Source organism: Micrococcus luteus, assembly GCF_022664405.1.
Taxonomy (GTDB): Bacteria; Actinomycetota; Actinomycetes; order Actinomycetales; family Micrococcaceae; genus Micrococcus; species Micrococcus luteus.
In genome coordinates, this window is record NZ_JAKRLB010000001.1 from 110950 (window position 1) to 168620 (window position 57671).

General features: G+C 72.8%; 52 protein-coding genes and 3 tRNA genes (2 of these 55 only partly in view). 25 read left to right on the top strand and 30 right to left on the bottom strand.

Annotated features, from left to right (window positions below):
• The 7 genes from MF605_RS00565 to MF605_RS00595 all read right to left on the bottom strand — a co-directional run.
• Window positions 1-345, bottom strand: partial view of an MFS transporter gene (locus MF605_RS00565; RefSeq protein WP_242821213.1) — the start only. 375 nt of this gene lie to the left of the window's left edge; 345 of the gene's 720 nt are visible here — the first part of the coding sequence; its start codon is at window positions 343-345; its stop codon lies beyond the left edge, outside the window.
• 88 nt (window positions 346-433) lie between these two features.
• Complete coding sequence (locus MF605_RS00570; RefSeq protein ID WP_228070596.1) at window positions 434-604, bottom strand: hypothetical protein; 171 nt, start codon at window positions 602-604, stop codon at window positions 434-436.
• Between the two features lie 146 nt (window positions 605-750).
• Window positions 751-1215 carry a 50S ribosomal protein L9 gene (gene rplI, locus MF605_RS00575; protein ID WP_134416167.1) on the bottom strand — a complete coding sequence of 155 codons (465 nt, stop codon included), beginning with the start codon at window positions 1213-1215 and terminating at the stop codon, window positions 751-753.
• 28 nt (window positions 1216-1243) lie between these two features.
• The gene (rpsR, locus tag MF605_RS00580; protein WP_002857788.1) at window positions 1244-1483 is read right to left on the bottom strand and encodes a 30S ribosomal protein S18; all 240 of its coding nucleotides are present in this window, start codon (window positions 1481-1483) and stop codon (window positions 1244-1246) included.
• A 230-nt stretch (window positions 1484-1713) separates the two neighbouring features.
• Complete coding sequence (locus tag MF605_RS00585; protein ID WP_002857789.1) at window positions 1714-2313, bottom strand: single-stranded DNA-binding protein; 600 nt, start codon at window positions 2311-2313, stop codon at window positions 1714-1716.
• Between the two features lie 132 nt (window positions 2314-2445).
• Window positions 2446-2751, bottom strand: a complete 306-nt coding sequence (gene rpsF / locus MF605_RS00590) for a 30S ribosomal protein S6 (protein WP_002857790.1) — start codon at window positions 2749-2751, stop codon at window positions 2446-2448.
• Between the two features lie 314 nt (window positions 2752-3065).
• On the bottom strand, window positions 3066-4553 hold the full coding sequence (locus tag MF605_RS00595; protein WP_134416165.1) for a M18 family aminopeptidase: 1488 nt from the start codon (window positions 4551-4553) through the stop codon (window positions 3066-3068).
• A gap of 106 nt (window positions 4554-4659) precedes the next feature.
• On the opposite strand from MF605_RS00595, the gene MF605_RS00600 reads away from it, so the two are divergent.
• Window positions 4660-4992, top strand: a complete 333-nt coding sequence (locus MF605_RS00600; protein ID WP_220478892.1) for a hypothetical protein — start codon at window positions 4660-4662, stop codon at window positions 4990-4992.
• On the opposite strand, the gene MF605_RS00605 is transcribed toward MF605_RS00600, so the two are convergent.
• Window positions 4983-6506, bottom strand: a complete 1524-nt coding sequence (locus MF605_RS00605; RefSeq protein ID WP_134416163.1) for a glycosyltransferase family 87 protein — start codon at window positions 6504-6506, stop codon at window positions 4983-4985. The two genes, MF605_RS00600 and MF605_RS00605, sit on opposite strands and share 10 nt — an antisense overlap.
• A gap of 169 nt (window positions 6507-6675) precedes the next feature.
• On the opposite strand from MF605_RS00605, the gene MF605_RS00610 reads away from it, so the two are divergent.
• On the top strand, window positions 6676-7761 hold the full coding sequence (locus MF605_RS00610; RefSeq protein WP_134416161.1) for an inositol-3-phosphate synthase: 1086 nt from the start codon (window positions 6676-6678) through the stop codon (window positions 7759-7761).
• Window positions 7762-7868: 107 nt separating this feature from the next.
• On the opposite strand, the gene MF605_RS00615 is transcribed toward MF605_RS00610, so the two are convergent.
• The 3 genes from MF605_RS00615 to MF605_RS00625 form a co-directional block, all read right to left on the bottom strand.
• On the bottom strand, window positions 7869-10034 hold the full coding sequence (locus MF605_RS00615; protein WP_242821214.1) for an acyltransferase family protein: 2166 nt from the start codon (window positions 10032-10034) through the stop codon (window positions 7869-7871).
• Between the two features lie 144 nt (window positions 10035-10178).
• Window positions 10179-10478: a DUF7218 family protein gene (locus MF605_RS00620; protein ID WP_134416157.1), complete on the bottom strand. Its 300-nt coding sequence runs from the start codon at window positions 10476-10478 to the stop codon at window positions 10179-10181.
• Window positions 10479-10530: 52 nt separating this feature from the next.
• Complete coding sequence (locus MF605_RS00625) at window positions 10531-11982, bottom strand: CCA tRNA nucleotidyltransferase (RefSeq protein ID WP_134416155.1); 1452 nt, start codon at window positions 11980-11982, stop codon at window positions 10531-10533.
• A gap of 65 nt (window positions 11983-12047) precedes the next feature.
• On the opposite strand from MF605_RS00625, the gene MF605_RS00630 reads away from it, so the two are divergent.
• From MF605_RS00630 to trxA, 5 genes are all read left to right on the top strand, one after another.
• Window positions 12048-12659, top strand: coding sequence for an NUDIX hydrolase (locus MF605_RS00630; RefSeq protein WP_061867467.1), 612 nt, complete (start codon window positions 12048-12050; stop codon window positions 12657-12659).
• 46 nt (window positions 12660-12705) lie between these two features.
• On the top strand, window positions 12706-14550 hold the full coding sequence (murJ, locus tag MF605_RS00635) for a murein biosynthesis integral membrane protein MurJ (RefSeq protein ID WP_129043351.1): 1845 nt from the start codon (window positions 12706-12708) through the stop codon (window positions 14548-14550).
• A 65-nt stretch (window positions 14551-14615) separates the two neighbouring features.
• On the top strand, window positions 14616-16940 hold the full coding sequence (locus MF605_RS00640) for a hypothetical protein (protein WP_242821215.1): 2325 nt from the start codon (window positions 14616-14618) through the stop codon (window positions 16938-16940).
• 148 nt (window positions 16941-17088) lie between these two features.
• Complete coding sequence (trxB, locus tag MF605_RS00645; protein ID WP_078025342.1) at window positions 17089-18090, top strand: thioredoxin-disulfide reductase; 1002 nt, start codon at window positions 17089-17091, stop codon at window positions 18088-18090.
• 31 nt (window positions 18091-18121) lie between these two features.
• On the top strand, window positions 18122-18511 hold the full coding sequence (trxA, locus tag MF605_RS00650; protein ID WP_323662986.1) for a thioredoxin: 390 nt from the start codon (window positions 18122-18124) through the stop codon (window positions 18509-18511).
• A 116-nt stretch (window positions 18512-18627) separates the two neighbouring features.
• Here the strand turns inward: trxA and MF605_RS00655 are convergent, their stop codons facing one another.
• The 8 genes from MF605_RS00655 to rpmH form a co-directional block, all read right to left on the bottom strand.
• On the bottom strand, window positions 18628-20001 hold the full coding sequence (locus MF605_RS00655) for a ParB/RepB/Spo0J family partition protein (protein WP_078025341.1): 1374 nt from the start codon (window positions 19999-20001) through the stop codon (window positions 18628-18630).
• A gap of 2517 nt (window positions 20002-22518) precedes the next feature.
• A complete protein-coding gene (locus tag MF605_RS00660) occupies window positions 22519-23466 on the bottom strand; it encodes a ParA family protein (protein WP_100057059.1) in 948 nt (315 codons plus the stop codon).
• Window positions 23467-23540: 74 nt separating this feature from the next.
• A complete protein-coding gene (gene rsmG / locus MF605_RS00665; RefSeq protein ID WP_134416153.1) occupies window positions 23541-24266 on the bottom strand; it encodes a 16S rRNA (guanine(527)-N(7))-methyltransferase RsmG in 726 nt (241 codons plus the stop codon).
• Window positions 24259-24843: a Jag family protein gene (locus MF605_RS00670; RefSeq protein ID WP_036314423.1), complete on the bottom strand. Its 585-nt coding sequence runs from the start codon at window positions 24841-24843 to the stop codon at window positions 24259-24261. The genes rsmG and MF605_RS00670 overlap by 8 nt, the downstream gene beginning before the upstream one ends.
• 2 nt (window positions 24844-24845) lie before the next feature.
• A complete protein-coding gene (gene yidC / locus MF605_RS00675; RefSeq protein WP_010079777.1) occupies window positions 24846-25844 on the bottom strand; it encodes a membrane protein insertase YidC in 999 nt (332 codons plus the stop codon).
• Window positions 25845-25849: 5 nt separating this feature from the next.
• The gene (gene yidD / locus MF605_RS00680; protein ID WP_002856440.1) at window positions 25850-26218 is read right to left on the bottom strand and encodes a membrane protein insertion efficiency factor YidD; all 369 of its coding nucleotides are present in this window, start codon (window positions 26216-26218) and stop codon (window positions 25850-25852) included.
• Window positions 26219-26617 (bottom strand): ribonuclease P protein component, encoded by a 399-nt coding sequence (gene rnpA / locus MF605_RS00685; protein WP_002856442.1) that lies wholly within the window; start codon window positions 26615-26617, stop codon window positions 26219-26221. It abuts the gene before it with no gap.
• 28 nt (window positions 26618-26645) lie between these two features.
• Window positions 26646-26783 (bottom strand): 50S ribosomal protein L34, encoded by a 138-nt coding sequence (rpmH, locus tag MF605_RS00690; protein WP_002856443.1) that lies wholly within the window; start codon window positions 26781-26783, stop codon window positions 26646-26648.
• Between the two features lie 342 nt (window positions 26784-27125).
• Here rpmH and dnaA point away from each other — a divergent pair, with 342 nt between their 5' ends.
• The 12 genes from dnaA (at window position 27126) to MF605_RS00750 (ending at window position 39942) form a co-directional block, all read left to right on the top strand.
• Window positions 27126-28673 (top strand): chromosomal replication initiator protein DnaA, encoded by a 1548-nt coding sequence (gene dnaA, locus MF605_RS00695; protein ID WP_044659943.1) that lies wholly within the window; start codon window positions 27126-27128, stop codon window positions 28671-28673.
• A gap of 748 nt (window positions 28674-29421) precedes the next feature.
• Window positions 29422-30537: a DNA polymerase III subunit beta gene (gene dnaN / locus MF605_RS00700; protein WP_002856446.1), complete on the top strand. Its 1116-nt coding sequence runs from the start codon at window positions 29422-29424 to the stop codon at window positions 30535-30537.
• A 21-nt stretch (window positions 30538-30558) separates the two neighbouring features.
• Entirely contained in the window at window positions 30559-31773 is a 1215-nt protein-coding gene (gene recF / locus MF605_RS00705) for a DNA replication/repair protein RecF (RefSeq protein WP_122054792.1), read from the top strand.
• Window positions 31766-32329, top strand: a complete 564-nt coding sequence (locus tag MF605_RS00710) for a DciA family protein (protein ID WP_044659941.1) — start codon at window positions 31766-31768, stop codon at window positions 32327-32329. The genes recF and MF605_RS00710 overlap by 8 nt, the downstream gene beginning before the upstream one ends.
• Window positions 32330-32699: 370 nt before the next feature.
• On the top strand, window positions 32700-34859 hold the full coding sequence (gyrB, locus tag MF605_RS00715) for a DNA topoisomerase (ATP-hydrolyzing) subunit B (RefSeq protein ID WP_166795245.1): 2160 nt from the start codon (window positions 32700-32702) through the stop codon (window positions 34857-34859).
• 66 nt (window positions 34860-34925) lie between these two features.
• Window positions 34926-37622 carry a DNA gyrase subunit A gene (gene gyrA, locus MF605_RS00720; RefSeq protein ID WP_134416149.1) on the top strand — a complete coding sequence of 899 codons (2697 nt, stop codon included), beginning with the start codon at window positions 34926-34928 and terminating at the stop codon, window positions 37620-37622.
• Window positions 37619-38119, top strand: a complete 501-nt coding sequence (locus MF605_RS00725) for a DUF3566 domain-containing protein (protein WP_049145010.1) — start codon at window positions 37619-37621, stop codon at window positions 38117-38119. The genes gyrA and MF605_RS00725 overlap by 4 nt, the downstream gene beginning before the upstream one ends.
• A 100-nt stretch (window positions 38120-38219) precedes the next feature.
• A tRNA-Ile gene (locus tag MF605_RS00730) sits at window positions 38220-38293 on the top strand.
• Window positions 38294-38351: 58 nt separating this feature from the next.
• Window positions 38352-38513, top strand: a complete 162-nt coding sequence (locus MF605_RS00735; protein ID WP_166795244.1) for a hypothetical protein — start codon at window positions 38352-38354, stop codon at window positions 38511-38513.
• A gap of 11 nt (window positions 38514-38524) precedes the next feature.
• Window positions 38525-38597, top strand: a tRNA-Ala gene (locus MF605_RS00740).
• A gap of 252 nt (window positions 38598-38849) precedes the next feature.
• Window positions 38850-39638 carry a queuosine precursor transporter gene (locus MF605_RS00745; protein WP_078025332.1) on the top strand — a complete coding sequence of 263 codons (789 nt, stop codon included), beginning with the start codon at window positions 38850-38852 and terminating at the stop codon, window positions 39636-39638.
• Between the two features lie 76 nt (window positions 39639-39714).
• Window positions 39715-39942, top strand: coding sequence for an amphi-Trp domain-containing protein (locus MF605_RS00750; protein ID WP_020624434.1), 228 nt, complete (start codon window positions 39715-39717; stop codon window positions 39940-39942).
• Between the two features lie 36 nt (window positions 39943-39978).
• Here MF605_RS00750 and MF605_RS00755 read toward each other — a convergent pair whose 3' ends face one another.
• Window positions 39979-40626: an MBL fold metallo-hydrolase gene (locus MF605_RS00755; protein WP_049145002.1), complete on the bottom strand. Its 648-nt coding sequence runs from the start codon at window positions 40624-40626 to the stop codon at window positions 39979-39981.
• A 216-nt stretch (window positions 40627-40842) separates the two neighbouring features.
• Entirely contained in the window at window positions 40843-42078 is a 1236-nt protein-coding gene (locus tag MF605_RS00760; RefSeq protein WP_134416147.1) for a hypothetical protein, read from the bottom strand.
• A gap of 185 nt (window positions 42079-42263) precedes the next feature.
• On the opposite strand from MF605_RS00760, the gene MF605_RS00765 reads away from it, so the two are divergent.
• Both MF605_RS00765 and MF605_RS00770 read left to right on the top strand, forming a co-directional pair.
• On the top strand, window positions 42264-42794 hold the full coding sequence (locus MF605_RS00765) for a peptidylprolyl isomerase (protein WP_010079725.1): 531 nt from the start codon (window positions 42264-42266) through the stop codon (window positions 42792-42794).
• Between the two features lie 11 nt (window positions 42795-42805).
• Complete coding sequence (locus MF605_RS00770; RefSeq protein WP_242821216.1) at window positions 42806-43750, top strand: rhomboid family intramembrane serine protease; 945 nt, start codon at window positions 42806-42808, stop codon at window positions 43748-43750.
• A 167-nt stretch (window positions 43751-43917) separates the two neighbouring features.
• Here the strand turns inward: MF605_RS00770 and MF605_RS00775 are convergent, their stop codons facing one another.
• A complete protein-coding gene (locus tag MF605_RS00775; protein WP_078025330.1) occupies window positions 43918-44223 on the bottom strand; it encodes a cell division protein CrgA in 306 nt (101 codons plus the stop codon).
• 158 nt (window positions 44224-44381) lie between these two features.
• Between MF605_RS00775 and MF605_RS00780 the strand changes: the two genes are divergently transcribed.
• The gene (locus MF605_RS00780; protein ID WP_078025329.1) at window positions 44382-45035 is read left to right on the top strand and encodes an anthranilate synthase component II; all 654 of its coding nucleotides are present in this window, start codon (window positions 44382-44384) and stop codon (window positions 45033-45035) included.
• A gap of 45 nt (window positions 45036-45080) precedes the next feature.
• Here the strand turns inward: MF605_RS00780 and MF605_RS00785 are convergent, their stop codons facing one another.
• Genes MF605_RS00785 through MF605_RS00815 form a run of 7 tightly spaced genes read right to left on the bottom strand, consistent with a single transcriptional unit; the run spans window position 45081 to window position 55554 of the window.
• Window positions 45081-47396, bottom strand: coding sequence for a protein kinase domain-containing protein (locus tag MF605_RS00785; protein WP_078025328.1), 2316 nt, complete (start codon window positions 47394-47396; stop codon window positions 45081-45083).
• 32 nt (window positions 47397-47428) lie between these two features.
• Complete coding sequence (locus MF605_RS00790; protein ID WP_134416145.1) at window positions 47429-49483, bottom strand: protein kinase domain-containing protein; 2055 nt, start codon at window positions 49481-49483, stop codon at window positions 47429-47431.
• Complete coding sequence (locus MF605_RS00795; RefSeq protein ID WP_098093927.1) at window positions 49480-50925, bottom strand: peptidoglycan D,D-transpeptidase FtsI family protein; 1446 nt, start codon at window positions 50923-50925, stop codon at window positions 49480-49482. Before MF605_RS00795 ends, MF605_RS00790 begins: the two co-directional genes overlap by 4 nt.
• On the bottom strand, window positions 50922-52346 hold the full coding sequence (locus MF605_RS00800) for an FtsW/RodA/SpoVE family cell cycle protein (RefSeq protein WP_036314455.1): 1425 nt from the start codon (window positions 52344-52346) through the stop codon (window positions 50922-50924). The genes MF605_RS00795 and MF605_RS00800 overlap by 4 nt, the downstream gene beginning before the upstream one ends.
• Window positions 52343-54058: a PP2C family protein-serine/threonine phosphatase gene (locus MF605_RS00805; protein ID WP_134416143.1), complete on the bottom strand. Its 1716-nt coding sequence runs from the start codon at window positions 54056-54058 to the stop codon at window positions 52343-52345. Before MF605_RS00805 ends, MF605_RS00800 begins: the two co-directional genes overlap by 4 nt.
• Window positions 54059-54061: 3 nt before the next feature.
• Window positions 54062-54622, bottom strand: coding sequence for an FHA domain-containing protein FhaB/FipA (locus MF605_RS00810; protein WP_010079714.1), 561 nt, complete (start codon window positions 54620-54622; stop codon window positions 54062-54064).
• The gene (locus tag MF605_RS00815) at window positions 54619-55554 is read right to left on the bottom strand and encodes an FHA domain-containing protein (protein ID WP_134416141.1); all 936 of its coding nucleotides are present in this window, start codon (window positions 55552-55554) and stop codon (window positions 54619-54621) included. The genes MF605_RS00810 and MF605_RS00815 overlap by 4 nt, the downstream gene beginning before the upstream one ends.
• A gap of 250 nt (window positions 55555-55804) precedes the next feature.
• Here MF605_RS00815 and MF605_RS00820 point away from each other — a divergent pair.
• Window positions 55805-55888, top strand: a tRNA-Leu gene (locus tag MF605_RS00820).
• A gap of 172 nt (window positions 55889-56060) precedes the next feature.
• Here MF605_RS00820 and MF605_RS00825 read toward each other — a convergent pair.
• Complete coding sequence (locus MF605_RS00825) at window positions 56061-56411, bottom strand: universal stress protein (RefSeq protein ID WP_098093919.1); 351 nt, start codon at window positions 56409-56411, stop codon at window positions 56061-56063.
• A gap of 176 nt (window positions 56412-56587) precedes the next feature.
• Here MF605_RS00825 and MF605_RS00830 point away from each other — a divergent pair, with 176 nt between their 5' ends.
• Both MF605_RS00830 and MF605_RS00835 read left to right on the top strand, forming a co-directional pair.
• On the top strand, window positions 56588-57595 hold the full coding sequence (locus MF605_RS00830; protein WP_134416139.1) for a tripartite tricarboxylate transporter substrate binding protein: 1008 nt from the start codon (window positions 56588-56590) through the stop codon (window positions 57593-57595).
• On the top strand, window positions 57592-57671 hold the 5' end (the start) of the coding sequence (locus tag MF605_RS00835; protein ID WP_010079710.1) for a tripartite tricarboxylate transporter TctB family protein. 481 nt of this gene lie beyond the right edge of the window; only the first 80 of its 561 coding nucleotides appear in the window; its start codon is at window positions 57592-57594; its stop codon lies beyond the right edge, outside the window. Before MF605_RS00830 ends, MF605_RS00835 begins: the two co-directional genes overlap by 4 nt.

Sequence of the window (57671 nt, forward strand, 5' to 3'; positions counted from 1 at the left end):
GATCCCGCCGTAGGCGAAGCCGGTCGCCATGGCCACCACGGCCACCGGGGCCGCCTCCAGGGAGAACACCGCCGCGCGGTGCAGGCGGAACCGGCCCATCCGCTGCCCCTCCGGGACGCGCAGCAGCAGCGAGACCAGCAGGGCCGCCGTCGTGAGGCCCGTGCAGGCGAGGAACAGGGCGTCGTGCCCGGGGCCGCCGGCCAGCTGGAACGCCAGGACCGGCCCCACCGCGCCCGCGATGGTCATGGCGGTGGAGAACCAGCCGGTCCCCTCGGAGCGCCGCGCCGGCGGGACGATCGACTGCACCGTCGTGGCGAGGACGGTGCCCGCGGCCCCGAAGCACATGCCCCCGGCCCCAGGCAGTGGCGGCCGGGGCGGTGGTCACGCGGGTGACCACCGCCCCGAGCACGAACGCCCCCACCACCAGGCCGGCCTACGCGTCGGCCGCGCCGAACCGCAGGACCGCGTACGCGGCCATCGCGGTCATGAGCGAGTAGAAGATCATGGCCACGAAGAAGTACGTGACCCCCACCAGCACGAACTGCCGCGTCCACAGGCGCTGCGGCGGCGCATCGGCGGGCACGGGGTGGGGGAGGTCGGCCATGTCCGCCATTGTCCCCGGTCCGCGGGCGGTCCCACGCACGACGACGCCCCGCCCGTTCCAGCGGAACGGGCGGGGCGTCGTCGTCGGTCTCCCGGAGAGGCCGGACGGCGTCCGGCGCGGGGCCGGCCGCCCTCAGAAGCGGATGATCACTTCGTGGAGCCCTTGGCGGCCACGACCTGCAGCTGGACGGTCGCGATGACGTCCTCGTGCAGGCGGACCTGGGCCTCGTGGTTGCCCACGGACTTGATGTGCGCCGGCAGGGTGATCGAGCGCTTGTCCACGGAGCCGAGGCCGGCGGCCTCGATCGCCTCGGCGACGTCGGCGGTCTGGACGGCGCCGAACAGGCGACCCTCCGCACCGGCGGTGCGCTCGAGCTTCACGGTGGCGGACTGGAGCTGCGCGGCCTGGGCCTGCGCGTCCTCCAGGTTCGCCACGGCGCGGGCCGCGCGGGCCTTCTGCAGGGACTCGACCTGCTTCTCCCCGCCCTTGGTCCACACGGTGGCGAAACCGCGCGGGAGCAGGTAGTTGCGGGCGTACCCGTTCTTGACCTCGACCACGTCACCGGAGGTGCCGAGACCGGCCACTTCCTGGGTCAGGATGAGCTTTGCCATCTGGGTGTTCCTTCCTTCGCTCGCTCGATCAGCCGCGGCCGGCGCCGGCGTAGGGCAGCAGGGCCACCTCGCGGGCGTTCTTGACGGCCTGGGCGATCTTGCGCTGCTCCTGGACGGTCACGCCGGTCACGCGACGGGCACGGATCTTCCCGCGGTCGGAGATGAACTTGCGCAGCAAGGCCACGTCCTTGTAGTCGATCTCGGTGATCTTGGCGGCCTTGAGCGGGTTGGACTTCGGTTTGGGCTTGCGGAGTTCAGCCTTCGCCATCGTGGTGCTCCTTCAGAGTTCTCTGGAGCCCGCAGAACGGTTCTGCGGGATGGGATCACGCGGCGTCCCGTGCGGGGCACGGGGCCGTGTGCAGTGCGGCCCGGCGGTGCCGGGTCGCGGGTGGGATGGGCCGCCGGGGCGGCCCTCCGGGCAAGGTGCGCCCGGACGGAGAGGTCCGTGGTGTTCCGTGTCCGTCGCGGCCGCGGGGGCCGCGCCCGGTCAGTGCAGGATCAGAACGGGGGCTCGTTGGAGGACGGGGTGTCCCATCCGCCGCCACCGCCGCCGGACCAGGGGTCCTGCGGTGCGGCCTGGCCGCCGCCCTGCTGCTGGCCGCCCCAGCCGCCGCCCTGCTGGGCGCCGCCGAAGCCGCCGTCGTTGTTCCCCCCGAAGCCGCCGCCGGCCGGGGCGCCGCCGAAGCCGCCCCCCTGCTGGCCGCCGCCGAAGCCACCGCCGCCGCCACCGCCGCGCTGGGCGCGGGTGACCTTGGCCGTGGCGAACCGCAGCGCCGGGCCGACCTCGTCCACGTCCAGCTCCCAGCTGGTGCGACGGTTGCCGTCCCGGTCGTCGTAGGAGCGCGCCCTGAGGCGGCCCTGCACGATCACGCGCATGCCCTTGGTCAGCGACTCCGCCACGTTCTCCGCGGCCTCGCGCCAGACCGAGCAGCGCAGGAACAGCGCTTCGCCGTCCTTCCACTCGTTGGTCTGGCGGTCGAACGTGCGGGGCGTGGACGCGACGGTGAAGTTCGCGACGGCCGCGCCGTTCGGGGTGAAGCGCAGCTCCGGGTCGGCGGTGAGGTTGCCGACCACGGTGATGACGGTCTCGCCTGCCATGGTCACTCCTGTCTTCGGGGGTTCTGCCGGTCAGTGACCGGATCCGGGGATCCGGGACTGCTCAGCGGGGTTCCGGTGGGGGCGTCGGGGACTGATCCGATGCTCTCAGACCCTCCGGACACGGTACGAGGATCACTCAGCGGTGATCTTCTGCTCCTCCGGACGGATGATCTTGGTGCGCAGGATCGTCTCGTTGAGGTTCAGCAGACGGTCCAGCTCCTGGGTGGCGGCCGGCTCCGACTGGAAGTTGACGACCACGTAGATGGCCTCGGACTTCTTCTGGATCTCGTAGGCGGTCTTGCGGCGACCCCACACGTCGATGTTGTCGACGGTGCCGCCGGCGTTCGTGACGACCTCGAGGTACTTCTTCAGGGTCGGCTCCACGGTGCGCTCGTCGACCTCAGGGTCGATCAGCACCATCAGCTCATAAGCACGCATGCGAACCCACCTCCTCTGGGCTTGCGGCCGCGGTCTCTCCGCGGCAGGAGGTTCTGTGCTCGTCGTCCGTGCGATGCTCCGCGCTCTTCGGCGGCACACAGACAACCTGATCCATCCTAGCAGTTCGAGGGAGGGGCACTGGCGCGGCGCCCACGCACGCGGGCGCCTCCCGCGCCGACGCCTCCCGCGCGTCGAGCCCGCGAGCCAGATGATTCGGTCGTTTTCCGGCCGCTTCTACGACCGAAATCTCTGGCTCGCGGCCATCCAGGAGCAGAAATCTCTGGCTCACGCCCCCCCCCCCCCCACGCGCAGCCTCACACCCCGCGGAAGAACTCCCGCACGGCCGCCGCCAGGTGCTCCACGTCCCGCACGCCGCACATCTCGCGCGCCGAGTGCATGGACAGCAGACCCAGGCCCACATCCACGGTTCGGATGCCCAGGCGGGTCGCCGAGATCGGGCCGATGGTGGAGCCGCAGGGGACGTCGTTGTTCGAGACGAACTCCTGGAACGGCACCCCCGCCACGCCGCACCAACGGGCGAACGCGGCCTCACCCCCGGCGTCGGTGGCGTAGCGCTGGTTGGCATTGATCTTCAGCAGCGGGCCGTGGTTCACGCGCGGGTGGTTCACGGGATCGTGCCGCTCGGCGTAGTTCGGGTGCACCAGGTGGCCGGCATCCGCGGACAGCAGCCAGGACCCCGCGATCGCCCGCGCCCGACCCTGCCCGGCCACGCCGAGCGCCTCGAGCACGCGCCCCATGACCTCCTCGAGCAGCGGCCCGGCCGCCCCGGACCGCGACGCCGACCCCAGCTCCTCGTGGTCGAACGCGGCGAGCAGCGGGATCACCGGGGCGTCGGCCGCCTCACCGGCCACCCCGCCCGCGACGGTCCCCTCGTACGCGATCGCACCCTCGGCGCCGCCGTGCTCGCGCGCCAACTCCTCGAGCGCCGCGAGGCCCGCGTGCACCGAGCTCAGGTTGTCCAGCCGGCCCGACGCGAAGAACTCGCCCGCCAGCCCGAAGAGTCCGGGCGCCTGGGCGTCGGCCACCACGACGTCGTGCCCGCGCACCGCGGCCGGGTCCACACCGGCGGCGGCCGCGAGCGCGGTCAGCACGTCACCGGGCACGCGGGCGGCCAGACCGTCGGCCTCCGCCTCGCCGGCGCCCTCGCCGCGCGGGGCGAGCGCCCCCACGACGGGGTTCGTGTGCCGCTGCCGCTTCAACGTCAGCCCCTCGTTGACCTCGCGGTCCAGGTGGATGGCCAGCTGCGGGATGCGCCCCACGGGCCCGGTCGCGGCGAGCACCTGCGTGCCGTCGTCGAGGGCGAGACGCCCGGCGAAGCGCAGCTCGCGGTCCAGCCACGAGTTCAGCAGCGGGCCGCCGTACACCTCGACGCCGGCCTGCACCCAGCCGTCGGCCGTCACGGTGGCCGGGTTCGGCTTGAGCTTGAACCCCGGCGAGTCCGTGTGCGCGCCGAGGACGCGGAACACCGGCACGACGCCGGCGCTCGGCCCCGCCTCGTCCGGCCCGGCCGCGCGCGCCTCAGCACCCTCGTGGCGGCCCAGCGCCCGGGCACCCATCGGCACGATCCAGGCCACCGCCGCGCCGTCGCGCACCACCACGTAGCCGCCCGGGGCCGCCGGGAAGTCGGCCGTCTCATCCAGACGGGTGAAGCCCACGGCCTCCAGGCGGCGTGCGACCTCCTCCGCGGCGTGGTAGCTGGAGGGCGAGGCGGTCACGAACTCGGCCAGGTCCCGCAGGTGGGCGGGCAGCTCGGCGACGGTGTCACGGGTCACGGGGGTCATGCCCCGACCGTACCGCCCCCACCACCCCGTCCGACTACCCTGGCCCGAAAGCGGCCCCGGCCGCATCGCCCGCCCGTCAGCGCAGGAGGAGCCCGCCGTGGACATCATGATCGCCGTCGCCGTGGGGGTCTTCCTCCTGGTGGCGTGGACCGTGGGCGGCTGGGCCATCGTGCGGATGGGCTTCACCCGGGACGGGGACGCGGCCCGCACCCCCGCCCACGACGACGGCGCCGCGCGTCCGGCGCACCCCGGCGCGGCCGCGGACCCGGCCACCGACCCCCACGTGATCTGGCGCGAGCAGATGAAGGCGGCCACGGCCGCCTCCGGGGCGCCGTGCGTCTGTCCGCCGCCGCCCCGCGAGGGCGGCGCCGCCGAGGCGGGGACGAGCGCGCCGCCGTCGTCCCCGGACTGCCCGATCCACCGCTGGGACTACGCCTGAACCGCGGCCGGCCGGCCTGAGCGCCCCCGGGCCGGGCCGGCGTACGCGCCGGCGAGCGGGTCGGCGTCCGGGTGGCCGCCGTGGTCGCGCTTCACGAGGTCCTCGGCCGGGTGCAGCATCTCCCACACGACGCGCCCGCACAGCCACAGCACCGCGAGGATGTGGGCGAGGATCGCGGCCACGTAGACGGAGTCGTCCATGGAGTGCTGCGGCGGGGTCTCGGCCACCCCCTTGGCCAGGTACATCCACACGGCGAAGAAGTGCAGCGCCTCCACCGTCTGCCACACCCAGAAGTCCCGCCAGCGCGGCAGGGCGAGCGCCAGGAGCGGGATCAGCCAGACCACGAACTGCGGTGAGTACACCTTGTTGGTGAGCACGAACGCCGCCACCACCAGGAACGTCAGCTGGGCCAGCCGCGGGGTGTGCCGCACCCGCACGCCGAGCACGAAGATCCCGAGGCAGCACACCGCGAAGGTCCCGTAGGCCAGCAGGGTGAGGGAGTCCTCCGGCACGAACGCCCACCCGGCCTGCGCGGCGGTCACGTCCCACGCGTGCCACACGCTGGACAGGCCCGGCCCGCGCTCGCCGGAGAAGGTGAAGAACACGGACCACGCCTGGAAGTTCACGGCCATGAGCGGCACGTTGACCGCCGCCCACGCCGCCACCGTGCCCCCGGCCGCGAGCAGGAACGGCCGCCACCGCCGCGAGCGCACCGCCAGGATCAGCAGCGGCCCCAGGATCAGCAGCGGATACAGCTTCATGGCCGCGCCGAGGCCGAACAGCACCCCCGCCGTCAGGGACCGGCCGCGCGACCACGCGTACATGCCGCACGCCAGCAGGGCCACGGCCCACAGGTCCCAGTTGATGGTGCCGGCCAGCACGATCCCCGGGGCCACGGCCACCATGAGCCCGTCCGTCCACCGGCGCCCCGCCATCCGGACGGTCAGCACCGCGACGACGGCCCACAGCACCACCACGAACCCGAGGTTCACGAGCCAGAACACCACCGTGCCCTGCTCCGGCGAGAACGGCAGCGCCTGCGTGATCCAGGCCGCCACCGAGCCCACGACGGACATCAGCACGGGGTACTCGAACGTGGAGCCCGCCCGGAACGGCGCCCACGGGTCCGCCGCGAACCCGCGCCCGCCGTAGAGCGCGGCCCAGTCCGAGTAGCAGCCCGCGTAGTAGACGTCCGGGGCGCCCCAGCCGTGCAGCAGGCACGGCGACTTCTGCAGCACGGTCACGACGGCGGCCAGAGCCACCAGCAGCCCCGTCAGCGCCACGGGCCCGGCCCAGGAGCCGGTCCCCCGTCCGGGGCCGTTCGCCGCGAGGCCGCCGGCGAGCTGGAAGCGGCCGCCGCGCTCGCCGGGGGCGGGCAGGGCCCCGGACGGTGCGCTGTCAGCGGAACGCCCGACGGCGGCACCCGGGGCGGTCACGGCGCCGCTCGGGGCGCCGTCCGCGGCGTGAGTGGGCGGCTCGCTGGGGGTCGCGGCATGCGCGGGGGCCGGTCTCATGCCCCCATCCTAGGAAGCCGCCCGGACACCGGACGGGCGGGGCCACCGTCGTCGGTCGTAGACTGGCGGGGTTGATCCCCGGGTGAGCGCCCCGCCGAACGGTGTGGGCCCCCTGTGCGCGCCCCGCGTGCCCGCACCCGTTCCGGACAGTCGAGGAGAGAACCAGACCGTGGCCACCAATCCCATCCGCGTCGCCATCGCCGGCGTGGGCAACTGCGCAACATCCCTCATCCAGGGTGTGGAGTACTACCGCGAGGCGAAGGCCACGGACACGGTGCCGGGCCTGATGCACGTGCAGTTCGGCGACTACCACGTGTCGGACCTCGACTTCGTGGCCGCGTTCGACGTGGACGCGAAGAAGGTCGGCCTGGACCTGTCCGAGGCCATCACCGCCTCCGAGAACAACACCATCAAGATCGCGGACGTGCCCCACGCGGACGTCACCGTCCAGCGCGGCCCCACCCTGGACGGCCTCGGCAAGTACTACGCCGAGACCATCGAGGAGTCGGACGCCGAGCCCGTGGACGTGGCGCAGGCCCTCCGTGACGCGAAGGTGGACGTGCTGGTCTGCTACCTGCCCGTCGGCTCGCAGCTGGCCACCGAACATTACGCCCAGGCCGCGATCGACGCCGGCGTCGCGTTCGTGAACGCCCTGCCCGTGTTCATCGCCGGCACCCCGGAGTGGGCCGAGAAGTTCACCGCCGCGGGCGTGCCGATCGTGGGCGACGACATCAAGTCCCAGATCGGCGCCACCATCACCCACCGCGTGATGGCCAAGCTGTTCGAGGACCGCGGCGTGACCCTGGACCGCACCTACCAGCTCAACGTGGGCGGCAACATGGACTTCAAGAACATGCTCGAGCGTGAGCGCCTGGAGTCCAAGAAGATCTCCAAGACGCAGGCCGTCACCTCCAACACCTCCGCGCAGCTGGGCGAGAAGGACGTGCACATCGGCCCGTCCGACTACGTGGCCTGGCTCGACGACCGCAAGTGGGCGTTCGTGCGCCTCGAGGGCCGCAACTTCGGCGACGCCCCGGTCTCGCTCGAGTACAAGCTCGAGGTGTGGGACTCCCCCAACTCGGCCGGCGTGATCATCGACGCCGTGCGCGCCGCGAAGATCGCCCTGGACCGCGGCATCGGCGGCCCGATCCTCTCGGCCTCGTCCTACTTCATGAAGTCCCCGCCCGTGCAGCACAACGACGACGCGGCGCGCGAGCTCGTGGAGGCCTTCATCCGCGGCGACATCGAGCGCTGACCCGCCCGGTCCCGCCCGGACCGTGCACGACGCCGGCCCGTCACCTTCCCCGTGGAGGTGACGGGCCGGCGTCGTGGTGGGGGCGCGTGCCGCCCCGGCCACCGCGCTCAGCGGCGCACGCCGAGCCGGTCCTCGATGGTGAGCCGGACGAGCTGGGCGTACATGGCCTGGCCGTCGGCGCGGGGGTGCACGCCGTCGGCGGAGAAGTCCGTGACGTGCTGCTTCGCCGTGGCGTCCCAGTCCGCCAGGACGATCCGGTCCGGGTGCGCCGTGGCCTGCGCCTCCATCTGCCTCTGCACGTCCGCGATCCAGTCCATCGGGCCGTGCGGCACCACGAGCACGAGCAGCCGGTCCTCGCCGACGGCCGCCAGGATCTTCTCCCAGTCGCCCCGGTGGGTGGTGCCGTTGGCGCCCAGGGCCACCACGACGACGTCGCTCAGCTGGCCGTCCGCCTTGAGCTTCTCGATCTCGTCCGCGGCGTCCCAGATCTGGTAGCCCACCTCCGCCTCGAGCAGCATCCCCGGCAGCTGCTCCATGAGCGTGGGCGCGGCCGAGAGCGAGACGGAGTCGCCGATCAGGGTGACGTCCGGGCCGAGCTCGGACGGCGGCAGGGCCGCGGTGAGCTGCTCCTTGGAGTACGTGGGGCGCGCGACGGCCGGGTCGCCGAGCCCGAGCCCGGACGGCTCGGCGGACGATCCGGGCGAGGGCGTCGCGCCGGCGGAGCCCTCCGCGTCCCCGGGGGCGGCCGAGCCGGGCGACCCCGAGGCCGACGCCTCGGCCCGCTTCGACTGCTCCGCGGCGCGGGACTCGCGAGCCGCCTGCTGCGCCGCCTGGGCGGCCTTGAGGGACTCCTCCGCCTGGGCGATGTCCTGCTCGAGCTGGGTCTGCGCGGGCGAGTGCACCACGGCGGCCACGGCCGCCGTGGGGACGGCCACGAGCCCCAGCGCCGTGGGGACGGCCACGAGCCCCAGCGCCGTGGCGGCGGCCGCGAGCCGGCCGATGGGCCCGGCCCCGCCCGTGAACGCCCGCCGAGCGGCTGCGCCCCAGCGACCGAAGGCACCCCTGAACCCCTCGTGGAGGATGGGCTCCTCGATCAGTCGGGTGCTCAGGTCGGCGATCAGGGCGGTCAGCAGCAGGATCGCGCCGGCGGCCACGGGCTCGACCCACCCGGGGGCGTCCACGGGCACCATCACGCGCATGATCACGAGCAGCGGCCAGTGCCACAGGTACGCCGCGTAGGAGCGGCGCCCCCACCAGCGCAGGAACCCGTTGCCCAGGGCGCGCGAGAGCGAGTCGCGCCGGTCACCCTGCACCACGTGCCAGACGATGAACGCGACGACGGCGGACAGGCCCGCCAGCACCCCGCGGTACGTGCTCGCGTGGCCGCCGTCGACCAGGGCGAAGCCCGCCGCGAGCACCGCGACGGCGCCCCACGCGACGGCCACCCGCGTGGCCGAGGTCCGCGGCTCGGGGCCGCCGTGCTCGGGCCGGGGCACGTGGGCCAGGCCGATCGCCACGCACGCGCCGAACAGCAGGCCGAAGGCGTGGGTGTCCGTGCCGAAGTAGAGGCGGGCCTGCTCGAACCCGTGCCACGAGCCCCAGGCCATCCACGCCGCGGAGGCCACGGCCGCGACCGCGACCGCGAGGATACGACGTCGGTCCGCCACCCGCCCCGAGTTCACCGTGCTGCGCGGCGGCCAGGTGAGCAGGAGCAGCCCCCAGAGGAGCAGGGGCCAGAGGATGTAGAACTGCTCCTCGATCGCCAGGGACCACAGGTGCTCGAACAGAGGCGGCGAGGCGCGGTTGAAGTAGTCCCCGCCCTCGAGGATCATCACCCAGTTGCTGGTGTAGGTCAGGGCGCCGAACCATTGGCGACCCAGGCCCGCGGGGAACTCGTCCACCGCCAGCCACGCGAGCGCGGTGGTGCCCACGAGCGCCATCAGCATGGCCGGGATGAGTCGTCGGACGCGCTTCATCCAGAAGGTGCCCAGCGCCACGCCCCGGCCCGCGTCCACACCACGGACCAGGCCGGTGGTGATGAGGAAGCCGGAGAGCACGAAGAACATGTCCACGCCCACGAACCCGCCGCGCAGGAAGGTGGGCCAGGCGTGGAAGACGAGCACGGCGAGCACCGCGATCCCCCGCAGCCCGTCGAGGGCGGTGACCCGGCCAGGGCCGCGGCTGACCCGCGTGCCGACCTTGACGGCGGGCACGCCGTCCTGGGGCGACAGGGCATGGCGGGGCACGGGCGCGGTGCGCTGGTCGGAACTCACAGCGGTCGATCATTCCATCCCGACCTGGATGGGCCAAAGCCTCCGGCTATCCCCCACCCGCCCCACCGCGTTGGGGGCGGTTTCCGGTGGTATTCCACTCCCAAAGCACCGGTTTCCGCCCCGGAAGCGGGGGGCGGGCGCCGGTCAGTGGTTCCGCAGCGCCTCGATGAGCTCGTCCTTGGTCATGGTGGAGCGGCCCTCGATGTCGAGCTCGCGGGCCCGCTTCGCGAGCTCGTCCTTGGTCCAGTCCTCGTAGGAGCCGGCCTCGCCACCGCGCTCGGCGACCTCGTCCCGGCTGTCCCGGGCGGAGGCGTTGGCGATCCGCGCGGCCTTCTCCTCGCTCGCGCCCTTGCGGCGCAGCGCCTCGTAGACCTCGGGGTCCTTGATGCTGGAGGTGCCGGGGCCCATGGGGGCGCCGTTCTTCTCGGTCTTCTTCTCAGCCATGCGGCCAGTGTGGTCCCGGCCCGACGACGGGTGGAAGGTCCGGCGCGCCGCCTCAGTCCTGCTGGGCCTCCGGCTGCTCGGCCCACCAGCGCCGCAGCTCCGCCTCGGCCTCGGCCTGCTCGTGCGGGCCCTCGTCGAGGCGCCACTCGAGCAGGTGGGTGTACGCCCGCCCCACCACCGGGCCCGGGCGGATCCCCAGCAGCGCCATGATCTGCTGCCCGTCCAGGTCCGGCCGCACGGCGGCGAGCTCCTCGGCCTCGGCGATCTCGGCGATGCGCCGCTCGAGGTCGTCGTACGCGTGGGCCAGCCGCTCGGCCTTGCGCCGGTTGCGGGTGGTCACGTCCGAGCGGGTCAGCGCGTGCAGGCGGGGCAGCAGGTCGCCGGCGTCGTGGGCGTACCGGCGGACGGCGGAGTCGGTCCAGCCGGCGTCGCCGTAGCCGTAGAACCGCATGTGCAGCTCCACCAGGCGGGCCACCGCCTTGATCGTGTCGTTGTCGAACTTCAGGGCGCGCAGCCGCTTGCGGACGAGCTTGGCCCCCACGGTCTCGTGGTGCCGGAAGGTGACGGCCCCGCCCTTCTCGAAGCGACGCGTGGCCGGCTTGCCGACGTCGTGCAGCAGCGCCGCCAGGCGCAGCACGGGGTCAGGGGTCGACGGCGCGTACTCGCCCTCCAGCTCCATGGCCTGCTCCAGCACGGTCAGGGAGTGGGCGTAGACGTCCTTGTGGCGGTGGTGCTCGTCCGACTCGAGCTGCAGGGCGGGCAGCTCGGGCAGGACGTGGTCGGCCAGGCCGGTGCGCACGAGCAGGTCGAGGCCGGCGCGCGGGTGCGCACCGCACACGAGCTTGACGAGCTCCTCGCGGACGCGTTCGGCGGAGATGATCGTGATCCGCTCCGCCATCGCGGTCATGGCCTGCTCCACCTCGGGGGCCACGGCGAAGCCGAGCTGGGAGGCGAACCGGGCGGCGCGCATCATGCGCAGCGGATCGTCGGAGAAGGAGTCCTCGGGGGTGCCGGGGGTGCGCAGCACGCCGGCGTGCAGGTCCCGCATGCCGCCGAAGGGGTCCACGAGCTCGAGGGCGGGCAGGCGCAGGGCCATGGCGTTGACGGTGAAGTCGCGGCGCAGCAGGTCGTCCTCGAGGCTGTCGCCGAAGGCCACCTGCGGCTTGCGGCTGGCCGGGTCGTACTGCTCGGCCCGGTAGGTGGTGACCTCGAGCTGCCAGCCGGCCTTGCGGAAGCCGATGGTCCCGAACCGCCTCCCCACGTCCCACGTGGCGTCCGCCCAGCCGGCGCCCACGGCCTCGGACGCGTCCGGGTCGGCGTCCGTGGTGAAGTCCAGGTCCGGCGACGGCCGCCCCAGGAAGAGGTCGCGGACCGGGCCGCCCACCAGGGAGAGCTCGTGGCCGGCGGCCTCGAACCTCCGCCCCAGCTCCACGACGACGGCGGGCAGGGTGGCGTCCGCGGGGAAGCCGGGGGGCAGCGCGTGGGTGGCGGTGGTCAGATCCATGATGCCTACAAGGGTGCCAGACGGTCCCGGCACGGGCCCGCGCGGGCCGGGCTAGAGTTGACGGCATGACCCGCCCCGATCCCTCCGCGCACCGGGGCGCCCCCCTGCCCTCCGCGCTGGGGGCGTGGCGTCGCCGGCCGCAGCCGCCTCTGCGCCCCGTCACCTCGGCCCCCGCGGGACCCCGTTCCGCCGGTGCCGCCTCCCTGCCCACGGTGGAGGAGGTCTCCGCCGGCGGCGTCATCGTCCGCGAGCATGACGGCGGCCTCGAGGTGGCCGTGATCGCCCGCTACAACCGCGGTGGCCGGCTCGAGTGGTGCCTGCCCAAGGGCCATCCCGAGGGCGAGGAGGACCACCGGCAGGCGGCCGTGCGCGAGGTGGAGGAGGAGACCGGGATCGCCGGCCACATCCTCGAGCCGCTCGGTGCGATCGACTACTGGTTCACAGTCGCCCGGCACCGCGTCCACAAGACCGTGCACCACTTCCTGCTGCGCGCCACGGGCGGCGAGCTGACCACGGAGAACGACCCGGACCATGAGGCCGTGGACGTCGCGTGGGTGCGCCTCGAGGACGTCGCGCGCCGCCTCTCCTTCGCCAACGAGCGCCGGATCGTCGACCTGGCCCGCCAGGTGGTCGACCAGCACTTCCCCCCGGGCGGTGCCCGGGGCCCCCGCCCCTGATCCACCGCCCCCGGCACGGGGCCTTCCGACCACGATTGGGTGACCCTTGAGCAGCAGACCCGCCCCGCGCCGAGCGCAGGACCCCGCCCACGCCGGCGTCGCCGACGAGGAGCCGACGACGACGGACCCCGCCCCCGCCACGGATCCGGCCGCCGTGGACCCCGCGGACGAGACCCCCGAGGGCGAGCGCCGCGCCGGCCGGTCCACAGCGATCATGGCCTCCGGCACGCTCCTCTCCCGCGTGCTGGGCCTCGTCCGTGCGACGCTGGTGACGGTGGCGATCGGCCTGTCCGCGGACATGGCCGACATCTTCGAGATCGCCAACTCCCTGCCGAACGTGATCTACCTGCTCCTGGTGGGCGGCGTGTTCAACGTCGTGCTCGTGCCGCAGCTGATCAAGCACGCCCGCGACGCCGACCGGGGCGCGGACTACACCTCCCGCCTGATGACGCTCGGCACGCTCGTGATGCTCGCCGGCACGGTGGTGGTCATGCTGGCGGCGGCCCCGCTCATGACGGCCCTGACCCGCGGCTGGTCGTCGGAGAAGCTCGAGATGGCCACCGTGTTCGCCCTGTGGTGTCTGCCCCAGGTGTTCTTCTACGGCATGTACGCGCTGGTGGGGCAGGTGCTCAACGCCAACGGGCGCTTCGGCGCCTACATGTGGGCGCCGGTGCTGAACAACGTCGTCGCGATCGGCGCGATCGTGCTGTACCTGGGCATGTTCGGGGCGTACCGGGCCGGGGACGACCTCGCCGGGTGGACGAGCGCACAGACGGTCGTGCTGGCCGGCGGCCACACCCTGGGCGTCGTGCTGCAGGCCGTGATCCTCTTCCTGCCGCTGCGCGGGCTCGGCCTGGGTCTGCGCCCGCGGTTCGGCTGGAAGGGCATCGGCCTGCGGGACACCGGCCGGATCGCCGGGTACACCCTGATCACGATGGTCGCCACGAACGTGGTGCTCCTGCTGTGCCAGCGGTACGTCACCTCTGCCACGGAGGCCCGCGACCGCGGCGAGCTGCGCATCCCGGGCACCGAGACCTGGAGCGCCGAGATGGCGCAGGCGGCCATCCCCGGTGTGGCCGCGTACAACATGGCGATGCTGATGGCCGTGCTGCCCCATTCGGTGTTCGTGCTCTCCCTGGCCACCGTGCTCTTCAACCGGCTGGCCCGCGCCATGGGCCGCCAGGACATGTCCGCGGTGCGGCGCACGACGGCGCAGGGTCTGCGCGCGTTCACCGTGCCGCTGATGTTCTGCCTCGCCGGCGTGGTGGTCCTGGCGGGCCCCCTGGGCCGCGTCTTCGGCTCGACGGCCGAGACGGCGATGGTGGCCGGCGTCGCGGTGGGCTCGGTCCTGCTCGCGCTGGCGCTGTCCATCCCGTTCCGCTCGGGCTCCTTCTACCTGCTGCGCGTGTTCTACGCCGCCGAGGACGCCAAGGTGCCGATGGTGGTCCAGGTCAGCGGCTCGCTCCTGATGCTGCTGCTCTCGTGGGCGGGCGCGATGCTGCTGCCGCTGTGGTCCATGGCCCTGTGGGTCGCGGTCGCCTCGTCCGTCTCGTACGTGTACCAGTTCGTCCTGACCCATGTGCTCACCGTGCGCCGGTTCGGGGACTACGGCCTCGCATCCGTGCTGCGTGCCCACGTCCAGACCGGCCTGGCCGCGCTGGCCGCGGCGGCCGCGGGCGTCGTCGTCGTGTGGCTGCTGGGCGGGTACACCGGCGGGTTCGCGTGGAACTCCATCGGGACGGCGCTGCTCACGTGCGCGGTGGCGGCCGTGGCGATGGGTCCGGTCTACCTGATGGTGCTGCGGGCCATGCGGTTCCCCGAGCTGGACGACGCCCTCCGGCCGCTCGTCGCCCGCGTGCCGGCGCTGGGTCGTCTGCTGCGCGTCGGCTGATCTCTGGCCGCGACGGCCACGCCACGTATCATCGGATTCCGACCCCGTCGTCAGGAGAAGAGCCCGTGCCCCAGCCCATCGCCGTCGGCGCCGTCCTGGGCGGCCGCTATCGCATCACCCAGCACGTGGTGACGTCCGCGGACCAGGACATGGTGTTCCTGGGCACGGACCAGGTGCTCAACCGCCGCGTCACCGTGCTCGTGGCCTCACGTGAGAACGCCACGCAGGTGGCCTCGTCCGCGCGGGAGCTGGCCACGGGCGAGCGCACCGACGACGTGCAGGTGCTCGACCTGGGGCTGTCCGAGGGCCGCACGTACCTGATCGCCGGCGGGGACCCCGACCCGGACGTCCTGCTGGGTCTGGCGTACCCGCAGGAGCTGTACGTGGAGCCGTTCCAGACGGACAGCCTCGGCTCCGAGCTGTTCGGCGAGTCGCGGACCGGAGACCCCCACGCCTACGACGACGACGAGGCGTACTACACCGACCTCGACCGCCGGCTCCGCGCGGACGAGGACGAGGCCCAGCGTCGTCCCGGGTTCCTGAACCGCCTCTCCGAGCGCCTCGCCGAGCGGGTCCGTCCCTCCGACGGCACCGCGGCGAAGGCGGCCGCCGGGGCGTCGGCCCTGGCCGCGGCGGACGCCGCCACCCGGAAGCAGCAGGAGGAGCGCGAGCGGGCGGAGCGGGAGGCCGCCGAGCGCGCCGAGCGGGAGCGCAAGGAGGCCGCCGAGCGCGCCGAGCGGGAGCGCAAGGAGGCCGCCGAGCGCGCAGAACGGGAGCGCAAGGAGGCCGAGGAGAGGGCCCGCGCCGAACGGGAGGCCGCGGAGCGGGCCGAGCGGGAGCGCAAGGAGGCCGCCGAGCGCGCAGAACGCGAGCGCCGGGAGGCGGAGGAGCGTGCCGAGGAGGAGCGCCGCGCCGAGGCCGAGCGCGCCCGTCGCCAGGCGGAGCAGGAGGCTGAGGATCGGGCCGCGCGCGAGCGAGAGGCCGAGCAGGCCCGGCTGGCCGCGGAGCGGGAGGAGGCCGAGCGCCGCGAGCTCGAGCGCCGGGCCGAGGCCCGCCGTCGCGCCGAGGAGGAGCGGGCCCGGGAGGCCGAGCGGCGCGAGGCTGAGAAGCGCGCGGCCCAGGAACGCGAGGCCGCGGAGCGGGAGGAGGCCGAGCGCCGCGAGCTCGAACGCCGGGCCGGGGCCCGCCGTCGCGCCGAGGAGGAGCGGGCCCGAGAGGCCGAGCAGCTCGAGGCTGAGAAGCGCGCGGTCCAGGAACGCGAGGCCGCGGAGCGCGAGGCTGAGAAGCGCGAGGCCCAGGCGGGCACCGCCGCACTCCCGGCCGTCGCGGCGGGGGCCGCCGCCGCACAGGCCCCCGATGCCGATGCCGACGGGGCCACGCCGCCCGTCGAGCCCGTCGAGCCCGTCGAGCCCGTGGCGGCCGAGAAGACCGACGCGCCGGAGCCGGTCGCCCCGGACACCGAGGCGATCCCCGTGCGGCGCCAGCGCCCCGTCCCCCGCCGAGCGATCGTGGCCGAGTCCGCGCCGCCCGTCCACGAGGAGTCCCGCGGCACGGCCGCGCCGGTGGCTGCCGGGGCCGGGGCCGCAACGACGGCCGCCGGTGCGACGGCCGCCGCCGCGGCTCCGAATGCTGAAGCTGCCCCGGCCACCACCGGGGGCGACGACGGCGCCACGGTGGCCGACCCGGGCGACGGCAACGGCCGCACGCGCGGCGGCGGTCCGCTGGCCCTGCTCCTCGTGCTCGGCCTGCTGGCCGCACTCGTCGTGGGCGGGGTGCTGCTGGCCCAGAACCTGCGCGGCGGGCCGGCCCCGCAGGCCGCGGCCGCGTCGTCCGAGTCTGAGTCTGCGTCGTCCGAGTCCGCATCGGACACCCCGTCGCCGTCGGAGAGCACCAGCCCCTCCCCCACCCCGACCAGCGAGAGCGCCGCGGCCGCCCCGCAGCCCGTCCAGGCTCTGCGCTCGGTGCCGGACCTGCCGGAGCACGAGGCCGAGCACGACGCGGACCTGAGCAACCTCATCGACGGCGACCCCACCACCGTGTGGCGCACCTTCGCCTACGCACGGCCGAACTTCGGCGGCTATGTGGAGAGCATGAACCTCGTGGTCCAGCTCGAGGAGCGCACCGAGGTGAACGAGGTGACCCTGCAGAGCACGGGGGCCACCGGTGGCGCCTGGTTCGCCTACATCGCCGACTCCCCCGAGGGCGCGAACGCCCAGGAGATCGGCAACGGCACCTTCGACCAGGACACCGTCTCCATCCCCGTGCCCTTCGAGGGCGCCGAGGCCGAGGCCGAGTACGTGATCGTCAGCCTCACCTCGCTGCCCCAGCTGGAGGGCACGACGTCGGACCTCCCGTTCGGCCTGCGCCTCGGCGAGATCGCCGTCCGCTGACCCCGCGCCCGGGCGACGGCGCGCCGGACCTTCCGGCCGCCGTCGCCGGACGTCGTCGCACCGCGGCCCCGGCACCGCGGAATACCCGCCCGTGGCTCCGCCGTTGTCCTGGAGGAGCGTCCACCACCCCGATCCACTGGAGGAACCCGTGGCCCCCACCGCCCAGGACCAGAGCGTCCACAACGTCGTGATCGTCGGATCCGGCCCCGCCGGATACACCGCGGCGATCTACACCGCCCGCGCCGAGCTCTCCCCGGTCCTGGTGGCCGGGGCGGTGACCGCGGGCGGCGAGCTGATGAACACCACCGAGGTGGAGAACTTCCCGGGCTTCCCGGAGGGTGTGCAGGGGCCCGAGCTGATGGCGAACCTCGAGGCCCAGGCCCGCCGGTTCAACACGGAGGTGGTCTACGACGACGTCGTGCAGGCCGACCTGACGTCGAACCCCAAGGTGCTCACGCTCGGCGACGGCACCCAGCTGCGCACCCACGCGGTCATCCTCACGACCGGCTCCGCCTACCGGAAGCTCGGCGTTCCCGGCGAGGAGCGCCTCTCCGGCCACGGCGTCAGCTGGTGCGCCACGTGCGACGGCTTCTTCTTCCGCGAGCAGGAGATCGCGGTCGTGGGCGGCGGCGACTCCGCCATGGAGGAGGCCCTGTTCCTCACGAAGTTCGCGTCCAAGGTGACCGTGCTGGTCCGCAAGGACGAGCTGCGCGCCTCCAAGGTGATGGCCCACCGCGCCATGGAGAACGAGAAGATCGAGTTCCGCTGGAACACCGAGGTCACGGAGGTGACCGGTGACGACAAGGTCAACACCCTCCGCCTGCGGGACACCCGCACCGGCGAGGCGTCCACGCTGGACGTGACCGGCCTGTTCGTGGCCATCGGCCAGGACCCGCGCACGGACCTGGTGCAGGGCCAGGTGGAGCTCACGGAGCACGGCACGATCCGCATCGACCATCCGTCCTCCCGGACCTCCCAGCCGGGCGTCTTCGCCGCCGGCGACGTCACGGACCACACCTACCGCCAGGCCGTCACCGCCGCCGGCTCGGGCTGCGTGGCCGCCCAGGACGTGGAGCACTACCTCGCGACCGTGGCCGATGTGGAGGAGGCCGCGCCGGCCGGCCCGGAGTCGGACGCGAACCCGGCATGAGCCACTGACTCATGACCCCTGACGGAGCGTCATGAATCATGTCGATAACACCCCTGTCCACCCTCGTCAGACACAGAACAAACCCCAGGAGGCTGCCATGAGCACCATCACCGTCACCGACGCCGACTTCGACCAGAAGGTCCTCCAGTCCGAGCTGCCCGTCCTCGTGGACTTCTGGGCCGAGTGGTGCGGCCCGTGCCGCATGCTCGGACCCGTCCTGGAGGACATGGCCGTGGAGCACGAGGGCAAGGCCGTGATCGCCAAGCTCAACGTGGACGAGAACCCGGCCATCGCCGCGCGTTACGGCGTCACCTCCATCCCGCTCGTCGTGGGCTTCCAGAACGGCGAGAAGGTCGCCGAGTCCGTGGGCGCCAAGCCCAAGGCCGCGCTGGAGAAGGAGTTCTCGGCCCTGCTCGGCTGAGCCCCTCCCCCACTCACCACGACGGCCCCGTCACCCCAGAGGGTGACGGGCCGTCGTGCGTTGATCTTCAGGACCAGCGGCAGGTGCCCGTGGACGCCGTCCGCGGGAACTCCGGATCAGGACTTCTTGCCCTTCCCCTTGCCGTCCTGACCGCCCTGGATGAGGTCCATGATGCGGTTCAGGTCCTCCACGGTGGTGAAGTCGATGGCGATGCGGCCCTTGCGCGCGCCGAGGGTGATCTTCACGGCGGTGTCCAGGCGGCTGGTGAGCGCGGTGGCGTAGTGGTCCAGGCGCTCGTGGCGGGCGTCGTCCGTGCTGCGCCGCGGCGTGCGGCCCGGCCGGAGCCCGCCCTGCAGCTGCGCGACCGCCTCCTCCGTGGACCGGACGGACAAGCCCTCCGACTGGATCCGCTGCGCCAGACGCTCCATGTCCGACGGGTCCGTGAGACCGAGCAGCGCACGCGCATGGCCGGCCGAGAGCGTGCCGGCGGCCACGCGGCGCTGCACGAGGGGCGGCAGCTTGAGCAGCCGCAGCGTGTTGGAGATCTGCGGACGAGAGCGGCCGATGCGCTGGGACAGTTCCTCCTGCGTGCAGGCGAAGTCCTCCATGAGCTGCTGGTAGGCGGCGGCCTCTTCGAGCGGGTTCAGCTGGGAGCGGTGCAGGTTCTCCAGCAGAGCATCCCGCAGGAGGTCCTGGTCCGGGGTCTGGCGGACGATCGCCGGGATGGTGTCCAGGCCGGCCTTCTGGGTGGCGCGCCACCGGCGCTCTCCCATGATCAGCTCATGGGGGGTGGGGCCGTCCACCTCGCGCACGACGATCGGCTGCAGGATGCCGACCTCGCGGATCGAGGTGACCAGTTCCGCCATGTGGTCCTCGTCGAACACCTCACGCGGCTGCCGCGGGTTGGGGTGGATGTCCCCCACCGGGATCTCCCGCAGGACCGCGATGTCCGCGGACACGGTCCCCTCGGTCGCGGCGGACTCAACGCTCGAGTCCCCCGGTTCCTTCCTCGACGACGTCGCGGAGGTGGCACGCTTGCTGGGCGCCTTCACCGTCGGCATGGCCGGACGCCCCTTGGTCGGCCGCGCCGCGGGTGCATCCTCGGACTCTGCGGAGAAGAACACGTCGACGGGACGCTGCGCGGGTCGCGAGGCACGCTTCGACGAGGTGGGCCCTGCCTTCGTGGCGGACGTGGCGTTCCTGCCAGTCGCAGCCGTTGATTTCCCGGCCTGTGTCGTTCGGCCCGCGGTCTTCCGCTGCGAGGCCGACGGGGCGGGCTCGTTGGACCCCCCTGGCGTCTCGGTCGTCGCGGTGCTCCGCGTCGATGTCGTGGTGGCCTCCGCTGCCGCGGCAGCCTTCGGGCCGCTCTTCACCGGCACCGCAGAGTCCTTCGGGGAGGTGGCCTCGGCGTTCTCTTCCGGGGCTTCTACAGTGCTCTGGATCAGGGCGCCGAGGCCTCGCCCCAGGCCTCCTCGACGGCTCGTCTTCAACGGGTCCTCCTGCAGTGAGTGGGTCTGGGATCAGTGTAGGTGAGCGGCCTGGTCTCGATGGTCCCGGGCGGCGGGAAGACACTTCTCAAGGTGCTCTGGCCCTGACCGCCGGGGGGCGCGCGAGGGCCTGACACGTGCAAGGGGCGCGGCGAGGTTCGGGCCTCGGTTCTGGGGTGAGACGTCCGTATTGGGCCCGGACGGCAGGATGTGGGCGCGCGGACAGCACCTGCCGCGAGCGTGAGTGTTTCACGTGGAACACTCATAGTGGGGGCGCTTCGGAAGGGTGCCGCTGCAATCCTCAAGACCTCCTCGTGTTCCCTCTCGAAGTTCACTCGTTTCACATGAAACGCGAGCCCGCGTCGACGAGCGGACGGTATCAGAATCACGGCTGTCAGTTTGTTGTTCGTGTTCTCCCCGGCCGATCAGCCCTCCGTGCGGACGGTACTCAGATCGCTGGCTACCCGCATGATGTATGTGCTTCATCGGACGCGCAATGGCGGACCAGCAGCGAAGCACTCGTGCCACTTCCCCGCGGTGTGATGTGAACACTCGAATCGCCGAACGGATGAGCTCGGCCTACTCGTCGCTTCGCCGTCAGTGCTTCCTTACACCCGCGCAGCTCACGAATTGAACGCTGCCTCACCATCCGCGTTTCACGTGAAACACGGACGAGTCTGTCATCCAAGTACGACATGAGTTCGGGTAACCCACGTGCTCGCTCACCCGCGAGTCAGTGCCACATTACTGCGCCATTCTCGGTCAGCTCGCTCCCGGCACGGATCGTGTGCTCCCTGGATCGCCTGGGATTGTGACCTCGCGGCACGGCGCTTTCACCCGAAGCTCATTTCACGTGAAACGTATCGTTCGAAGATTCGACCATGCACTCGTGCCACGGAAGTCCGCCCACGAGCGGGTTGCATTCAGATACTGGCGTCCATAGGAGGCGTGAGATGCGTTCGAGGTTCAGACTCCTCGCGCTGCTGGCGTCGTGACCCGGGCGCGTCGAGCGCCGGACGTCGGTCGTTCGGTTTCACGTGAAACGTGGCGGCGTACTGGGCACGAACGCCGGGTCGCGGGTCCCATGTCGCGCAGCTTGCACCGACTTGTGCCGTTGACCGTACTGTTCGATGTAGTCGCTGCCGTCAGCAGCGGCCGTACAGACATATGGCAGGCCGTTCCGCCCGACAGACCGGGCCCATTCCTCCCGTCTGCCCATTTTGCCCATTAAGTTTCACGTCCGACTCGTGTGGAACCGGGTCTTCACCCGTCCGTCCGCACGCGGCTCCCTCCGGGGATCGACGCTAGATCTACGCGCGAGCATCGTGTTTTACGTGAAACCCCCGGCCACCACCTGAGTGATCGACGTCCTGCTTCCACGTCGTTGCAGGGGTCAGAACCGTGTGGCCTGAGCGTCCCGCACTGAGCTGATGCGGGTTTCCCGGGGGAGGGGACCCAGGCTGACTCAGCATTCCCCTGCCGACCCCGTACCTAGCCGTCGGGCCGCGCTGGGGATTCGCCAGACCAACCAGCGCCATGGTGGCACCCACGGCCACCTACCCACGGCGTCCCCTTGTCCACAGATCTTGTCCACATATCAACATCGACGATAGCCGCTAACCACTGCTGACTCCGCAAAGTGCCAGCTCACATGCTTGTCTTTGTATACATTGGGGGCGTGCGGCCGCCCCTCTTCGCCGGACTCTCTCCTACTCCGTACACAGGAATGCACAGTAGAACTGTCCTTCTGGCGCCGCCGTTCGGCCCCTCCAACTCAGACGAATCACAGCAGCCCACCATCGCCGCTGACGTCTGCTCTCGCACACGCTGACGGCAGACCGGCCGCGTGCCTCGCGGCGACACCACGGCCCGTGCTCCGCTCTGGCCCCGATTCCCTGCACGTCACCGACGGCGAGGAGGTCTGACCGTGGGGGAGAGGGGGCACCCAGTCACAGCACCCGGCCTGCTCGCTGGCTGCATCCTCGAGGCTGCAGCGCACCCGGGTGAAGGAGGAGGGACGGATTATACCCTGCACGGCCGCGCCCGGCGGCCAGGACGTTCCCCACGCGTCGCGCAGCCCTCGCGGAGCACTTCAACGCAGCGTGCACCGCCGGCCCCCACACAGCCGCCGTCTCCGCCCCGCCGCCATGCCGTTCACCCCGTGAGTTCGTGCGTCGCCGCCCGCGGCTGCACCCAGGCCTCGCGACAGGTGCGCCTGGCCGGCGGCGGAGGCGCCGGCCCAGCGGAAGAGAGGGGAGCGGGACAGATGGGAGCGGTCCACCACGGGCACCCCTCCCCATCGTCCCGCCGCGGCGGCACCACGCTCGCACCCTCAGAGAAGGTCGTTTCACGTGAAACACGAACTTCCGATATGCCCAGCGTTTCCGCTTGTCTTTTCACCCCCCATCTTCCGGGCCACGCTCACTCACGACGAAGCCCGCCGGGGGATCGCTCCCTCCGGCGGGCTTCGTCGTCGTCAGCAGCGCCATTTGGCGACCGCAACAGCGGGTCGCCTGGGCGTCAGCTCTTCAGGGCCGTCGGCGCACCGCGGCCGGCGATCTCCGCGGCCGCCTCCCGGTACGCCACGGCGCCGGCCGAGGCCGGGTCGTAGGTCAGCACCGTCTGCTGATAGCTGGGGGCCTCGGAGATGCGGACGTTGCGGGGGATCGCGGTGTTCAGCAGCTGCTCCGGGAAGTGCGTCCGGACCTCCTCCGCCACCTGCACGGCGAGGTTGGTCCGCGCGTCGAACATCGTCAGCAGGATGGTGCTCACCTGGAGACGCGGGTTCAGGTGCTTCTGGATCATCTGCACGTTCTTGAGCAGCTGGGAGAGGCCCTCGAGGGCGTAGTACTCGGCCTGGATCGGGATGAGCACCTCCTCGGCCGCCACGAACGCGTTGACCGTCAGCAGGCCCAGGGACGGCGGGCAGTCGATGAACACGTAGTCCAGCCGCTCCTGGCCGTCCTCCTCGCGCCAGGCGGTGTACGCCTCGAGCGCTCGAGACAGTCGCTGTTCGCGGGCCACCAGCGAGACCAGCTCGATCTCGGCACCGGCCAGGTCGATCGTCGCGGGCACCACCTGCAGGCCGTCCACGTCCGGGGCGTCCTGCACGACGTCCTGGATCTCCATCTCGCCCAGGAGCACGTCGTACACGGAGGCGACGTCTCCGGTGTGGGGGATGTTCAGCGCGGTGGACGCATTGCCCTGCGGGTCGATGTCGACCACCATCACCCGCATGCCCGCGCGGGCGAGGGCCGCGGCCAGGTTGACCGTCGTCGTCGTCTTGCCGACGCCGCCCTTCTGGTTGGACGTCGTGAACACGCGGGTGCGGTCGGGGCGCGTCAGACGGCGCCGCTGGAGCCGCGCGGGCTCCTCGACGTCGGCGCCGCCCTTCTCGGCGGTCCGGCCGGTCCACTTCTGGCGCAGGGCCCTCCAGGCCCCACCCCGGCTCTCCTGCTCCTGCGCCATGCGGCTCTACCTCCTGGGTCGCGGGTGTGCGGATCTGCTGCCGCCCGGCCCGTCCCGTCCCGGTGGGGGAGGGGTCAGCGGGGACGCGCGCTGACGCGCACGACGGTGGTGGTCTCGGGCAGCAGGCCCTCGCCCACCGTGAGGATCTCGGGCTCGGCACCACCATACTTGCGCAGGACCTTGCGGGCGGCGGCGATCTCGTCGGCCGCGGAGCGGCCCTTGATGGCCAGCAGCTCCCCGGCGCCCTGCAGCATCGGCATGGTCAGCGGCACGAGGGTCTTCAGCGCGGACACGGCGCGGGCGGTCACGACGTCGACGTCGAGGTCCCCGGAGACCTGCTCGGCGCGGCCGCGGATCACGTCCACGTTCTCCAGGCCGAGGTCGGCGACCACCATGTCCAGCCACTCCACGCGCCGCTCGAGCGGCTCGATGAGCAGGAACTGGCAGTCGGGGCGCGCGAGCGCGAGGCACAGGCCGGGCAGGCCCGCACCGGAGCCGACGTCGGCCACGAGCGCACCCTGCGGGAGGAGCTCCTCGACCACGGCGCAGTTCAGGACGTGGCGCTCCCAGAGACGGGGCGCCTCGCGCGGGCCGATCAGGCCCCACTCGATGCCGGTGTCCGCCAGGTGGGCCACGTACGCCTCGGCCCGGGGGAGGGCCTCGCCGAACAGCTCGACGGCGGCCGGCCGCAGCGCATCGGTCAGCGGCGGTGCCGGCTGTCCCACGGGTGCGGGACGGTCGCCCCGGTCCCGCGGATCCAGCCCGGGGCGCCGCTCGTAGGCCGAACCCTGCTCAGTCATCGGCGGAGATGACCACGTGCCGGCGGGCGCCCTCGCCCTCCGACTCGGAGGTCAGGCCGGCGTCCGCGACGACGTCGTGGACGATCTTGCGCTCGTACGCGCCCATGGGCTCGAGGTGCACGGGACCCTCGCCGGCGCGGACGCGCTCGACGGCCGCCTGGGCGGCGGTGCGCAGGGCGACGTTGCGGCGCTCCCGGTGCCCGCAGACGTCCAGGATCAGCCGGGAGCGGTGCCCCGTGGCGGCGAGCACGGCCAGCCGGACGAGCTCCTGCAGGGCCTCCAGGGTGCGGCCGTCGGGGCCGACGAGGCCGTCCAGGCGCTCATCGTGGTCCTCGGAGACGACGGACACGTACGTGCGCCCGTCGCGGACCTCGATGTCGATGTCCCCGTCCAGGTCCGCGATGTCGAGCAGCTCCTCGACGTAGTCCGCGGCGACGTCGCCCTCCTCCTCGAGGCGGCGCACCGCCTCCGAGACGGCGGCACCGTCCTGCTCCGCGACGCGAGAGCCCTGGCCCACGGGGGTCTCGACGACGGCGTCCTCGGCCTCGGAGGCCGGGGTCACGTTCTCGGCGGACATGCTCACTTCCTCCTGCGGTTCTTGCGCTGGGGCTGGACGCGCTGACCCGACTGGCGGACGACCTCACCGTTCAGCACGGCACCGCCGCGGCCCGCCTGGGTGTGCGCGGACGAGGGCGTGGCCTCGGCGTTCGACACCTTCTGGCCCACGGGGGGCAGGCCCTTGGCGGCGCGGCGCTCGTTGAGCTCCTTCTCGGCGAGGGAGCCCGGGGTCGGGTTGTTGCGGATGATCCACCACTGCTGGCCGACGGCCCAGAAGTTGGAGTAGGTCCAGTACAGGAGCACGCCGATCGGGAAGTTGATGCCGCCGATGCCGAAGATCAGGGGCATGGCGTAGAGCATGATCTGCTGCGTCTGCATCATGGGCCCGGAGAGGGCCTGCTGCGTCATGTTCTTCGTCATGAGCATCTTCTGCATGAAGAACATCGAGCCCGACATGAGCAGGATCAGCACGATCGCCGTGACGATCACGGGCCCGCTGCCCGGCGCGCCGAGCGAGTTCATGAAGGTGTCCGACATGCGGGCGCCGAAGATCGTGGAGCCCTCGAAGGAGCGGATCTGGTCCGCGGACAGGGCGTCCATGGCCTCGCCGCGCTCCGCCGCGCCGCGGGCGCCGATCAGCACCTGGTAGAGCGCGAAGAAGAACGGCATCTGGATCAGCAGCGGCAGGCAGGCGGCGAACGGGTTCGCCTTGTGCTCCTTCATGAGCGCCTGCTGCTCCATGGCCATGGCCTGGCGGGAGAGCTGGTCCTTCTTGCCCTTGTACTTGGCCTGCAGCTTCTGCAGCTCGGGCTGGATGGCCTGCATGGCGCGCTGCGCCTTGATCTGCTTGACGAACAGCGGGATCAGCAGGGTGCGGATGAGCACCACCAGCAGGAGGATGGACAGGGCCCACGTCCAGCCGGAGTCCGCGGGCAGGCCCGCAAACTCCAGGATGCTGTGGAACGCCCCGAGCAGCCAGGACATCAGCCAGCGGAACGGGGAGAGGATGGCTTCGAACATGGGGGTCAATCCTCCTGCGGGAGATCAGGTGGGATGGGAGGGTGGTTCAGGGCGAGGATGCGCGGCTGCCGGCCCGGCGGCCAGCGTCGGTGCCCGGGCGGGACCGGGTCCACGCCGCCGTCGTTCCAGGGATGGCACCGGCCGATGCGCCGCGCGGCGAGCCACGACCCCTTCACCGCGCCGTGCACGTGCACGGCCTCCAGCCCGTAGGCGGAGCAGCTGGGGAAGAACCGGCACACGGGTCCGTACAGCGGGGAGACCACGGCCCGATAGACCGTGAGCAGGCCCGCCAGCAGGGCGGACGGCAGCGCGCGCAGCGGCCCCCACTCACGGGAGGGCTCGAGCACGACGAAGGGCGAGGGCGTGACGGTCATCTACGCGTGCTCCGAGGCGGCGGGCAGGTGCGGCTTCAGGGCCTTGCCGAGCGCGCCGACGGTCTCGCGGCGCAGCAGCGCGTAGTCCGCCTCGGCGGCGGCCGGCAGCGCGCGGACCTGCACCAGAACCGGCAGGTCGCGCAGCGGGGGCAGGCGCATCTGATCCGCGACGACGGCGCGCAGCCGCCGCTTCACCCGGTTGCGGGTCACCGCGTTCCCCACGGCCTTGGACACGACGAACCCGGCCCGCGGCCGAGGGGCGCTCGGCGACGTGGACCGGGTCTGATCGGGGTCCGTGGCGACGCTCACCACGACGGTGCGCCGACCCGCGCGGGTGCCGGTGCGACCGAGGTGACGGAACTCCGCGGGCGTGCGGACGCGACGGTCACGGGGCAGCACGGGGCGCGCCGTCCCTGGACCGAGGTCCTCAGGCGGACAGCTCGGCGCGGTTCTTGCCGCGGCGAGCGGACAGGATGGCGCGGCCGGCGCGGGTGCGCATGCGGGCACGGAAGCCGTGCTTGCGGGCACGACGGCGGTTGTTGGGCTGGAACGTGCGCTTGGTCACTGTGATCTCTCCACGACGTGTTGTGTGCCTTCGACCGTCGACCTGAGCAGGTGGACCAGGGGGAAGGACCGGTGAGGCTCTGACATGAAATCCCCGGCGGGCACGATCAACCGACACCCGGGGGACCAGACAACTCTAGTGGCCGGGGTACGCAGGGGTCAAACGGGTGCGCGCGGATCCCGGACGCCCGTGGGCGCCCGGGGCGGTCGTCCACAGGATGATAGGGGTTGTCCACCGTCTGTGCACAACCCTGTGGACAACCGTTAGACTCCGAGCACCGTCGTCCGTCTCGCGCAGCCGCCCCCGTCCTCGGGGACGTCTGCCCCAGGAAAGGAAGCCTCCGTGGTGGCAGACCAGGCCGTGCTCAGCTCGTGGCGCTCCGTCGTGGGCTCCCTCGAGGACGACGCGCGGGTCAGCGCCCGCCTCATGGGCTTCGTCTACCTGGCCCAGCCGCAGGGCCTCATCGGCAACACGCTCCTGCTGGCCGTGCCGAACGAGACCACCCGCGAGACGCTCCAGGGCACCCAGGTGGCCGACGCCCTCACGGACGCCCTGACCAAGGAGTTCCGCGAGGAGATCCTGCTGGCCATCTCGATCGACGCGAACCTGCAGCCGCCGCGGACCCCCTCGTCCGAGGCCCGCCGCTCCTCCCTCGCGGGCGGACCGGCCGCCGCCGCGGTGCCGGACGTCGAGCTGCCCCCGGCTGCGACCGCCGCCACCTCCCGCCGCGCCGTCGCCGAGGAGCTGCCGGGCTTCCGCATCGAGCCGCCGGCCGACGTCGCGCCCGCTGCGACCGCGGCCCCGAGCGGGAACGGCAAGCCGACCCCCGCGCCGCCGTCGACGTCCGCGGAGACCAGCCGCCTCAACGACCGCTACCACTTCGAGACGTTCGTGATCGGCTCGTCCAACCGGTTCGCGCACGCCGCCGCGAACGCGGTGGCCGAGGCGCCGGCGAAGGCGTACAACCCGCTGTTCATCTACGGCGAGTCCGGCCTGGGCAAGACGCACCTGCTGCACGCGATCGGGCACTACGCCCGTCGCCTCTACCCGGGCCTGCGGGTGCGGTACGTGAACTCGGAGGAGTTCACCAACGACTTCATCAACTCCATCCGCCACGACGAGGGCGCCTCGTTCAAGCAGGTCTACCGCAACGTGGACATCCTGCTGATCGACGACATCCAGTTCCTGGCGGACAAGGAGGCGACGGTCGAGGAGTTCTTCCACACCTTCAACACGCTCTACAACAACAACAAGCAGGTGGTCATCACCTCGGACCTGCCGCCCAAGCAGCTCTCCGGGTTCGAGGACCGGCTGCGCTCCCGCTTCGAGTGGGGGCTGATCACGGACATCCAGCCGCCGGACCTCGAGACGCGCATCGCGATCCTCCGGAAGAAGGCGGAGGCCGAGGGGCTCGTGGCCCCGCCGGAGGCGCTGGAGTACATCGCCTCGCGCATCTCCACGAACATCCGCGAGCTCGAGGGCGCGCTGATCCGCGTGACCGCGTTCGCCTCGCTCAACCGGCAGACCGTGGACATCGAGCTGGCCGAGCATGTGCTCAAGGACCTGATCACGGACGAGACGGCGCACGAGATCACCCCGGAGCTGATCCTGCACGCCACGGGGGAGTACTTCAATCTCACCCTCGAGGAGCTGACCAGCAAGTCCCGCACCCGCACGCTGGTGACGGCGCGGCAGATCGCCATGTACCTGCTGCGCGAGCTGACCGAGATGTCCCTGCCCAAGATCGGCCAGGTCCTGGGCGGCCGCGACCACACCACCGTCATCCACGCGGACCGCAAGATCCGCGAGCTGATGGCCGAGCGGCGGACGATCTACAACCAGGTCACCGAGCTCACCAACGAGATCAAGCGGAAACAGCGCGGCGCCTGAGCCACCCACTGCCCCCTCGAGTCCCGGTTCGAACCTTCGACCGGGACTCGAGTCTTCTTCCACATTGTCCACCGGTGTGGACAACTCTGTGGAGAACCCCCGCCACTGTGGACAACCTCCGCGCCTGTGGATGGCGGAATCAGGCCGCTCACGCCGCGTCCACACCCCTGGGGACGACGACGGTGCACAGGCTGGTGAATCACACGGATGTCATTCGGTGGTCCACACGTATCCACAGATCTCCACAGCCGAAAACCGCATGATCTCGCGGATTTCGACGGGTGTGGACGCGTCCTGTGGACAGGAATGTGGACAACTGGGGGGTGGATCCGGGGATGAGTCTGGACAACCCCGGTCGGGCCTGTGCAGAGCGGGGGGAGGGCCTCCGAGGCTCGTCCACACCGGATGCACACCCCGAACGAGCGGGCGTCCACACGGTTCCCCCAACCGGATCCGCATGGTGCCGCGGTAGAACGGCGTTCTCCACAGGATCCACACTCGCTACCACTCCTTCTGATCCCTCTGGAGAGATCCCGCCAAGCAACATCAACTCCGCCGCCCCGCACCGAGCTGAGCGCCTCGACGGCCCGGGCTCCGCCCGGGCGCCCGAGATCCGTGGAATCACACGGCTGTCATTCGTCGGCGACCTGACACCCGCCGCGCGGACCGCCTATGCTGAGGCCCGCGTGTCGCCGTTCCCCCCGGGCCCGCAACCCCCGTCATCACCCCCAGAGAGGCAGTGCAGCTCGTGAAGTTCACCGTCGAACGCGACATCCTCACCGACGCCGTCTCCTGGGCCGCACGCTCCCTGTCCCCGCGCCCGCCGGTGCCGGTGCTCTCGGGCCTGCTGATCACGGCCGAGGCCGGCGTCGTGTCCATCGCGAGCTTCGACTACGAGACCTCCGCGCGCCTGGAGATCGAGGCCGACGTCGAGACCGCGGGCCAGGTGCTCGTCTCCGGCCGCCTGCTGAACGACATCGTCCGCTCCCTGCCGCAGGCCCAGGTCACGGTGGAGCTCGACGGCGGCAAGGTGCTCGTCACCTGCCGCTCCTCCCGCTTCGCCCTGGCCACGATGCCCGTGGGCGACTACCCGGCCCTGCCCGAGCTGCCGGCCCCCGCGGGCACCGTGGACGGCGCCGCGTTCGCCCACGCCGTCGCCCAGGTCACCGTCGCCGCCTCCAAGGACGACACCCTGCCGATCCTCACCGCCGTGAAGGTGGAGATCGAGGGCGACACCATGACCTTCCTGGCCACGGACCGCTACCGGCTGGCCATGAAGGAGATCCGCTGGACCCCGGCGGACCCGTCCCTCTCGACGTCGCTGCTCATCAAGGCGCGCACGCTCACCGAGGTCGCCAAGTCCCTCGGCTCCGGTGGCGACCTGGAGATCCTGCTCGGCCAGACCGCCGACCTCGTGGGCTTCGCCTCCGGCGGCCGCCGCACCACCTCCGTGCTCGTGGACGGCGAGTACCCCAAGATCCGCTCGCTCTTCCCCGAGTCCAGCCCCATCCAGGCCGTGGTGGACACCGCCGCCCTGGTCGAGGCGTCCCGCCGCGTGGCCCTCGTCGCCGAGCGCAACACCGCCCTGCGCATGGTGTTCACGGACGGCCAGGTCACCCTGGACGCCGGCACCGGCGACGACGCGAGCGCCAACGAGTCCGTGCCGTGCACGCTCGAGGGCGAGGACATCACCGTGGCGTTCAACCCGTCCTACCTCTCCGAGGGCCTGGCCGTGGTGGACCAGCCGCAGGTGCGCTTCGCGTTCACGTCCGCGCCCAAGCCCGCCCTGCTCACCGGCGTGAACCAGGAGGACGGCGTCGTCTCCGACTACCGCTACCTCGTGATGCCGGTGCGCATCGCCTGACGCAGGGGGCCGGACGCTCCCGTGTACCTCTCCCACCTCACCGTCGCGGACTTCCGGTCCTACCGCTGGGCCGACCTGGAGCTGACGCCGGGGTCCACGGTGCTGCTCGGGGCCAACGGGGTGGGCAAGACCAACCTCGTGGAGGCGATCGGCTACCTCGGCGCCCAGCAGTCCCATCGGGTCAGCTCGGACGCGCAGCTCGTGCGCTTCGGCCGGGACCGGGCCCGGATCGCCGGGCGCGTGCACCGCGGATCGCGCGCCGTCGCCCTCGAGCTGGAGATCCTGCCGGGCCGGTCCAACCGGGTGGCCATCAACCGCGGCGCCCCCGTTCGGGCGAAGGAGGGCCTCGGGATCCTGCGCACCGTGGTCTTCGCCCCGGAGGACCTGGGCCTCGTGACGGGGGAGCCCGGTGGCCGCCGTCGTCTCCTCGACCAGCTCATGGTGCAGCTGCGTCCGGCGCTCGGTGAGGCCGCCGCCGACTACGAACGCGTGCTGCGCCAGCGCAACGCCCTGCTCAAGGCGGGCCGCGGCTCTCGCCGCTGGGGCCCCGAGGAGGACGCGACCCTCGCCGTCTGGGACGAGCACCTCTGCGCCGCCGGCGCCCGCCTGCTCCACGGCCGCCTGCACGTGCTGCGCCTGCTGGCCCGCCCCCTCCAGGAGATGTACGCGGCGCTGACCAACGGCTCCAAGGCGGCGGCCTACGCCTACGAGTCCACCGTCCCGCTGGCCCGCGGCACCCACGCGGAGGTCCCGGCCGTGGCGGACCTGGCCGTGGACATGCGCCGGACGCTCGAGACCCAGCGGGAGGAGGAGCGGGCGCGGGCGCTCACCCTGGTGGGCCCCCACCGGGACGAGCTCGCCCTCTTCCTGGGCCCGGCGCCCGCGCGCGGCTACGCCTCCCACGGGGAGACGTGGTCGCTGGCGCTGGCCCTGCGCATGGCGGCCTACGACGTGCTCGTGGCCGACGACCCGGACCCCGACGCCCGCCCCGTCCTGATCCTGGACGACGTGTTCGCGGAGCTCGACGCCGCCCGTCGCCGCCGCCTCGCCGCGCTCGTGCACCGGGCCGAGCAGGTGATCGTCACGGCCGCCGCGCTCGAGGACGTCCCCGAGGAGCTCACGGCCCACCGCGTGCTCATCCGCCAGGACGCGGAGGGCTCCGAGGCCGTGGCCGCCGCGGCCCCCGTGGAGGGCGACATCCGCGAGCCCCGGCGCGAGGGCGGCGCCGATGGCTGAGACCCCCGCCCCGTTCGAGCCGGACCGGCCGGACCTGGCGCTCGTGCAGCTGCGTCGGGTCCGCGAGGCCGCCCGGGAGCGGGGCGAGGCGCCGCTGCGGGCGCGGGGGACGGGCGCGGGCCTGGCCGGGGCCATGGCGGGCACGCCGTCGGCCGGCCGGGAGCGGCAGGACCGTCGGCGCCCGTTCGGGGGTGCGGACCGGGACCCGGCCACGGTGTCCACCGTGTTCGGCCGGCTCATCCGCGACCGCGGCTGGTCCACCCCCGTGGCGGTCGGCTCCGTGCTCACCCGCTGGGCCGAGCTGGTGGGGCCGGAGATCGCGCTGCACTGCCGCCCGGAGAGCTTCGAGGACTCCGTGGTGCGGGTCCGGACGAGCTCCACCGCGTGGGCCACGCAGCTGCGCCTGATGAGCCCCGTGCTCCTGCAGCGCTTCGACGAGGCGCTCGGGCCCGGCGTCGTGACCCGCATCGAGGTGGCGGGGCCGCAGGCCCCGAGCTGGCGCAAGGGGCCGCGCACCGTGCGCGGCGGCCGCGGGCCGCGCGACACCTACGGCTGAGTCCGGGGCGGCCCCCCGCGGCGCACGACGGCGTCCCGGACGCGGCGAGGCCATGGGCGCCGCTCTGGCGCGCTCACAGGGTCGGGGACGGCCCGGGAGGCATGGGCGGTCTCCTGCGCACGTCCTGAGCCGTGTCCCTGGCCGCTGAGCGGGTGTTCTCCCGTGGCGGACCCCCGTCGATGCGGGCCCTCGGGGTGTCAGGCGGTACACTGGGACCAGTGAAAGGGGGCCGGTTGTCGTCCGTCCCCCACCCCCGTGGATCTGCGGGAGCGTGTCGCGTGCCGGTTATGTCCGGGCGGCGTCGCGCGCCTGCGCGCGGGTCGACCCAGCCGCCGACGTCCGAGGAAGTGAGCCACCCGTGGTTGACGCCATGCCCGAGAACCCCGCGGAGGAGCCGACCGCCGCGTCGGCCGCGCCGAACCCGGAGGCCGTGCCGGACGCCGTCGGGCAGCCCGAGACCCCCGTGAAGGACCGGAAGGTGCCCGGTGAGTACGGCGCCAGCGCCATCACCGTGCTCGAGGGTCTCGAGGCCGTCCGCAAGCGCCCCGGCATGTACATCGGCTCCACCGGCCCGCGGGGCCTGCATCACCTCGTGTACGAGGTCGTGGACAACTCCGTGGACGAGGCGCTGGCCGGCTACGCCACCGGCATCGACGTCACGCTGCAGGCCGACGGCGGCGTGCGCGTGGCGGACGACGGCCGCGGCATCCCCGTGGACCTGCACCCCACCGAGGGGAGGCCGACCGTCGAGGTCGTCATGACGATCCTGCACGCCGGCGGCAAGTTCGGCGGCGGCGGCTACGCCGTCTCGGGCGGCCTGCACGGCGTGGGCATCTCCGTGGTCAACGCGCTCTCCCGCCGCGTGGACACCGAGGTCCGCCGTCAGGGGCACGTGTGGCGCATGTCCTTCGCGGACGGCGGCGTGCCCCAGGGCGAGCTGGTGAAGGGGGAGGCCACGGACGCCACGGGCACCGTGCAGACGTTCTACCCGGACCCGGAGATCTTCGACTCGATCGAGTTCGACTACGAGACCCTGCGTGCCCGCTTCCAGCAGATGGCCTTCCTCAACAGGGGCCTGCGCATCACCCTCACGGACGAGCGCGTCCAGGAGTCCAACGAGGTCGTCGACGACGAGATCGCGGGCGAGGGCGCCGCCGGTGAGGACGTCGCGGAGAACGGCCTGGCGGAGGAGGCGGAGGAGGCGGAGCAGGAGCCGCAGCGCCGCTCCGTCACCTACCTGTACGAGAACGGCCTGCTCGACTACGTCCAGCACCTCAACTCCGCCAAGAAGGTCGAGTACGTCCACGACGACGTCATCGCCTTCGAGGCCGAGGACGTCTCGGACGGTCGCTCCATGGCCGTCGAGGTGGCCATGCAGTGGACCTCCGCCTACTCCGAGTCCGTGCACACCTACGCGAACACGATCAACACCCACGAGGGCGGCACCCACGAGGAGGGCTTCCGCGCCGCGCTGACCTCCCTGGTCAACCGCTACGCGCGGGAGAAGGAGATCCTCAAGCCCAAGGAGGACAACCTCACGGGCGAGGACATCCGCGAGGGCCTGACCGCCGTGATCTCCGTGAAGCTCTCCGAGCCGCAGTTCGAGGGCCAGACCAAGACCAAGCTCGGCAACTCCGAGGCCCGCGGGTTCGTGTCCAAGGCGGTCACGGACCACCTCGGCGACTGGTTCGAGCGCAATCCGGGCCCGGCCAAGGAGATCATCCGCAAGGCCATCATGGCCTCGCACGCCCGCCTGGCCGCCCGCAAGGCCCGGGACAACGCGCGCCGCAAGTCCCCGCTGGAGTCCTTCGGCATGCCCGGCAAGCTGGCCGACTGCTCCTCGAAGGACCCCGAGCGCTGCGAGGTGTACATCGTGGAGGGCGACTCCGCCGGCGGCTCGGCCAAGCAGGGCCGCAACCCGGAGACGCAGGCCATCCTGCCGCTGCGCGGCAAGATCCTGAACGTGGAGCGCGCCCGCCTGGACAAGGCCCTCGGCAACGCCGAGATCCAGTCGATGATCACGGCGTTCGGCACCAACATCGGCGAGGAGTTCGACATCTCCAAGCTGCGGTACCACAAGATCGTGCTCATGGCGGACGCGGACGTGGACGGCCAGCACATCACCACGCTCCTGCTGACCGTGCTGTTCCGGTACATGCGCCCGCTCATCGAGGCCGGCCACGTGTTCCTCGCGCAGCCGCCGCTGTACCGCATCAAGTGGTCCAACGCCCCGCACGACTACGTGTTCTCGGACGAGGAGCGCGACGCCGCCGTCGAGGCCGGCCTGGCCAAGGGCTGGCGCTACCCCAAGGACAACGGCGTGCAGCGCTACAAGGGCCTGGGCGAGATGAACTACCAGGAGCTGTGGGACACCACCATGGACCCGGAGCACCGCACCCTGCTGCAGGTGACCATGGAGGACGCCGCCGCCGCGGACGCCGTCTTCTCCATGCTGATGGGCGAGGACGTGGAGTCCCGCCGCAGCTTCATCCAGCAGAACGCCAAGGACATCCGCTTCCTGGACGTCTGAGCCGGACCCGCAGACCTGCCTGAGTCGACCACCCTCCCCGCCTGAGGGGAGCACGAGAGGACCCGCGTGAGCGACGAGACCACCCCCCAGACCCCGGACGAGCCCGTCGAGGGCGCCCCGATCCCGGGGACCCCGCAGACCGGCCTGGACATCGAGGTCGAGCACTACGTGCTCCCCGAGGGCGCCGCCGACAAGGTCGAGCCCGTCGACCTCGAGTCGGAGATGAAGCGCTCGTACCTGGACTACGCGATGGCCGTGATCGTCGGCCGCGCGCTGCCGGACGTGCGCGACGGCCTCAAGCCCGTGCACCGTCGCGTGCTCTACGCGATGTACGACGGCGGCTACCGCCCGGACCGCGCGTTCAACAAGTCCGCCCGCGTGGTGGGCGACGTGATGGGCAACTACCACCCGCACGGCGACACCGCGATCTACGACGCCCTCGTGCGCCTCATCCAGGACTGGGTCCAGCGCTACCCGCTGGCGCTCGGCCAGGGCAACTTCGGCTCCCCGGGCAACGACGGCGCGGCCGCCCAGCGCTACACCGAGACCAAGATGGCCCCGCTGGCCATGGAGATGGTCCGGGACATCGACGAGGACACCGTCGAGATGCAGGACAACTACGACGGCAAGCAGCAGGAGCCCGTCGTCCTGCCCGCCCGGTACCCGAACCTGCTGGTCAACGGCTCCTCGGGCATCGCCGTCGGCATGGCCACGAACATCCCGCCGCACAACATGCGCGAGGTGGCCGCGGGCGTGCAGTGGTACCTCGAGCACCCCGAGGCCACCCGCGAGGAGCTGCTCGAGGCGCTCCTGGCCCGCGTGCACGGCCCCGACTTCCCCACGGGCGCCCAGATCCTGGGCCGCAAGGGCATCGAGGAGGTCTACCGGACCGGCCGCGGCCCCATCACCATGCGCGCCGTGGTCAACGTGGAGGAGATCCAGGGCCGCACGTGCCTCGTGGTCACCGAGCTGCCCTACATGACCAACCCGGACAACCTCGCCGCGAAGATCGCGGAGATGGTGCGGGACGGCAAGATCAACGGCATCGCGGACATGCGCGACGAGACCTCCGGCCGCACCGGCCAGCGCCTGGTGATCGTGCTCAAGCGCGACGCCGTCGCCAAGGTGGTGCTGAACAACCTCTACAAGCACACCGAGCTGCAGTCGAACTTCTCGGCCAACATGCTCGCGCTCGTGGACGGCGTGCCGCGCACCCTGTCCCTGGACGGCTTCGTGCACCACTGGGTGAAGCACCAGATCGACGTGATCGTGCGCCGCACCGCGTTCCGCAAGCGCAAGGCCGAGGAGCGCGCGCACATCCTGCGCGGCCTGCTCAAGGCCCTGGACATGCTGGACGAGGTCATCGCGACCATCCGCCGTTCGGCCTCGGCGGACGTGGCCCGCGAGGCCCTCAAGGAGCTCCTGGACATCGACGACGTCCAGGCCCAGGCCATCCTGCAGATGCAGCTGCGCCAGCTCGCCGCCCTGGAGTCCCAGAAGATCCAGGACGAGTACGACGACCTCATGGCGAAGATCGCCGAGTACAACCGGATCCTGGAGTCCCCGCAGCGTCAGCGCGAGGTCATCTCCGAGGAGCTCGCCGAGATCGTGGCCAAGCACGGCGACGACCGCCGCACCGAGATCATCGCCGGCTTCGACGGGGACATGTCCATCGAGGACCTGATCCCCGAGGAGGAGATGGTCGTCTCCATCACCCGCGGCGGCTACGTCAAGCGCACCCGGATCGACCAGTACCGGTCCCAGGCGCGCGGCGGCAAGGGCGTGCGGGGGGCGACGCTGCGCGGCGACGACGTCGTCGAGCACTTCCTGACCGTGTCCACGCACCACTGGCTGCTGTTCTTCACGAACTTCGGCCGCGTGTACCGCATCAAGACGTACGAGCTGCTCGAGGCCGGCCGCGACGCGAAGGGCCAGCACGTGGCCAACCTGCTCGCGTTCCAGCCGGACGAGCGGATCGCCCAGATCCAGCCGCTCGTGGACTACGGCCGGGCCCCGTACCTCGTGCTCGCCACGCGCGGCGGCCTCGTGAAGAAGACGCCGCTGCTGGACTACGACACGAACCGCACCGCCGGCCTGATCGCCATCAAGCTGCGTGAGGGGGACGAGCTGGTCTCGGCCCGCGTGGTCTCGCCCGACGACGACCTCATCCTGATCTCGCACAAGGGCCAGTCCCTGCGGTTCACCGCCACGGACGAGGCGCTGCGTCCCATGGGCCGTGCGACCTCGGGCGTGACCGGCATGAAGTTCCGCGACGACGACTCCCTGCTGACGATGGACGTGGTGGAGGAGGACGGCTACGTCTTCACGGTCACGGACGGCGGCTTCGCCAAGCGCACCCACGTGGACGAGTACCGCCTGCAGAACCGCGGCGGCCTCGGCATCAAGGTCGCCAAGCTCGTGGACGACCGCGGCGAGCTCGCCGGCGGTCTCGTGGTGCGCGAGGACCAGGAGGTCCTCGTGGTGATGGCCTCGGGCAAGGTGGTGCGCTCCGCCGTCGCCGGTGTGCCGGCCAAGGGCCGCGACACGATGGGCGTGATCTTCGCCAAGCCGGACAAGCGGGACCGGATCGTCGCCGTCACCCTGAACAACGAGCAGGAGATGGAGGCGAAGGCGGACGCCGAGGCCGAGGCGGGGCCGGATGTACCCTTGGACGCAGACATCGACCCGACCGACCCCGTAGCCGCACCGGAGGACGCCCTGACGCAGGACGCCGGTGAGGGTGCAGACGGAGGAGAGCAGTGAGCACGTCCGCGTCGTCGCGTCCCGGCCAGGGACGGAGCACCGGGAAGGCCGCCGAGCCGCGGTCCGGCCGTCCGGTGCGCAAGGCCAGCGGGTCCTCGCAGGAGGACCTGGTCCGCGCCGTCCCGAAGGCCAAGGTGCGCCGCGCCCGCCTGGTCCTGACCCGGGTGGACCCGTGGTCCGTGCTGAAGCTGGCGTTCCTGCTCTCGGTGGCGCTGGGCATCCTCACGGTGGTGGCGGCGGTGGCGCTGTACTCGCTGTCCGACGTCCTCGGGATCTTCGACAGGGTCAACGACGTGATCGGCACCGTGCTCGGCTCCGAGGCCGGGCGCTACACCGTGGCGTCCCTGGCCCCGCTGAGCACCGTGACCTCGCTGGCCACCGTGCTGGCCGTGGTCAACGTCATCCTGCTGACCGCCCTGGCCACCGTGGCCGCGCTGCTCTACAACCTCTGCGCGAGCCTCGTGGGCGGCATCGGCGTCACGCTGACGGACGACTGAGCCGACCTTCGCCGACGCCCCGCGCGGATTTGCGCGGGGCGTCGGCGTTCCTGTACAGTCATCTCCTGTTGTGAACGGCGTCAGCCGTGAGCGACGGTGAGGGCGTATAGCTCAGGCGGTTAGAGCGCTTCGCTGATAACGAAGAGGTCCCAAGTTCAAGTCTTGGTACGCCCACTCCCACCACACAGAGCCCCGGTCCGCTGGGGCTCCGTTCGTCTCCGGAGGTCTTCCCATGGGTCGACTGGCACGCGTGGCCCTCGTGGTCAGCGCCGCGGCAGCCGCCTATGGGGCGCGTCTCTGGCGGGAGAACAGTGCGCGGAAGGACGTCTGGGCCACGGCCACGGACGACCTGCCGGAGGACGCCGACGGCGTCGAGCCGGCACCGGAGGACTGACCGGTCCTCACGGGGGCATGGCGCAATTGGTAGCGCACCTGCTTTGCAAGCAGGGGGTTAGGGGTTCGAGTCCCCTTGCCTCCACCGAAGAAGGGCCCGGGAGTCGTGAGACTCCCGGGCCCTTTCGTATGCCCAGGGTGGCCGCCGGCGCCGGCACCGTGGGCAGAAACCGGCGACCCGGGGGCTCCTGGGGCACAAACCGCAGGACTTCGGGCCCCGTGGGCAGAAGAGAGGGCGTTTCTGCCCACGGAGGGACGGGGATGGCCTGCCCCGAACCCCCGCCGCCGGACCCGCCCACCGTGCCCGCCGTCGTCGTGCGTGGTGTTGGATGGTCCGGTGAACACCACCATCGACACCCCGTCCCCCGACCGACCCGCCTCTGGGCAGGGCACTCCGGCCTACGCCCGGGTGCCCGCGAGCTACTACGACATCTTCGTGGGCGTCTTCATCGCCCTCCTCATCCTCTCCGGCGTCACCGCGGCCAAGCTCTTCTACGGCCCCACCGTCCCGGTCATCTCCGACCTCTTCTACGACGGCGGCCCCCTCATCTTCGACGGCGGCGCCTTCCTGTTCCCGTTCGCGTACATCGTCGGCGACATCCTCGCCGAGGTGTACGGCTGGCGCCGGGCCCGCCGCGCCATCGTCCTCGGCTTCGCGATGCTCGTGCTCGCCGCCCTCACCTACACGGTGGTCTCCTGGACCACGCCCGTCGAGGGCTTCGAGGTGTGGGACCAGGCCCTCGCGCCCATGCTGCGGATCACCGTGGCCGGCGTCGTCGCGTTCCTCGTGGGCTCCCTGCTCAACGCGTCCATCGTGGTCCGCCTCAAGGAGCGCATGAAGGAACGGCACGTGGCGTTCCGGCTCATCCTCTCGACCGTGGTCGGCCAGTTCTTCGACACCCTGATCTTCTGCACCATCGCCTACGCCGGCACCATCTCGCTGCTGGAACTGGCGAACTACACGGTGACCGGCTTCGCGTACAAGACGCTCGTGGAGATCCTCATCGTGCCGGTGACCCTGCTCGTCATCCGCGCCCTCAAGCGCCGGGAGCCCACCTACCGGGCACCCGGCTTCGAGATCCACCGCGACGACGATCCCGCCCTCGCCCCGGCCGCGTCCCGCTGACCCGCGCGGGCCCCGGCGCGGCCGCGCCGGGGCCCGTCCGTCGCGCGCACCCCGCCCAGCGACTACCGTCGGTGCCATGGGCAAGGACCTCTTTGAGCACGAGCAGCAGCAGACCCTCAGCCGTGAGCAGGCCGCCGCACGCCTGCGCGACCTCGCCGACCAGCTCTCCCGGCAGAACGAGGTGCGGGTCGAGCACGGCGGCCGCGACGTCGTCGTCACCGTCCCGGACCGCGTGGGCCTCGAGGTGGAGCTCGAGGTCGAGGACGGCGGCGACGCCGAGCTGGAGATCACCCTCAGCTGGTGACCGGCCCCGGGGCGGCCGCCGTCGCCTCCCCGTGCCTCAGAACGTCCAGGGCTCCCCGGGGGCCAGGCGCCGGTAGTCGGTCACGCCCTCGGCGAGGCCCGAGAGCACCCCGTCCACCACGCCCTTGCCGTCCTCGCTGAGGATGCCGTCGTGGATGGGGCGGGTGTGCGTCGCCGCGATGGCCCGCATCTGGTCCACCACGTCCGCGATGCGCAGCCACGGCGCCGCGGCGGGCAGCAGGAGCACCTCGACGTCGGCGTCCGGCACCGTGAACGAGTCGCCCGGGTGCAGCACGGCCCCGTCCACGAGGTAGGACACGTTGACCGGGCGCGGCACCTCGGCGTGGATCACCGCGTGCTCCCCGCCGAGCACCTCCACCCGGAAGCCGGCGGCCTCGAACGTCTCCCCGGGCACGGCCGTGTGCACGTGCCCGGCGTCGAGCCCCGCCTCCGCTAGCGGCCCCGTCAGATCCCGTGGCGCCCACACGTGCGCCTCCGTGCCGGCCACGGCCCTGGCCAGCTGCTCGGGGACCACGTGGTCCGGGTGGCCGTGCGTCACGAGGACGGCATCCGCGCCGTCCAGCACCGCCGCGTCGCTGAACGCGCCGGGGTCGAACGCGAGGCGCCGACCGGCCTTCTCGAGGCGGACGGCCGAGTGGCCGAAGAGGGTCAGGGTCGTGCTCATGCAGATCACTCCTCCGCCCGGCGTCGGGATCCCGGGCGCTCCCAGCCTCCCGCGCGCTCCCGGCGGTGGACAAGGCCCGCGCCCCGTTCGACGGCGGCCCACCGGCTCCCGCCCCGACCTGCGCCCGGACGCGCGCCGGCCCGCGCCCCCTCGGTCCTGCCGAGGATGCGCGGGCCGGTCGCCGTCCGCGGCGCGCTCAGAGCGCGGGGGAGCGGGTCAGCGCTGCTGCCCGGGCTGGACGCCCAGCACCTTCGCGTTGGCGGCGGCCACCGGGTCCGGCGTGGCGGTGTCCACCCGCACGCCCTGACCCGCCGCGGCCGAGCCGGCCTCGGCCACGACCTTCTGCTGCTGGGCGTAGGGGTTGTTGGCCTCCACCACCGGGATGTTCGCGGTGATCGGGCCCGGCACCGGGGCGGTCCACGGATCCTGCACCGGCTTGGTCAGGCGCCACAGGGCGAAGCCGGCGCCGGCGGCGGCGGCCGCCATGCCCGCGACGATCCAGGCGCGGCCGCCCGAGCGGGAGGCCCGGCGACCGGCGGCACGGTTCAGGTCCTTCTCGGCGGCGCCGGCGTACTGCTCGGCGCCCTGGCGCAGGCGCTGCACGATCGCCTTGTCCCCGGTGAGCTTGATCAGGGCCTGCTCCAGGGCGTCCGGGACCTCGACGTCGTGGGCGGTCTTGCGGGCGTGCGCGGCGCCGTCGGCCAGGCGGGCGGCGGCCACGGGGAGGACCTCCTCCTTGCGGCGCTGGGCGTAGTCGCCGGCGTCGGCCAGGCGGGCCTGCACCTGCGGGGCCACCTTCCCGCCCTGCTCCTGCAGCGCGGACAGACCCGTGGCGAGGAGGCCGGCGAGGGTCAGGCCGCCCGCCGCGGCGGCGTCCTTGGCCTGACCGGCACGGTCGCTGAACAGGGCGGCGGACCGCTGCGCGTCCTTGCGGGCGCCCTTGGCGGCCTTCTTCGCGTCCTTGCGCAGGCCCTTGGCGGCCTGGCGGCCGTCCCGGCGCAGCTGCGTGGCCTTGCGGCCCCCACGACGGCGGCCCTTCTTCGCGGCCTTCTCAGCGTCCTTGCGCGCCGCGGCGAACTGCTGCTGCACCTCGTGGCCGGCGTCCTGCGCCTGGGCCTGCAGGTGCTCGAGGAAGTCCTGGACGGTGTCCACGCCCTTGGCGACGGCGGGGGCCAGCAGCCCGTACTGGTGCGCGACGGCCTCGCCGGCCTTCCGCGCCCCGCGCTCGACCACGGGGCCGTACTCCTTCTTGGCGTCCTGGGCCTTGCGGCGGCCCTCCTCGGCCGCGGCGGAGCCGCCGATCAGCCCGTAGGCCGCCGCCACCTCGCTCCAGGCGCGGGTGGACTCCACCTTCGGGGCGGCCCAGTGGCGCAGGTTCTCCGCCTGGCGTGCGACGAACGCGTTCGCGCCGCCGTCGTGCTGGATCTCGTCGTGCAGGGTCTTGCGAGCCATGTGATGCCTCCCGTGAGTTCTGGATGGTCGTTGAACGCGGTGGTCCTCGAGGCCCAGCCTAGTGGCCGACCCCCGCCGTGGCACGGGTCCCGGCACGCCGGGAGTGCGTACGCCGATCGCGGAAGACCCGCCCCCGGACGGCGGGATCCGGACGACCCGCCGCCGCGGATGGAACAATGGGGCGCATGGCGAACAAGACGCACACCGCGACCATCCACACGAACCACGGCGACATCGTCGTCGAGCTGTTCGGCAACCACGCCCCGAAGACCGTGAAGAACTTCGTGGGTCTCGCCACCGGCGAGCAGGAGTGGACCCACCCGCAGACCGGTGAGAAGAACAACGGCGCCCCGCTGTACTCCGGCACCGTGTTCCACCGCATCATCAAGGACTTCATGATCCAGGGCGGCGACCCGCTCGGCATGGGCATCGGCGGCCCCGGCTACCAGTTCGGCGACGAGATCCACCCCGAGCTGCAGTTCGACCGTCCCTACCTGCTGGCCATGGCCAACGCCGGCCCCGGCACCAACGGCTCGCAGTTCTTCATCACCTCCGTGCCCACCGGCTGGCTCAACGGCAAGCACACCATCTTCGGCGAGGTGAAGGACGAGGCCTCCCAGAAGGTCGTGGACGAGCTCAACGCCGTCGCCACCGATCCCCGTGACCGCCCGCTCGAGGACGTCGTCATCGAGTCCATCGACATCGACGAGGCCTGAGCAGCCCCTCGGTGAGCACCACCCCCTCTGACCCGCACGGCCCGGACTCCGCGGACGGCACACCCCCGGTGTGCCCGCGGCATCCGGGCCGTGCCGCGTATGTGCGCTGCGCCGTCTGCCGGCGCCCCGCGTGCCTCGACTGCCAGCGTCCCGGCTCCGCGGCCGGACCGGTCTGCGTGGACTGTGCGTCCGGCGTCGTGGCCGGCCCCGCTCCGACGGCGGCCCCCGCCGCCGGCGCCGCCGCGACGGTCCCGGTCCGACGGCGGACGGGCTTCGCCGCCTCGCCCGTCACCTGGATCCTGCTGGCGGTCACGGTGGTGGTCTACGCGGCGCAGTGGATGACCCGGGATCAGGCGTCCGGCGTGACCGAAGCGCTCTGGTACGCCGGGCTCTACACGTCCCCGTACGGCATGGAGCCGTGGCGGATGGCCTCCTACGCGCTCGTGCACGACGTCACCGGCCCCACGCACCTGCTGCTGAACATGCTCGCGCTGTGGGTGATCGGGCGCGTGCTCGAGCCCGCGCTGGGCTGGTGGCGGTTCCTCGCCCTCTACGTGCTCTCCGCCGTGGGCGGTGCGGTGTTCGCACTGTGGGTCTCGGACCCGCTGCAGCCCGTCGTCGGGGCGTCCGGTGCCGTGTACGGCATGTTCGCGGCCCTGTTCCTGCTCACCCGGGTGCGGGGCGGGCAGGTGCGCTCGATCGCCGTGCTGATCGGCCTGAACCTCGTGTTCTCGTTCCTGCTGCCCGGGGTGGCCTGGCAGGTGCACATGGGCGGGCTGCTGACGGGCGCCGTCGTCGCCGTCGTGTTCTCCCTGGCCGGCGGGCTGCGGCCCGGCCGCGCGCGCGTGCCGTCCGTGGGCGCCCAGGTGGCCGGCCTCGTGGTCGTGGCGGCGGCGCTGGCGGCGCTCACGGTGCTCGGCGCCGCACGGGTCACGGTGGCCGGCCTGCTCGGGTAGGCCGTCTTCCCCGACCGTCCCCGGAGTTCTCCACAGGTGGGTGTGCACTTCTTCCCACAGGGGTGTCCACACCTGTGGACAACTCCGGGGACAACTCGTCTCCGGGCCGGATCGTGCGGATCCCCCATCCACAGGGTTGTCCACCGCTGTGGAGAACTACACGCGTGTCATTCGCTCCAGCGGGACATCATCAGGAACCCGACGAGCGCGATGCCGAAGCCCACGAGGATGTTCCAGCCGCCGATCTGCACGATCGGGAGGAGGCCCTGGGTCAGGTAGTAGACGATGATCCAGAGCAGGCCGAGGATCAGCAGGCCGAACATCACGGCCTTGTACACGGGGGAGAGGGGCTTCGGACCCGGGTCCACGTCCCCGAGGTCCGTCCGCACGGCGGAGCGGCTGCGGCGCGCGGCCTCGAGCTCCTCGCGCTTCCGACGGGCCGAGTCCTTGCGCTTGCCGGCGGGTGCTGCCACGGGTCTTCTCCTCGGGTGGGGGGGGTGGTGGGCGCCCCCACCGGCGGGGACCGGGGCGGGGACGGTATCCTGCTGACCTGCCCAGGACCGGGGTCAGCGACGTGCCCGGCCAGTCTATGCACCCCGCTCCCACGCGGCGGGGAGGAAAGAGCGCCCCCGTGCAGAGCCCCGAGGTCTCCGTCCTCGTCGTCGACAACTACGACAGCTTCGTCTACACCCTGGTGGGCTACCTCGAGCAGCTCGGGGCCCGCACCACCGTGATCCGCAACGACGAGGTCACCCCCGCCCGCGCCCTCGAGCTCGCGGCCGAGCACACGGCCGTGCTCATCTCGCCCGGGCCGGGCGCGCCCGCCGACGCCGGTGTCTCCCTCGACCTCATCCGCTCCGCCGCCGACGGCGGCCGCCCGCTCTTCGGGGTGTGCCTGGGGCACCAGGCCATCGCGGAGGCGTTCGGCGCGACCGTGACGCACGCGGAGTCCCTCATGCACGGCAAGACGTCCCTGGTCCGCCACGGCGAGCACCCCATGTTCGAGGGCGTCCCCTCGCCGTTCACCGCCACCCGCTACCACTCGCTGGCCACCGTGCGGCCCACCGTGGACGAGGCGGTCCTGGAGATCACCGCCGAGACCGAGGACGGCGTCGTGATGGGTCTGGCCCACCGCACCGCGCCCCTGTGGGGCGTGCAGTTCCACCCCGAGTCCGTCCTCACCGAGGGCGGGTACCGGATGCTCGGCAACTGGCTCGAGTCCGTGGGGCTCTCCGGGGCCGCCGAGCGCGGCGGCCGGCTCTCGCCCCTCGTCCGCCAGGACTGACCGGTCCCGGGGCCCGGTTCGCGGGTCCGACGGCGCCCCGTCCGCTCAGGTGGACGGCGGCGGGTCGATCGAGGGCTCGGGGTCCGGCGTCAGCGTCGGCAGCGGGTCCACCGGCGTCGCGGTGGGCGAGGTGCTCGGCGACTGCTCGGTCGGCTCCGACGAGGTCGACGGGGCCGCCGACGGCGGCGACGGGCTCTGCGTCGGCGACGGCGTCGCGGTCGTCGTCGGCTCGGGGCTGGGCGTGGCCGAGGCGGACGGCGAGGGCGACGGCTCCGCGCTCTCGGAGGGCTCGGGGCTCTCGGAGGGCTCGGGGCTCTCCGACGACGGGGGGCTCGGTGACGTGGACGCCGACGGCGTGGGCTCGGGCGCCTCGCTGGACGGCGGCGCCGGCTCGGAGGGCTCGGCCGTGGGCGCGATCCACGAGGAAGTCGTCAGGGTCAGGGACGAACGGTTGTCCACGCGGACGCCGGCGGGCGGATCCTGGGCCACGACCGTGCCGGTGTCGGTGGTCGCGCCGTCCTCGTCCTGGATCCGCACGCGCAGCTCGGGGGCACTCAGCGCCAGCTGACGCCGCGCGTCCGGAGCGCTCATCCCCACCACGTCCGGCACGGCGACCATGCCGCTGGACAGGTGCAGCACCACGGAGGAGCCGGGCGGCACGTGGGTGCCCATCGCGGGGTCGGTGCGGGCGAGCAGCCCGCGCTCGAGTCGGCCGTCGTCCTGGTACTGCACGGAGGAGACGCGCAGGCCCAGCCGTTCCAGCTCGCGGCGGGCCGCGTCCTCGGACAGCCCGTGCAGGGAGTCGGACAGCGCGATGCCCTCCTCGCCGCGGGACACCCGGATCCGCACCTCGGCCCCGCGGGGCACCTCCGTGCCCGTCGGCGGGTCGCTCTGGGTGACGGTCCCGTCCGGGGCGTCGGCCATGTACGCGGACGAGACGACGGCCACCAGGCCTGCGTCCTCGAGCGCCGCGACCGCCTCATCCTGCTGCAGCCCCACCACCGCGGGCACCTCCGCGGTGGTGCGCAGGGCCGCCGCGAGCCACGGCGCCAGGACCAGGGCCAGCGCGACCAGGACCACGCCGGCCGCCAGGAGCGTGCGCCGGCGGACGCGACGGCGGACACGACGGGGTGTGGCCGTCGCCGGTGCCGGCGTGTCTCGGGGCGGCGGTTCGGGCCGGGGCGTCGCGGCTGCACCGGGCGTCACCGGCTGGCCGCCGGTCACCGGTCGGGGGCCGTCCATGGCGGCGGCGGCGGCCAGCTGCGCGGCCGAGGCGGCGCCGGGCAGTCCCGCACCCGCCACGGCGTGGTTCACCGCCTGGGGCTGCGCGGTGTCCGGCTCGGCCGGGACGGAGGGCGCCGGCCGGGTCAGCGGGACCGCGGCCGTCGGCACGTCGGCGACGTCGGCCCCGTGCTCCGCGGGCGTGGCGCCCAGCACCGCGCCACCCGCGCCGACGAGGGCGGGATGGACGGCATCGAGCGGCGGGGTGTGACGGCCGGGGCCGGCGTGCGGATCCGCGGCGGCCTCCTCGAGGGCCGCGAGGAACGCGGCGCCGGTGGGGAACCGGTCCTGTGGATCCTTGCGCAGGGCGCGCAGCACCACGGGGTCGAACGCGGGCGGCAGGTCGGGGTCGACGTCGGAGGGCGCCGGCGGCTCCTCGCGCACGTGCTGGTAGGCCACGGCCAGCGGCGTGTCGCCCGTGAAGGGGGGCCGGCCCGTGAGCAGCTCGAACAGCAGGCAGCCGGCCGCGTAGAGGTCGGCGCGGCCGTCCACGGTGCGGCCCGTCGCCTGCTCCGGGGCCAGATAGAGGGCCGTGCCCACCACGGCCTGGGTCTGCGACGTGGTGGCGGAGGTGTCTGCCAGCGCGTGGGCGATCCCGAAGTCCATCACCTTCACGGTGCCCGTGTCCGTGACCATGACGTTCGCGGGCTTCACGTCGCGGTGGACGATGTCCTCCTCGTGCGCGTGCTCGAGCGCTTCCAGCACGCCCCGGGTCCAGGCCACGGCGCGGTCCGGGCCCACGGCGCCCTCGGCGTGCAGGATCTCCCGCAGCGTCCGGCCGGAGACGAGCTCCATCACCAGGAACGGGCAGTCCACCGGATGGAGGCCGTCCTCGAGGGAGACCTCGCCCGTGTCGTACACGGAGACGATCGAGGGGTGGTTCAGGGAGGCCGCCGAGCGCGCCTCCTTGCGGAAGCGCGCCTGGAAGTGCGGGTCGCGCGCCAGATCCCGGCGCATCAGCTTCACCGCCACCGGGCGGTGCAGCCGCAGGTCCTCGCCGCGGAAGACGTCCGCCATGCCGCCGCGCCCGATCAGCTCACCGATCCGGTACCGCCCGTTCAGGGTCCTCTGCTCATCCACAGACACGTCCGCGTGCCCGTCCCGCCCGCCGCTCAAGCGGAGGGCGTGGCGTCGGCGGACGAGGCCTCCGCACCACGCGCGTCAGCGGACGGGTCGGTGGTGGGCTCGCCCGTCGGTGCCGTGGACTCCCCGGAGGACTCCGTCGTCGGATCCCCCGTGGGCGTCGTCGGCTCCTCGGACGGCTCCGGCGTGGGCTCCGGGTCGGCGGTGGCCGTCGGGGATTCGGCGGTGGGGGACGGGCTGGGCTCGTCCGAGGCCGACGGGCTCGGCTCGGCGCTCGGCTCCTCCGACGCGCTGGGCTCCGGCTCCGAGGCGGGCTGGGACGCCTCGCGGGTCGGCGCGGCGTCGGACCCGCCGGTGGCCACGATCAGCTGCACGTGCGTGTCGTAGCGGTGACGCTCACCCTCGCCGGGCACCACGCGCACCACCTCGCCGTCGGCGCCGTCGGCGGACGGGTCGTCCACCCGGTCCACGGTGAAGCCGCGGTCGCGCAGCGTCTGGATAGCGCTCTCCACGGGCTGGCCCACGAGGCCCTCCGGGATGACGCCCTCACCGGTGGAGACGGCCAGCGTGACGGTCTCACCGCGCCGCAACGCCCCCACGGGGTTGATCTCCTCAACGGTGCCCTGCGGGCTCTGCGCGTCGCGGTCCTCCTCGCGCACCGCCAGGCCGAGGCCCTCGAGCTCGGTGCGCACCTCGCTCACGGGGCGACCCCTGTACGCCTCCGGGTCCACGCGCACGGACGACTCCTCCTGCGAGGTCGCCGGCGCCGAGCCTCCGACGCCGCGGCCACCCGTGAGCAGCGGCCACAGCAGCGCCCCCAGCAGGGCGAACACCACGAGCCCGAGCAGTGCCCACAGCGGCCAGCGGTTGGCGCGTCGCCGGCGGGCGGGCGCGGAGCCGCCCCCGGCGGGCGGGCCCGAGTCCACGACGTCGCCCGGGCGGGTCTGCTGATCACGCACGGCGGCGATCTCGTGGTCGCGCGTGCTCGCGCTCGCGGCGGCGCCGGCCACACCGGCCGCGCCCACGGCCGCCGCACCGGCGGCGCCGGGGCCGCGGGCGTCGTCGTCGGTGCGGGGCTGGGCCGCGGTCACCGGCAGCGCCGCGGTGGCGGGGAAGCCGTCCGTCCGGGTGCCCTCGGCGCGGGGATGGGTGGTGCGCATGCCGTCGTAGTCCAGGGGGGCGGTCTCGGCGCCCGAGGGGTCGGCCACGCCCTGCTCCTCGAGGAAGGCGGCCAGGCCGGGCACGGCCTCCACCGCGCCGCGGGTGTCCTTGCGACGCAGCGCGTCGGCGGCCTCCGAGAGCGCGGTCGCGTCCGAGGGCCGCTCCTTGGGGTCCTTCGAGAGCATGCACATGATCAGGGCGCGCACCGGGGCCGGGACGGTGTCCGGCAGGGGCGGCGGGGTGTCGTTGACCTGGGCGAGGGCGATCGCGATCTGGGACTCGCCCGTGAACGGGCGATGCCCGGCGAGGGCCTCGTAGCCGATGATGCCCAGCGAGTAGAGGTCGGAGGAGCCGGTGGCCTGCTGCCCCGTGGCCTGCTCGGGCGCGAGGTACTGGGCGGTGCCCATCACCTGGCCGGTGGCCGTGAGCGGGACCTGGTCTGCCAGGCGCGCGATGCCGAAGTCCGTCACCTTCACCCGGCCGGTGGGCGTGATCATGAGGTTGCCGGGCTTGACGTCGCGATGCACGAGCCCCTGGGCGTGGGCCGCCGAGAGCGCGGCCGCCGTCTGCGCGATGATCCGCAGGGTCCGCTCGGGGGAGAGCACCTTCTCCTTCTCGAGGATGGAGGACAGCGGCTGGCCCGGCACGAGCTCCATGACGAGGTAGGCGGAGCCCTTCTCCTCGCCGTAGTCGTAGACGTTGGCGACGCCGGGGTGGTTCAGCAGCGCGGTGTGCTGGGCCTCCGCCCGGAAGCGGCGCAGGAAGTTGGGGTCACCCGTGTACTCCTCCTTGAGGATCTTCACGGCGGTGATCCGGCCCAGGACCTTGTCCCGCGCCTTCCACACCTCGCCCATGCCGCCGATCGCGATGCGATCGGTCAGCTGGTATCTGCCGCCGAGGGTGATGCCCGATGTCGGCCTCATTCCGTGACCACCGCTTCCATGATTGCCTTCATGCCACTGACGACTGTCTGATGTCCAACCCCCGGCGGCTCGTCCTCCACCACGATCGTCACGGCCGCCCGGGGGTTCTCGCCCGCGTCGAAGCCGGTGATCCAGGAGTGCACGTTGCCCGTGTCCCCGACCTCGGCCGTGCCCGACTTCGCCGCGATCCGCACCGTGTCCGACTGCACGGATCCCAGGATGCCGTCCTCCACCGCCGAGACCATCATGTCCGAGACCTGCCCGGCCACCTCGGGGGTCGTCGCCCGGCCGCGCTCACGGGGGCTGAACTCCTGCACCGTGGTGAGGTCCGAACGGCGGACCGCCTTGATCAGCTGCGGCTCCATGACCACGCCGTCGTTCGCGATGCCGGCGGCCACCATGGCCATCTGCAGCGCGGTGGCCTGCACGTCCCGCTGGCCGATCGAGGACTGCGCCAGCGCGGCGTCGTCCAGGTCGGAGGGGAACACGGAGCCGGTCACGGGCAGCGGGTAGTCGAAGGAGTCGTTGAAGCCGAACCGCTCGGCGACCTCCCGGATCCGGTCCTGGCCCAGCTCGACGGCGGCCATGGCGAACGGCGTGTTGCAGGACTGCGCCAGCGCCCACGTGAGGGTCTGACGCCCCACGGTGTTGCACGGTGAGCCGTCGTAGTTGGGCAGCTCCGTGGTCGTGCCGGGCAGCGTCCACGCGGCGGGGATGTCCACCGTCCCGTCCGGGGTGTAGTCACCGGACTCGAGCATGGCCACCGCGTCGATCAGCTTGAACGTGGAGCCGGGGGACACGAGCTGCTCCGCGGCGCGGTTGCGGTATGCGCTGGCGCCGGGGATCTGGTCGATCGCGGCCATGGCCGACTGCGCCTCGGCCGGGCTGTGCGAGGAGAGCGCGTTGGAGTCGAAGCCCGGCTTCGACACCATGGCCAGGATCTCGCCCGTCGTCGGGTCCGTGACCACGGCGGAGGCGCGCACGCCGTCCGGGAGCGCGTCGTACGCCAGACGCTGCAGCTCGGGGTCGATCGTCAGCTCCACCTGGTCGCCCTCGGGTGTGGCACCCGTGATGATCTCCATGGCGCGGTCCACGAACTGGGACGTGGGGGTGCCGGAGAGCTGCTCGTTCATGGCCGCCTCCAGCCCGTCGGTGCCGTAGGTGAGCGAATAGAAGCCCGTGAGCGGGGCGTACAGCTCGGGCTCGTGGTAGACGCGCTGGTAGTGGTACGCGTCGTCGGAGGGGACGGACTCGGCGATCGGCTCGCCGTCCACGAGGATGGGCCCGCGCGGGGCGCCGAACTCCAGGAACATCTGCCGCGAGTTCAGGGCGTGCGTCTTGAGCTGGTCCGCGGCCAGCACCTGGATGACGGACGCGGCCAGCGCGAGCACCAGGATCATGGCCGCCATGACGGTCCACGTGCGTCGGATCGCCTCGTTCACCGCTCCTCACCTCCTCCCGGGGGCACGGCCGCCGCCGGGAGCGCCGTGCCGGGGTCGAGGTGGCCGGCGCCGGGCCCGGACGCGTTGACCATCCCGTCCACGACCACGGGACGGCGGGCGGCGTTCGAGATGCGCAGCACGAGCCCCACGATGATCCAGTTGGCCAGCAGCGACGAGCCGCCGGCGGCGAGGAACGGCGTCGTGAGGCCGGTGAGCGGCAGCACGAGGGTCACGCCGCCCATCACCACGAACACCTGCCACGCCATGGTGAAGGCCAGGCCGGAGGCGAGCACCTTGCCGAACGCGTCGCGCACGCCGAGGGCGGCGCGCATCATGCGGGTGACGAGCAGGAGGTACAGGACGAGCACGGCGGCCAGGCCCACGAAGCCGAGCTCCTCGCCGATGGCCGTGAGGATCATGTCCGAGAAGGACAGCGGCACCTGGGTGGGGTTGCCCGCGCCCAGGCCGGTGCCCATCAGCCCGCCCGAGGCCATCGCGAACAGGCCCTGGACCACCTGGTAGGAGCCGCCGAAGTCGCGATGGTAGATCTCGGGGTCGAAGGCCCTCAGCCAGATCTCGAACCTGGCGGTCACGTGCGGCATGAACAGGAACGCCAGCGCCGCGCCGAAGGCGATCAGGCCCAGGCCGAGGAGGATCCAGGAGGCGCGGGACGTGGCGATGTAGAGCATCGCCATGAACATGCCGAAGAACAGCAGGGCCGAGCCCAGGTCGCGCTGGAACACGAGCACGCCGAGCGCCAGGAGCCAGCCGGCCAGCAACGGGCCGAGGTCCCGGGCTCGGGGGAAGGTCACCGGGCCCACACGGCGGCCGGCCAGCAGGATCAGGTCGCGGTTCGCGGAGAGGTAGCCGGCGAAGAAGATGGCCAGCGTGATCTTGGCGATCTCGCCGGGCTGGAAGGTGCCGAATCCGACGTCGATCCAGATCCGCGCCCCGTACATGCTCAGGCCCAGCCCGGGCACGAGCGGCAGGAGCAGCAGCACGCCGGACGCGGCGAGGAACAGGTAGGGCCAGCGCCGCAGCACCCGGTGGTCGCGCACCAGGAACACCAGGGCGGAGGCCACCAGGACGGCCAGGACGGACCACACGAGCTGCGAGGTGGGGTTGGCCATCGCGGCGTCCTGGCTCAGCCGGTGGATCATGGCCAGGCCCAGCCCGTTGAGCAGGGCGGTGATCGGCAGCATGAACGGGTCCGCGTAGGGGGCCCGCAGCCGCAGGACCACGTGCAGCACGAGGGTGGCCGCGCCGAAGACGCCCAGCGGCACCCAGGCGGTGGAGTCCAGCGGGGCGTCCGTGCCGATCATGCCCAGCAGGTCCGCCCCCAGGGCGATGGCCAGGGCGGCCAGCAGCAGGACCAGTTCGATGTTCCGGCGCGGGCGTGCGGGGGAGATCACCTCGGTCACGGGGCCTCACCTCCCGTCGCGCTCGGGGACGATGCCGGGCTCGTCGGCGCGGCGGAGCCGGACGCGTCCGAGGGGCGGGCGGAGGACGACGACGGCGTCGTGCTCGGCCGGGCCCGCTCGGAGGGCTCACCGGCGGGGGCGGGGGCGTTCGGGTGCAGCGAGTCGCGCAGCTCGGCGACGATCTGCTCCGCGTGGTCCACGTCCCGGGCGGGCATGCCGGCGTTCACGCGGTCGCGTGCGTACGCGGGCAGCGCGTCCACCGGGAGGTCGGTCTGGCGGTCCACGTGGGACAGCTCGAGCGGGCCCAGCCGCTGGGAGACGCCCTTGAACACGGCGATCCGGCCGTCGTTGGCCCCCACGTAGTACTGCGTCTGGGTCCACAGGTAGCCCCACACGGCCACGGCCGCGAGGGTGAGGGCGAGCAGCGTGGTGAACACGGGGATGAACCAGCCGCGGCGGTACTGCACCGGGCGGTCGTCCTTTCCACGCCGCCGACGCGCGGCCCCGTCCTCGGGGCCGCCGGCGGGCCCGGCGGTCGCCGGGGCCGGGGTGGGGGCCGTGGTCGAGGCCTCGGCGGCCTCGTCGGACGGGCGGTCGGCAGCGGTGGCGGCCGGTGTGGCGGCGGAGGAGGAGCCGACGGCGGCCGCGGTGCCGCGCGGCGCGGCGGGCGGGGCGGACGGGTCCGAGCGCGCGGCGACGTCGGGATCCGGCCCGTCCGTGAGGACGGCCGCGGTGCGCCGGGGACGGTTCTCCGGCACGGGCGTCTCGCCGAGCAGGGCAGCGGCGCGGCGGCGCGTGGAGCTGCGGGTGACCACGGGGATGCGATCGGTCCTCACAGCGTTGGAGGCCGCGCCGACGAGCAGGTGGGGTCGTGCGTCCAGGTCCTCGCGCAGCAGCAGGCCGGAGACCGGGCCGACCTCGGGCGGGTGGGCCGCGGCGAGGGCCTGCTCGGACAGGTGGACGTCCGGGACGGGGGCCAGCTCCTCCGCCGTGCCCTCCGCGATCTCGAACGCCACCACGGTGACGTTGTCCGGGGCGCCGCCCTTGAGGGTCAGGTCCACGAGGGTGTCGACGGCCTGGTTGAGAGCCTCCGAGTCCCGCAGCACCTCGTGGATCTTCTCGGGGGAGACCACGTCCGTGAGGCCGTCCGAGCAGAACAGCCAGCGCTCTCCGGGGGCGACGGGCACCTCGAACACGTCCAGCTCGGGGGAGGCGTCCACGTCGCCGAGCACGCGCATGAGCACGTTCTTGTTCGGATGGAACGGGGCCTCCCCGGCCTCGAGACGCCCCTCGTCCACGAGCTTCTGCACGAACGTGTGGTCCGTGGTGACCTGGGAGAACTCGCCGTTCGCGAGCCGGTAGGCACGGGAGTCGCCGATGTGCGCCATGTGCAGCGTGGTCCCCGCGAGCAGGCCGGCGGTGCACGTGGTGCCCATGCCGGCGAGCTTGGGGTTGGCGTGCACCAGCTCGTTGAGGATCAGGTTGGCGTTCTGGATCTCGTCCGGCAGCACCGTGGCCGGGTCCTCGTAGCCCACCGCATCCAGCGGGGCCAGGTCCAGCACCGTGGACGCGCTCGCCACGTCGCCGCCCACGTGCCCGCCCATGCCGTCCGCGAGCACGACCAGATGACGGCCCACGTAAGCGGAGTCGTCGTTCTTGGCACGGACGCGGCCGACGTCGGAGCGGGCGGCGTAGCGGAGGACGAGGGTCATGGGTCAGGCCTCGAGCTCCATGACGGTCTTGCCGATGCGGATGGCCGTGCCGGGGCCCACGGGCACCGCGCGGGTCACGGGGGCGCCGTTCACGTAGGTGCCGTTCGTGGAGCCGAGGTCCTCGAGGAACCAGCGGGTGCCCTGGGGGAACAGCCGGGCGTGGCGGCCGGAGGCGTAGTCGTCCACGAGCACCAGGTCGGCGTCCTGGGCGCGGCCCATCAGCAGGGGACGGCCCTCCAGGGCGATGGTCTGCCCGGCCTTCGGGCCCTCGACCACCCGCAGAGTCCGGGACAGCCGCGGGGCCGGCGTCGTCGGCGCGGACGCGGCGGGGGACGGCGTCGACGCGGGCGCGGGGCGGTCGACCGCGGACGAGCCCGCCCCGGCGGCCCCGGCCGCGGGCACCGCGGTGACCAGGCCGGCGTCGCGCTGGGCCTGCTGGAGGCGCGTCTTGTTCCGCCGGCCGACCACGAGGTCGCGGCCCTGCGCCATGACGATGGAGATGATCAGCACCCACAGGGCCAGCAGCAGGCCCATGCGGAGCACGGCGACGGCGAGCTCGCTCATGCGCGGCCCCCCGTCCCGCCGAAGAACAGCAGCTCGGTCTGGCCGACGGTCACCACGTCCCCGTCGCGCAGGGTGACGGAGCCGTCCACGCGGCGGCCGTTGACGAGCACGCCGTTGCGGCTGCCCAGGTCCAGGAGCGTGACCGTGGAGCCGACGGTGAGCAGGCGCAGGTGCTCGCGGGACACCGAGGAGTCCGGGATCACGAGGTCGGCACGCTCGGCCGAGCGGCCGAGGATCAGGTCGTCCCCGTCCAGGGGGAGCATGCGGCCGTCCAGCTCGAGTGCCGGGCCGGCGGGCTCGGTCACGGGGCGGCCCATCACGACGGTCGGCTGGTCGGCGTGGGCAGGGGCGGCGGGCGCGGCCGGGGCGGCGGGCGCGGCCGGGGCGGCGGCCCGGCGGGGCGCCGGACGGGGTCCGACGCGCGGGGCGGGGGAGGGCTCACGGGGCGCGGCCGCCGGCAGGTCCTCGACCAGTCGGTCCGGCGCCGCGGCGGAGGCTCCCGGGCCGTGGGCGGTGGCGGGCGAGGCGCCGTCGTCGTGGGGGGCCGGGGCGGTGAGCGAGCCGTCGTCCAGGCGGGTGACCACGCGCAGGTCCCCGGCGCGCACGTCCGCGTCCGGGTGGAAGGCGACCCGGACCGTGCCGGGCAGCGCATAGCCCTGGGAGTCGGCGTGGCGGATGACCTCGTCGCACAGCTCGCTGGCGAGGGTGGACCCCCACGAGCGGGCGCGCTCGAAGTCGGCGGGGGAGAAGTGGACCACGTAGCTGTTGGGCGCGACCGTGTGGCCCTCCGACAGGGCGAGAGACTCGTCGTCCATCGCCTGCCGCAGGGCCGAGGCGATCTCCACCGGCTTGACCGCCCGCGGACCGCCGGCCGAGAAGGCCGAGCGCACGACCCGCTCGAGGCCGCGTTCGAGGTTGTCCAGAAGTCCCACGACGGGGCCCCTTTCCACAGTTGTCCGTCCCGATACTACGGGCCGGGCTGGGAGACCGCCGAGAACAGCGGCATTCTGCGGGGTGGAGCGCGGGTGGGAGAGGCCACGGAGGGGGCGGGCCACGGGCGCGGCGGGGACGCGGGGGTGGGCGTCGGGGCCGATTTGCACGCCCGGGCGGGCGGGGGTTAGAGTATTCCTCGCTGCCTGTGACGGTCGCCGGATGTCCGGGGCCGAGAGCAGGAGGCCGCTCGCGCGAGTGGCGGAATTGGTAGACGCGCTGGCTTCAGGTGCCAGTGTTCGCAAGGACGTGGGGGTTCAAGTCCCCCCTCGCGCACCGAGGACGAAGGCCCCGGCACCGTGTGGTTCCGGGGCCTTCGGCGTTCCCGGGCTGGTCCCACTCACCCGTTGGGGGCGGTTTCGGGCGGTATCCACGCCGGATACCGCCCGAAACCGCCCCCAAACGCCAGGGTGGGCCGGGTGCGGGGCCGCGCGCCCGACGTCGGCCCTCACGGCTTGACGCACACCACCGGGACGCGGGCCTCCAGGATGATCTGCTGCGCGGCCGATCCCAGCAGCAGCTTGCCCACGGGGGAGCGGTGCTTCACGCCCACCACGATCCGGCTCGCGCCCACACGCTCGGCGTGCTCGAGCAGGTCGCCGACGGCGTCCCGGCCGCGCTCCTGGGCGTGTGCCACGGACACGTCGACGCCGGCTTCGCGTGCCTCCGCCTCGTCCGGCTCGGTCCCGTCGAGGGAGAACCAGACCACGTCCTCCCCGCGCAGGGCCGCCTCGGCCAGGGCGGCCCGCCAGGCCGCGGCGCTCTCGGGGGTGCTGGTTCCGGTGCTGATGATCGTCATGGGGACCACTGTGCGTCATGGACGCGGCCCCCGTCACCACCCGGGCCGATTGTCGTCGGCGACTCTGCGGACGCGGAGCGCACGCAGCCTCGTCGCGCTGTTACGGTGACCTCCACCACTCGCACCTGTCCCCGGCGCCACTCCCTGGCGGCGGGGTGTCTCTGTTAGGAACCGCCATGTCCTCCACCTCCCCCGACGGCCCCCCGCGCCGACGCACGGGGATCGGCCGGATCGTCTTCAGCGTGATCGCGGTGCTCACCGTGCTCGCGGCCTCCGCCTTCTCCATCCGCTCGGCCTCGGGAGGCAACGACATCCGCACCAACCTGACCCTCATCGCCCCCGCGGCCGCCGGCGGCGGCTGGGACTCGTTCCAGCGCGAGCTGCAGCAGACCATGCGCGTCAACGGGCTCGTGAACAACGTCCAGGTGGTCAACATCCCCGGCGCCGGTGGCACCATCGCCCTCGGCCAGCTGACCACGCTCGAGGACGCGAACAACCTCATGGTGGGCGGCACCGGCCAGATCGCCGCCCACGCGGCCCGTGGCACCGGCCCCGAGCTCTCCCAGGTCACCGCGGTCAGCCGCGTCGTCGAGGAGTACAGCCTCGTGGTGGTCCCGGCGGACTCGCCGTACCAGAGCATGGACGACCTGGTGAGCGCCTGGCGCGCCGATCCCGCCCACGTGGCGTGGACCGGCGGCGGCTCCTTCGACCAGCTCGTCATGGCGGACATCGCCCGCACGGCCGACGTGCCGGTCGCGGACACCACCTACATCCCGTCCGACGGCGGCGGCGAGGCCATCCAGGCCCTGCTCAACGGCACCGCCCAGGCCTCCGCCGGCGGCTTCGCGGACATCTACCCGCAGGTCCAGGCCGGCCGACTGCGCGCCCTCGGCGTGGTGGCGGCCGAGCCGCTGGCCGGCGTCGAGGAGATCCCGACCCTGCGCTCCCAGGGCTACGACGTCACGCTCACCAACTGGCGCGCCCTGTTCGTGCCGCCGGGTGTCTCCGCGGAGGAGCGCACGGAGCTCGAGGCCCTCATCGCCGAGGCGGTCGACACCCCCGAGTGGAAGGAAGCGGTGCAGCGCAACTACTGGAACCCCGTGCCCCTCTCCGGCGCCGAACTCGAGGAGTTCATCGCCGCCGAGAAGGAGCGCATCGGCACGCTGACGGGAGAGATCAAGTGAGCCACGCGTCCACCGTCCCCCCCGCCGCCGACGCCCCCTCCCGCTGGGGGCGCGCCGCCGGGCTCTCCGCGCTCGT

What these genes read in the sequence shown, in the direction of transcription:
- MF605_RS00570 (WP_228070596.1), bottom strand. Translation starts at nt 604, where the DNA reads ATGGCCGACCTCCCCCACCCCGTGCCCGCCGATGCGCCGCCGCAGCGC.
- rplI (WP_134416167.1), bottom strand. Translation starts at nt 1,215, where the DNA reads ATGGCAAAGCTCATCCTGACCCAGGAAGTGGCCGGTCTCGGCACCTCC.
- rpsR (WP_002857788.1), bottom strand. Translation starts at nt 1,483, where the DNA reads ATGGCGAAGGCTGAACTCCGCAAGCCCAAACCGAAGTCCAACCCGCTC.
- MF605_RS00585 (WP_002857789.1), bottom strand. Translation starts at nt 2,313, where the DNA reads ATGGCAGGCGAGACCGTCATCACCGTGGTCGGCAACCTCACCGCCGAC.
- rpsF (WP_002857790.1), bottom strand. Translation starts at nt 2,751, where the DNA reads ATGCGTGCTTATGAGCTGATGGTGCTGATCGACCCTGAGGTCGACGAG.
- MF605_RS00595 (WP_134416165.1), bottom strand. Translation starts at nt 4,553, where the DNA reads ATGACCCCCGTGACCCGTGACACCGTCGCCGAGCTGCCCGCCCACCTG.
- MF605_RS00600 (WP_220478892.1), top strand. Translation starts at nt 4,660, where the DNA reads ATGATCGCCGTCGCCGTGGGGGTCTTCCTCCTGGTGGCGTGGACCGTG.
- MF605_RS00605 (WP_134416163.1), bottom strand. Translation starts at nt 6,506, where the DNA reads ATGAGACCGGCCCCCGCGCATGCCGCGACCCCCAGCGAGCCGCCCACT.
- MF605_RS00620 (WP_134416157.1), bottom strand. Translation starts at nt 10,478, where the DNA reads ATGGCTGAGAAGAAGACCGAGAAGAACGGCGCCCCCATGGGCCCCGGC.
- MF605_RS00625 (WP_134416155.1), bottom strand. Translation starts at nt 11,982, where the DNA reads ATGGATCTGACCACCGCCACCCACGCGCTGCCCCCCGGCTTCCCCGCG.
- MF605_RS00630 (WP_061867467.1), top strand. Translation starts at nt 12,048, where the DNA reads ATGACCCGCCCCGATCCCTCCGCGCACCGGGGCGCCCCCCTGCCCTCC.
- trxA (WP_323662986.1), top strand. Translation starts at nt 18,122, where the DNA reads ATGAATCATGTCGATAACACCCCTGTCCACCCTCGTCAGACACAGAAC.
- MF605_RS00660 (WP_100057059.1), bottom strand. Translation starts at nt 23,466, where the DNA reads ATGGCGCAGGAGCAGGAGAGCCGGGGTGGGGCCTGGAGGGCCCTGCGC.
- rsmG (WP_134416153.1), bottom strand. Translation starts at nt 24,266, where the DNA reads ATGACTGAGCAGGGTTCGGCCTACGAGCGGCGCCCCGGGCTGGATCCG.
- MF605_RS00670 (WP_036314423.1), bottom strand. Translation starts at nt 24,843, where the DNA reads ATGTCCGCCGAGAACGTGACCCCGGCCTCCGAGGCCGAGGACGCCGTC.
- yidC (WP_010079777.1), bottom strand. Translation starts at nt 25,844, where the DNA reads ATGTTCGAAGCCATCCTCTCCCCGTTCCGCTGGCTGATGTCCTGGCTG.
- yidD (WP_002856440.1), bottom strand. Translation starts at nt 26,218, where the DNA reads ATGACCGTCACGCCCTCGCCCTTCGTCGTGCTCGAGCCCTCCCGTGAG.
- MF605_RS00710 (WP_044659941.1), top strand. Translation starts at nt 31,766, where the DNA reads ATGGCTGAGACCCCCGCCCCGTTCGAGCCGGACCGGCCGGACCTGGCG.
- gyrB (WP_166795245.1), top strand. Translation starts at nt 32,700, where the DNA reads ATGCCCGAGAACCCCGCGGAGGAGCCGACCGCCGCGTCGGCCGCGCCG.
- MF605_RS00735 (WP_166795244.1), top strand. Translation starts at nt 38,352, where the DNA reads ATGGGTCGACTGGCACGCGTGGCCCTCGTGGTCAGCGCCGCGGCAGCC.
- MF605_RS00750 (WP_020624434.1), top strand. Translation starts at nt 39,715, where the DNA reads ATGGGCAAGGACCTCTTTGAGCACGAGCAGCAGCAGACCCTCAGCCGT.
- MF605_RS00755 (WP_049145002.1), bottom strand. Translation starts at nt 40,626, where the DNA reads ATGAGCACGACCCTGACCCTCTTCGGCCACTCGGCCGTCCGCCTCGAG.
- MF605_RS00760 (WP_134416147.1), bottom strand. Translation starts at nt 42,078, where the DNA reads ATGGCTCGCAAGACCCTGCACGACGAGATCCAGCACGACGGCGGCGCG.
- MF605_RS00765 (WP_010079725.1), top strand. Translation starts at nt 42,264, where the DNA reads ATGGCGAACAAGACGCACACCGCGACCATCCACACGAACCACGGCGAC.
- MF605_RS00790 (WP_134416145.1), bottom strand. Translation starts at nt 49,483, where the DNA reads ATGAGGCCGACATCGGGCATCACCCTCGGCGGCAGATACCAGCTGACC.
- MF605_RS00805 (WP_134416143.1), bottom strand. Translation starts at nt 54,058, where the DNA reads ATGACCCTCGTCCTCCGCTACGCCGCCCGCTCCGACGTCGGCCGCGTC.
- MF605_RS00810 (WP_010079714.1), bottom strand. Translation starts at nt 54,622, where the DNA reads ATGAGCGAGCTCGCCGTCGCCGTGCTCCGCATGGGCCTGCTGCTGGCC.
- MF605_RS00825 (WP_098093919.1), bottom strand. Translation starts at nt 56,411, where the DNA reads ATGACGATCATCAGCACCGGAACCAGCACCCCCGAGAGCGCCGCGGCC.
- MF605_RS00830 (WP_134416139.1), top strand. Translation starts at nt 56,588, where the DNA reads ATGTCCTCCACCTCCCCCGACGGCCCCCCGCGCCGACGCACGGGGATC.